The sequence below is a fragment of the Epilithonimonas sp. JDS genome, from assembly GCF_021261315.1.
In the GTDB taxonomy this organism is placed as follows: Bacteria; Bacteroidota; Bacteroidia; order Flavobacteriales; family Weeksellaceae; genus Epilithonimonas.
Genome location: NZ_JAJSAX010000002.1, coordinates 461,371 through 519,041, shown reverse-complemented (window position 1 = coordinate 519,041; position 57,671 = coordinate 461,371). Strand labels below are relative to the sequence as shown.

The window sequence follows — 57,671 nt, the reverse complement described above, 5'->3', positions numbered from 1 at the left end:
AGAAGTATTACGAAAGAGTCTATGATGATTACAAAGATTATCAGCAGGATTATGAAACGGTGACGAATCACGGTAGAATTCGGGACAAGCAGCTCGAATATTCTCAGAAAATTGACAGAGAAATAGCGGAATTGTCGGATTTTAAAATTTAAATTTCCGGTTGTCTTTCTTCTCAGAAATTTTCCTTTTGTTGTCGATTCTTTTTTGAACCTGTCGTTTTGAAGGTTTGGTTTTAACTCTGTATTTTGGAATAAATAAAGATTTTTCTACCATTTCCAGCATCTTTTGGGTCACGATTTTTTTGTTCGCGAGTTGCGTTCTGCTTTCTGATGAAGTCATTTGGAGAAGACCTTCGGAATTGATGCGGTTTTTGAGTTTGTCAGAGATTCTTAGTTTCTCTTCATCTGAGAAATAATAACTTTCTGAGACGTTCCAAATCGCCGTGACAGCGGTTTCCACTTTGTTCACGTTTTGTCCGCCCGCGCCGGAAGAGCGGGAAGTTTTGTAGGTGATTTCGGACGTGAAGTTTTTCATTTCTCGATTGATTTTTTCAACGCCAGTCGGTTGATTTTTCCGTTTGGCGTTCTTGGGATTTGTTCTACAAAAATAATGTCTTTTGGTTTATGAAATGATTTTTCGTAGTTGATGGTTGAAAGTTTTTGCTTGATCTCTTCCGATTCGCTTCCTTCGATTATTAGAATTAATTTTTGTCCTAATGTTTCATCCTCAATTCCTAGGAAGATAACTTCATTTGTAATATTTTGTTTGACTAATTTTTCCAGTTCTTCTGGGAAAATCTTTGCGCCTCCGGAATTGATGACGTTATCTAATCTTCCAAGGAATCTAAATTGGTTTTGATTATTGATTTCAACCAAATCGTTTGTCTGTAAAACTTCAGAATTTAATTTTGGGGCAAAAATTTTCAGACAATCTCTCTCGTCCAAAGATATTTCCACGCCTTCAAAAACCGTGAACCAATCTTCCTGATTTGGGAAAATCTGTCTGAGTGCAATGTGAGAAAGCGTTTCGCTCATTCCATAAGTCTCGAAGATTTTGGTTGATTGTTGGTTGTTGATTGTTGATTGTTGAATTCTATCTTTTAAAGTTTCAGAAACTGATGCGCCTCCAATGATGAGTTTTTTGATGAGGTGAAGTTTGTCTAATGAATTTTCGACCTGCAAAGGCGTCATTGCACAAAAATCGATTTCCTGATTGATATTTTGAAGAGGATTTGTGGAAGGTTCGGCGATTTTAAGTTTTAATTTTCTGAGAATACTTCTTACGACCATCATTTTACCTGAGATATATTCTACCGGAAGACAAATTAATGCGACATTTCCTTCTTCTAAACCTAAAAAGTTGCAAGTCATTTCAGCTGAATTCAACATTTTTGATTTTTCTACTTCAAAAATTTTCGGAATTCCGGTAGAACCAGAACTCTGAATTTTGACTGTTTTTGACTCCGAAAACCATTCTTTTATGAAGTCTAAAACTTTGGTTTCAAATTCGTTAGATGGTGTTTGTTGAGTGGGCAAAGGTTTGGAAAGGTCGATTAACATTAGGATGAGCGAAAATTTATTTTATAAAATTATGCAATTTTTTTTAAAAATAATTTGGAAGTTCAGAAAAAAGCTCTAAATTTGCACCACAATAAAGGACAGACCTATGGTGTAGCGGTAACACTACTGTTTTTGGTGCAGTCATCTGGGGTTCGAATCCCTGTGGGTCTACAATTGTAAAATTACAACCAGTTAAATTTCAGCTGGTTGTTTTTTTTTGTTTATTAATTCAAAGTTTCAAATTTTCTGAAAACACAATTCTGAAATCAGTTACATCTCAAGATTCTGAATAAAATGTGTTAAGTCCTGGTCTTTGGTCAAGCCGAGTTTTTGCTTTAATCTGTATTTGGTTACCCTTACAGTGTTTGGGTCGGCTTTCAGGATGTTGGAAATCTGCTGATTGTCCATATTAAGATAGATATAGGCTGCATATTTCAGATCAAGATTGGTAAGTTTAATCTTTGATAAGTCATTCAGGCGTTTGTAGAAATTGGGATGCACATTTTGAATGGTATTTTGCATCTCGGTCAGATCGTTGTCTGTGAATTGCTCATTTTTCAAAATCCTTTCCAGATTGGGATCCTGTTTTTCTTTCAATTCGTCTTTTAATTCTTTGATGAAAGCATTTTTTGAATCAAGCCTCAATGATGCTGCCAGAGCCTCTTTTTGGATTTGTTCCTGTTTGATATTGAGAAGCTCCTGTTCCGCTTTCATACGCGACTTTTCCTCCTGTTCCAATTGTAGGATCAGCTGAGTTTCTTTTTTTTCTATTTCCAACAAATCTGTTTTTTGCTTGTTTAATTTTTGTCTGGATCTCAATAAAAAAACCAGAAATAAGATACCCATAAAACCTAATGACGCTATACTGATGTACAAAAATCTCTGTTTTGCGTAGATTTTATTGGTTTCTTCAAGTTGTTTTATCTGTTGGTTTTGCTGCTCGGTTTTGTAATAAACTTCTAGGGTTCTGATGTTGTCATCAAATTGTTTCTGATAATAATTTTTTGCTAATGCGTGTGATTTTTTCGAGAATTCTAAAGCTTTTTCAGTTTGATTTGATTTTTCATAAACATTGGTAAGATTTTCAAAAAGCTCTATTTTATCGCTAAAACTGTAATCTTTGTTGTCAGAAATTGCGTAGGCTTTTAGATAATATTCTTCGGCTAAAGAAAACTGTCCGGAAAGCTCGTAAGTGAAACCAATATTGAAATAGGTGTAAAAGTTATAAACTTTCAAATATTTATCATTTTCCCCAATCTTCAGAGCTTTGAATGCAAGTTCCAAAGAATTGGCGTACTTGCTTGGGATCATACTGTAAGTGAAAGAAAGATTGTTGTAATAAGCGTATAATGCCTTTTTTCTGGCGGCAGGATTATCTACCAACTTGATATAGTCAAATGATTTTTGATAATAATTAAGAACCAAATCATAATCTCGCTTATTCTTTTTCGCCTGAAATCTGTTGTTGTAATAGTTTCCCAGGTTATTATATGTCCAGTTAATCAGAATTGGAACATTTGCTTTCAGTGCATATTGATTGGCCATCAAATGTCCTGATGCATCCAGTTTTTCTATCCTGTTTTTTTCTGTATAAGAAGATTTTTGTTCGTAAAGCAGTGCCAGAATGAAATTCTCGTTTGGTTTTTTATTAAAGAAATTGATGCTTTTGTTAAGCGATTTTATAAATAATTCATTTTTGCTTTTCCCTTTGTAATACTTTGCAAATCCGAAATCAACGTAAGCTTTGTCAATACTTTTTTTGGTGTCATCAGCTAATTTCTTCGCAGTTTGCAAAGCGTCGATTTCTTTCTTGCTTTGTTCGGTCGCGTAATAATAATCAGCTAAATAAACATAACCAATTATTTTTTTTGAATCATCATCAGAATTTAGAAATTTCGAATCAATTACGGCCTTTGCTTTATCGACTTCATTGCTGTAAAGATAAGTGTATATGAGATGCTGATCTTTATCAAAATCACTTTGTGAATAATAAAGACCAAACAATTGTAATAAAATAAAAATAAAGAATCTTTTTTTCATTTTCCGTCAGAATAAAAAAATATCATTATAAAAGTTTGTGTTATAAAGACAACAGCCAATTTACAATTATTTTGTGTACATATATTGTACACACTCAAAATTTGTGTGTACTTTCATTGTAACGCCCATTAATAGGAAGCTACCTGATTTTTGGCGGATATTTGCAGCAACAAAAAACACAAATAAAAAACAAAAACACAGATTAAAAACACAAGTGATTTGTTTGCTTAATGATCAATTCTTAATAATTTGGTCAAGCATATAAGAAAGGAGACTAATTTTAGTCTCCTTCTTTTATTTAATAATAAACGTTTATTTTTCTGATTTTATATTATTCCGAAATCTTTACAGACTGCTATCAGATGTTCATTGCTTTTAACATCCAACGATTCTCTGATATTACCCAGCTTTTTCTCTACATAACTCATGCTTGATGGTTTGATATTCTTCTCTTTCAAGTAATCCGGAATATTTTTCACAAGCGTTCCGTTGGCCAGTAGCGAGATAAGAAGCGTATCGAGCGGCGAAAACTCAAATGCATTCCTGTCTTTGACCGGTTTTTTAAGATCATAGGAAATGAATCTTTCATTATTGTAAACCGCTTTGATAGCTTTTTTCAGGTCTTTCACGTCTTCCCTCCCTTTTTTTACATAAGCATTGATGTTTTGTTCGGTAAAGAGATTGTCAATGATTTCCTGCCGTTTTTCTACGGAGAAAACGACCACTTTCAGATCTGGCTGTATTTCTCTCGCTGCTGCGACAAGCTGCTGGCCTGTGGTTATGTTTTGTTTTCTGTGATCTGCATCAAACGATATATCGGTGATTAGAAGTTCGAAAGGTTCATTTTCCTTAAGCGCCATTTTTAACCTGCTTAATGCTTCGTCACAGTAATTATCAAATTTGGGATTTGGGATTTTCAAATCTTCAACTACTTTTTGGACAGATATATTAAAGCTCTCGTAATCTTCTGCAATAAGGACTTTTTTGAACATAGAATTAAGTTTTACACGGGAAATGAAATAGTGATTTTCAGTAGCCGATCCGTTTCTGTGTCAAAAATAATAGTTCCGTTGATAGCTTTTGTACGGGTTTCCGTATTTTTCAGGCCATTTTTTTGTGAGAGATTTTTTATTCCAATGCCGTTGTCGATGTACACGATGTTTACTACAGAATCCTCTTCTGTAAATTTCAAAAAAACTTTTTCCGCGTGGCTGTGTTTTTTCATGTTGGTCATCAATTCCTGAAGAATGCAGAAGACTTCATTTTCCTGATTTTGATTTGTCTTATTCCAGATTTGGTTATCGTTTCCTGTGATGAAAATCTTAACAGAGTCAGAAGCGTAGGATTTCAGCATAGTAGCCAGTTGGTCCCGGAAATTCAGATTTTCGAATTCATCCTTTTCGTAGGAAATGTCTCGGGAAATTTCGTAGATTTCTTCAAGTCTGTCGAGTAGAATATTTCTATCGAGATTCTGAATATTTTCCACCTCAGACATCACTTGGTAAACTTTGTTGGCAACGCGGTCGTGGACTTTTTTGGAATATTTCAGTTCCGTATTTTTGACCTCGATTAATTTTTCCTGCTGATGAATTTTTTTGCTTCTTTTGATGTAGAAATAAATAACCGTAAGTACAAGTATTAGAAAGCCAATTCCAAAATACTGTTTGATGATTTGATTTCGTCTTTGGGAACTTTCTGCTTTTGCTTTTAGGTAGTCGGCTTTATTTTTTTCGGTTTCGTAACGGATGATTGCAAATTGATTTTTCGCTTTGTTTCTTGCCGTCTGAAGACTGTCATTGATTTTTTGATAGGATTTGAAATATGCCAGAGAAGTGTCCGAATTTTCCAACGAAATTAACTTTTGCAGCGCTTCCGTCTGGTCATCCGGGCTTTTGATTTCTTTTGCAATGCTGTACATCTTGGTAGCGTAGAATAGTGCAGAGTCTTTTTCATTCACGCTGTAATAATCTGCCAGATGAGAGTAGCTCGCATTCAGTCCCCAATAGTCTTTTTCTTTCAATCTGATTTTTAAAATTCGGTGAAATTCCGGTACGGGATTATGCTCAGGATTTTGAAGCCATTTTGTATATGCAAGATTGTCAAATACTTTCGGTGAAGATTTATCTGTTGATTTTTCCCTGATAAGATTTTCAAAGATTGATATTGCTTTCTGATATTCTTTTTCTTCTTTATAAGTAATCGCTAAATTGTTTTCATACAGGAATTTGTTCGCGGGATCATTTGCAAGATTGATTGCTTTAATATAAAAATCTATCGCCTTCGGGTAATTCTTTAATTTACTGGAAGCCAGACTTAAAGTGTTGTAGTTGATTGATAAATAATTGTGTTGCAGAGAATCTTTTGGGTTGAAATATCGCAAGGCCGAAATTGCTGTTTCCTGACTTCCAAAGTAATCACCTTTTGTTTCTTGGATAATGGCAAGATTAGCCAAACATTTTCCTGCTCCAAAACTGTCTTTTTGTTGGAGAAAGAGATCTTTAGCTTTGTAGAAGTACAGAAACGAACTGTCTATTTGTCCTTTTTCCCGGTAATCATAAGCTTTGTCATAAAAATCATTCGTGAGTTTTTCGTTGGAAACAGTTTCTTTCGAACAAGAATAAATTATTATGAGAGCGAATAATGCAAATATCTTCAAGTTTGTTAGTTTTCACCGAAATTAAATAAAATTAGCGAAAGAATACACTTTCGCCAATTTATTTTGGTCAGTTAAAGAAAACTATTATCCGCCGATGATTTTTGGCGGCGTAGGATGTCCCGTTTCTCCGCCTGTATCTCCTGGTGCTGGTTGTGCAATGGTTGGTGCCGAACCGTCATTTCCACAATTTGAAGTGTTTGAACTTGAAGGATTTGAAAATAATCCCAGTAATATCAATAGTAATTGAGTCATTGTCTTAAAAATTTAAAAAATTAACATTCGTGTTCTTCCTCGCAAAGCTGATTGCGAGCAGTGTACACTGAGTGAAAAAGAAGCGCTTCTTAAATTTTTGGGAAGTCAACCTTCAAAAACGGAAGAGAAATTCCTGCTTCCCAAGCCAGAGATTTTCCTCCGTCTTATCAAGTTGTTTTTTGAGATCAGTTTTGTAACTTTGTTTTTGTAAGGTTTTGTTTATCACTGATTTCTGAGACAAAGATGCAATGTTGACGAACAGAAATGTCAGACAATTCTTGGACACGAATGGACAGGTAGAAATGTGAATTACGGATTTCCGTAAAGTTGGGTGCCAAACAATCATCAATTTTGTAAAGACTAAAAACTAACTATGTCCAAAAAACTACTAATTCGTGAAATTTTTGAGAAAGGAAAAAGAGAGTCGGGGAGAGACAGCAAAAGTGGAATTGCGTATTATCTGAGCTTACATTTTCAAGATAATTTGAAGTTTGAAATCTCAGACAAAACATTTATAAGATATTACAATGCACTTCTAAGAGACAGTGAAGAGGATAAAAATATTGATACGCAGACTCTTGATAAAATGAGTCAATATCTGGAATTCAAAGATTTTAAAGACTTTTGCAAAACAGAAACTTTTACAAAAATTAATCAAGATTCTTCCCGCACCAGCGTGAGCGTGAGAATTGATGATGAAGATGATTCCGACAAAAAACATCCCAATATCACCGTTAACATTACAACAAATCCGATTCTGAAGTTTCAGGAATTTTTAGCAAAACAAAGTGGGTTTGGATTGTTCGGATTAATAATTTTCGGTGGGTTCTTGATAAATAATTATTTTAAGGAAGTAGAAAAGCCGATTGTAAAATTCGCAGAGGTCAAAGGTTCTGAAATAGCAAAGGAAACTCCCAAAAAGGAAATTTCGACTTCAGACGAAAGCAAAAATATTCCTGATGATGATACAAGAATTGAACCTCCTAAAGAGGAAAAAATGCAATGTATGTTTTGGGATGGGAAAGAATATATCCCGGCTCACTGCAGTGAGACTTCAAACGGTTTGATTGCCCTTGATAGGAAATTGGTAGATAATTTCAAAAAGATCACAACGCCAGACACTATTGCTTCAATTAAAAATGTCTGGTATTCCAAACATCAAAATGTAGTAGAGTTTTTCACTTCGGATGGCGTGAATCCTGAAAATGGCAAGGAGTTACACGAATTATCACAGCACATGTTTGATAAATATATAAAAGGAAATTAGGTATAGAAACCAAAAAAACTCCGCCGAAGCAGAGTTTAAGTTTTATTTTAGAATTCTAAGCAAATTGCCAAAAGCCAATTGCCATTAATCAATTACATTCTATTCACCACATTGATTCCAAGCATTGATAAAGCTTTCTTGATCGTCTTCGCAACCAGATCAGAAACCTGAAGACGGAATTGCTTCGCATCCAGATCTTCCTGTTTTACAATTGGATTATTCTGATAGAAAGAGTTGTAAGATTTCACCAGCTCATAAACGTAATTCGCCACCAAAGCTGGACTCAAAGTTTCCGCAGATCGCGCAATCACTTCTTTAAATTCAGCCAAAAGCATAATCACTTCTTTCTCACTTTCATTTGGAACGTAAGCGCCAAAATTTCCTTGTCCAGCATATTCAGCCTTAGCCAAAAGAGACTGGATTCTTGCGTAAGTATATTGAATGAATGGTCCCGTATTTCCATTAAAATCGATACTTTCCGCAGGATTGAAGAGCATTTTCTTTCTCGGATCCACTTTCAAAATGAAATATTTCAAAGCACCCAATCCAACCGTTTCGTAAGATTTCACTTTGTCTTCGTCAGAAAGCGTTTCCAACTTGCCAAGTTCCTCGGATTTTTCTTTCGCAGTGGAAATCATTTCTTCAACTAATTCGTCAGCATCAACCACGGTTCCTTCTCGGGATTTCATTTTTCCTTCTGGCAATTCCACCATCCCGTAGGACAAGTGGTAAAGCTGATCTGCCCATTCATAGCCCAATTTTTTCAAGATCTTGAATAAAACCTGAAAGTGATAATCCTGCTCATTTCCAACCGTATAGATCAATTTCTGAATGTCATTTTCTTTGAAACGCTCAACCGCAGTTCCAAGATCCTGAGTCATATAAACCGAAGTCCCATCCGAACGCAAAAGCAGTTTCTGATCAAGACCTTCATCCGTCAAATCACACCAAACAGAACCATCATCTTTCTTGTAAAGAATCCCACTGTCAAGCCCTTTTTGAATGAGATCTTTCCCAAGAATGTAGGTATTGCTCTCATACTGAACCTGGTCGAAATTAACGCCTAATCTCGAATATGTTTCATTGAAACCAGCATAGACCCACTCATTCATCATCGCCCAAATTTTTCGAACTTCCGGGTCATTGTTTTCCCATTTCAAGAGCATTTCCTGAGCCTGGATGATACTTGGCGCCTGCTTTTTCGCCGTTTCCTCATCTATGCCGTCCGCAACCATTGCTTTGATCTCGGATTTGTATAATTTATCGAATTCCACATAGTAGTTTCCGACCAGTTTATCGCCTTTCAAACCGGTAGATTCAGGTGTTTCGCCGTTTCCAAATTTCTCCCAAGCCAACATCGATTTGCAGATGTGGATCCCACGATCGTTGATAATTTGAGATTTGATGACATTGTAACCGTCAGCTTTCAAGATCTCGGCAACAGAATATCCTAAAAGATTATTTCTAACGTGCCCGAGGTGCAAAGGTTTGTTCGTATTTGGCGAAGAATATTCTACCATCACCGTTGCATTTTTTGGTGTTACATTGTCAAAATCATCCTGAAGTTCAGACAATTGATTTGCGAAGACCACGTCTTTTAGTTTAAGATTCAGGAAACCTTTCACTACGTTGAAGCTGTCGATAAAGTCGATCTCGTTTTTAATCGCTTCTCCAAGTTCGTTTCCAATCGCGTCTGGACTTTTCTTAGCCAGTTTTACCAATGGAAAAATGACGATGGTAAAATCACCTTCGAACTCGGTTTTATTTTTTTGAACATCCAGATTCACGCCTTCCACATTGTAGAGTTTCGGGATGATATCGGATATTTTTGATTGTATATGTTGTATGATATTCATTTCAGAATTTTGTGTTGCAAATTTAAAAATTTAAAATCTCTATTAAGAATTTAAGGTTAAAATGTTTTTATTTACCTGATTTTTCAATTAATTGACACAGTTCAACAAAGTCTTTACCTTGATCATAACTATCAGGACTGGTTCTTGTGACAAAATGATATTTTCCATTAATTAAGACTTCCAGAATCCATTCTTCTCCATCATTAATATTCTTACGTTCTTGAGTTGAAATATTCCAAAAATCAATACTATCAATTTTTTGTAGGATTGCATTCCATTTTTTTGAATTGATTTGTTTTGTCTTATTTCTAACCCTTTTGCCAACTTCATAACCTCCTAAACCATTTGTTCTGTTATATGTTAATATGATTTTACCGTCAATATTTTCTAATCTGTAGGAATATGGATTTGACCAAGTTCCTAAGTGTGTGAACCGTATAGTATTTTGCTTTTCATTTATTTTATTAAATAAAACCGGCTCATTTAAAGTGAATAAATGTTTAGAATACCAATTATTTGTAAATGACCTTAATGAATCATTAGGTCCTGTGTTTATTGTATCTCTCGGATATTTTGTTTCATCAAAAGTTGGAAAGTACAATTCTCCTTTTTCAGTTTTATCATATCGATAATCGGTTGAAACGCTTGCACAACCTATTATTAAAATTATTATCATTAGGTAGAAACATTTTTTCATAGTTTAATTGACTATTAATTCGTTATTATTAATTGCCAAAGCTTTCCTCTTGCTCAACCTCAAAAACCTGATTACCAAAAGAATAGCGGAAATCGTCAATCCAATTCCCAAAGCGATCCACATCCCAAAAGCACCCATTTTCATAGTCACACAAAGGAAATAACCAACCGGAATCGTGAAAACCCAATAAGCCAAAAACGTGATCACACTCGGGATCTTCACGTCCTGAATTCCTCTCAAACAGCCCAAAGCCGTCACCTGGATTCCGTCAGACAATTGGAAAAGCGCAGCGATGATCATTAGTTTTGAAGCCAGTTCAATTACTAAAACATCACTTTCTTTTGTGAAGAAATGAGGCAGAACGTTTCGGAAAACAATGAACATAATGCCGCAAAATCCCATATAAATCAGAGTCAATTTGAAATTATTGATCCCAATTTTTCTTAAGCCTTCAAAATCTCTCACGCCCATTTTGTTCCCAATCATCACCGTCGAAGCGACACTGAAACCAATACAAAGATTAAACGTGAATGAAGCCATCGACAAAGCAATCTGATGCGACGCAATATCCTGTGAACTTACCAATCCACAGATGAAAGCGGCTGCAGCAAAAGCGGTTACTTCAAAGAACATTTGCAAAGCCGTTGGCAATCCAAGCTTGAACATTTTGCTGAACATTTCTTTGCTGAATTCTGCAATCTTTAAAGAGAATTCTTTGATGTATCTTCTTGTTTTCGGTTCTTTTACCAAAACAAAATATAAGAAAACGACCATAAAGATTCTCGCGATCAAGGTTGCTAAAGCCGAACCTTGAACGCCCATTTCTGGAAATCCAAAAAGGCCTTTGATGAAAACATAATTCAAAGCTATGTTAATGACGTTCGCGATAATTGTTGCTTTCGTTACACCAATTGTGAACGACAAACCTTCCGAAACTTCTCTCAAAGTCTGGAACATCATAAATGGAATCATTGTAAACGCCATAATACTCAAAAAGCTGATCGTATTTGGAATGATTTCAACTGGCTGATCCATGTGTCTGATCAATGGAAGTCCTGCTAATAATAAGATCATCAACAAAATCCCAATTCCAAGATTGATCACAAATCCGTGTCTGAAAACGGAATTTATCTTCTCGTGTTTTCCCTGAGAATTAGCCTCAGAAACCAACGGCGGAATTGCAAAAGAAAATCCCAACGCCAAAACGAAAATGGAGAAAAATAGTGCATTTCCCAAAGACACTGAAGCCAAAGCCTGCGCGCCCAAAAGTTTCCCCACGATGATGTTATCGAAGAGATTTACGGACACTTGCCCGACTTGTGTCAACATCACAGGAAGTGCCAGTTTCAGTCCTTGCTGTGTGTACTGTTTATCTAAAAATTTCATTTCTTGTCTAATTTATTTTTTTAAATGAAGACTTCTACCACATAGAATCTCATTTTTTTCCAAAAAAAAACCGCAGAATAAACTGCGGTTAAATATAATATTTAATTAAGTTTATTTCTTTACAAAACTAGCAACGTCATCAGCAGTCACAGGATCAGCACCTAAGATGATCAGCCTTTCCACAACGTTTCTAAGCTCACGGATGTTTCCAGTCCAGTCATATTGCTGCAAAGCTTTGATTGATTTATCATCAAATTTCTTAGCTGCAGAACCATTTTCTGAAGCGATAAGGTTTGTGAAATGCTCTACCAACAATGGAATATCTTCCGCTCTGTCATTAAGAGAAGGAACGCTGATCTCGATCACAGAAAGTCTGTGGTACAAATCCTCACGGAATTTTCCTTGCTCGATTTCTTTAGCTAAATTTTTGTTGGTTGCTGCAATGACGCGGACATCCACTTTAATCTCTTTGTCGCTTCCTACTGGAGAAACTTTACTTTCCTGCAAAGCTCTAAGCACTTTTGCCTGAGCAACCAAACTCATATCACCGATCTCATCCAAGAAAATAGTTCCGCCAGTTGCCTGCTCGAATTTCCCAGATTTATCTTTGATTGCGCCTGTAAAAGAACCTTTCACGTGACCGAATAATTCGCTTTCGATCAATTCTGATGGGATTGCCGCACAGTTCACTTCGATCATTGGTCCTCTTGATCTTTCACTTTGGGAGTGGATTGCGTGAGCTACCAATTCTTTACCGGCACCGTTTGGTCCGGTTACAAGAACTCTTGCGTCGGAAACCGCCACTTTGTCGATGATCTCCTGGATTTTCTTAAGTGCAGGCGATTGCCCGATCATCTGGTATTTTTTATTGACTTTTTTCTTCAGTTGGGAATTTTCCTGCTTCAGATTGGAGTTTGCTTTTTGAAGATTGCCTTTGTCCAAAGCGTTTTTCACACTGGTGATCAATCTGTTGATATCGATTGGTTTTGAGATGAAGTCGTAAGCGCCTTCTCTCAAGCAGCCAACTGCAGTGTCAATATCTGCGTGTCCCGAGATCATGATGAACGTGGTCTCTGGCTTCAAAGCGAGACTCTGTTTCAGCAATTCTGTTCCGGAGATTTTTGGCATTTTGATATCAGAAATTACCAAAGCAAAATCTTCTTTCTCTATAAATTTGAAACCCTCAAGACCATCTTCGGCTATTTCGAATTGGTATTCAGGAAGTTCGTCCGATAAAATACTGTGTAGAACGCCGGATATTGCTTTTTCGTCCTCTACGATTAAGATTTTTTGCATAGGTGCAAAGATACAAATTTTTGATTTCGTAATACGAAATTATTATGATTGTTTATTCCGAAAAATGAAATATGGAAATATTCTAAAGAACTCCGATATTTAAATGGGAAAAGAAAACTTCAAAATTATTGCAGCCCGACTTGAGTGGATCCCGATGTAAAATCGGGAGGGAACGGAAGGCGGATAAAGCTGCCCAAACAATTGATTTATTCTACAATAATTTTCTTGGTGATGACTTGATCTTCAACTTTGAAAGTTCCAAGATAAATCCCTTTTGATAAATGCGAAATATCAAGTCTGGTTTGGTTTTCGGTTTTGCTCAAAGTCTTACCCTCAAAATCTGTAATGGTGAATGTAAAATTCTGTGTTTTGCTGTTCAAAAATTCCAATTGTAAATAATCTTTTGCAGGATTTGGATAAAACCTGAAACTTTTGACTACTTCTTTTGGTGTGCAAATATCCAAAGTCTGGGAAGCCACTGCGAAGTGCTGAACGGCTCCGGTTGTGGCTTTCGCAATGTTGTAAATGTAAACCGGATCAAGATTGATGTATTTATCGTTTGCTGTGTGAGCGTACGGCGTTTCATTGTATTCGAACAAACCGGTAATGATTTCGCCATTGGCCTGAAAAGGCATATAATCTGAAGCGTAAGCGTAGCTAAGATTGGTTTTCAGTGGAGAATAAAGCTTCACACAATTGATCAGCTGCTGTGTAAAAGTATTTGAAGCTGCATTATTTAAGCTCGGACTGTTGGACTCGTCTCTTTCGCAAGTTACTGTGTCATTGGTTTGTCCCTTGATGCCGCCCACTTCATCGATGTTGAGAACCAAACGGATATTCATTTTTGGACTTGTTGCGTTCACAACGCTTGACACGTAATGTGCTGAACCCAAAAGTCCTTGCTCTTCACCAGAGAAGTTGATAAATTTGATGGAATAATCTGTTGGAATGTTTTTCAAAAGCCGGGCAACTTCCAGCATTACCGAAACGCCACTTCCGTTGTCATTGGTTCCGGGACCTGTGATGGTGTCGTAATGACCGCAGATAATGATGTAGATGTTTGGGTACTTTGTTCCCTGTTTTGTAAGAATAAGGTTAGAAGTTGTTTGTCCGTTATAAGTGAAATTATCTTTTGCGATATCAGTTTCCGAATATCCGAAAGATAAATATTTATTCTTCAGCCAAGTGTAAGCATTGTTGTTTGCAGTAGAACCGGTAGTTTTTACGCCCAACGCTTCGAATTCCTGTAGATAAGTGTTGATGTTTGTCTGAGAAACCAGATTACTGACATTAGCGTAATCTTGATTGAAGGTTTGAGAATTCGCAAAAAATCCTAAAAATAAAGCTGAGAAAATTAAGTTTTTCATTTTATAACGCAATAATTTGCAAATATAAATAAAAAGGAGAAGACTTGATAATTGCCTTCTCCTTTCTTTGTAAAAAACTATACTAACTTAAAAACTAATTCGTTGCTTTTCTGACTTCTGCTTTTACATCTTCGCTAGCATCTTTGGTTTTTTCCCAAGCGTCAGAAGCGGTATCTTTTGTGCTTTCCCAAGCTTTTTCTGCGAAGTCTTTTGTGTCTTCCCAAGCTTCGGTAGCACTTGATTTTAGATTTTCGAAGAATCCGTCTCTTGTTGGCTCTTCATTTTTTCTTTTTTGTTCATCAATGTAATTTCTTGCTTTGTCAGCATATTCATTGACTGTGTTTTTTGTTTTATCAGCAGCATTCTCTAGTGAGTTTTCTGTTTTGTTTACTGCTCTTTCTGCGTCGTTATAATTTTGATCTTGAGTGCTCATAATAATTTATTTTGTGAGTTAAAAATTGAAAAATTTGATTTGATACAATCAATTATTCAATTTGAATGCCGCAAAGTCTTAACGAACGTTAAAGTAATTATAAATAAAACCAAACAAGAAAAAAGCAACACTCATTTCTGGATGCTGCTTTGTACTTAATAAGAAAATTTCTTTCCCCAACCCTAAAGGGTGAAAATTTTCGTTAATGGAATTCGGCTCCCTTTAGGGATGGGATAAACGAATTCCATTTTCTATTTAATAATTCTCTCAAGAACCCACTCAATCATCATTTTCTCCGATGCGTGGTGGTCGCTTGCAAATTCGCCTCGTCTTCTGTTGGCGATGACACAGTTGACGGTCAAAGCTTTGTGGCCTAGCAATTTTGAAAGGCCGTAGATCGCGGAAGTTTCCATTTCGAAGTTGGAAACGCCAAGGTCATTCAATGTTTCAAGGAATTGGTCATCCAAAGCCTTCAATCTCAACTGGCGACCTTGTGGTGCGTAGAAACCTGGGAAGGTCGCGGTGTTTCCTCTGTACTTTGCATCGGCGTAATAGTCAGAAATATCTTCTGCCCAATCTGAGAAATACAACATTGGCTTGATTTTCTCGTAAGGGAATTTTGCCAAGAAGTTTTTGCTGAATTCATTTTCGAAGGCATAATCCTGATAGAAATGCAAAAGTCCGTCAAGGCCGACCACATTTTCTGTCACCAACATATTATTGACCTCGATGTCCGGATTCACACTTCCGCAAGTTCCCAAACGGAAAAGTTCCAAGGCTTTATGTTCTTTTTTAAATTCCTTAGCCTTCAAATCGATGTTGACCAAAGCATCCAGCTCGTTCATCACGATATCGATATTCTCAGTCCCGATTCCGGTGGACATCACGGTAATTCTCTCGCCACGCAAAGTTCCGGTGTGCGTGTAGAATTCTCTTTTATTCTTTTTGACGTCAATCGTGTCGAAATACTTTGAAACTTTTGGAACTCTGTCCGGATCGCCCACCAAGATTACTTTTTCGGCAAGGTCTTCGGGAAGAAGATTAAGGTGATAAACACTTCCGTCGTCGTTTAGGACCAGTTCGGAATCTGCTAATTTGTTGATCATATTGTTGATTTATAATTTAAAAGATTAAAAAATTAATGATTAAAGGATGCACTAATTTTTGAAATTAAAAAGGTTTTAAAGTTAACAAAATTCTCCACTTGCAACCACAAAAGTCATAAAAGCTTTAATTTAGTTTTTTATCAGATTGTTCCAAAGTCGTTTTTAGATTGTAATACATTAAAGCTCAAAAGGATTTGAGATAGATTTTGCGCGCCTTGTGAAAAACTTTGTGCTCTTCGTGGTTACGACTTCGCAATCTCATCAGCCACAAAAAATCCCGTGCTGAAGCAAGCCTGCAAAAGATAACCGCCAGTTGGTGCTTCCCAATCTATCATTTCGCCAGCGCAGAAAACGTTTGGGAATTTGTTTAGCTCAAGTTTATTATTCAATTCTGAAAAAGAAACTCCGCCCGAAGTCGAAATCACTTCATCAATTGGTCGGTAGCTAAGAATCTCAATCGGAAATTTTTTGATTGTTTTGGATAGATTCTCAATGTCCGTGTAGCTATCTTTGTCTAATGTTTTCAAGAGATTGAGCGCCGTTGTCGATAGTTTTAGTTTCCGTTTCAAAACCTGACTTATCTTTTCAGTTCCGTTTAATGCTTCGAAGATTTCTGCTTCTGAGAGATTTGGTTTTAAATCGATGTTGATGATTAATGGTAAATCGTGTTTTCTCGTGAAGCGATTCAGATAATAAATCGGACTTCCTTCGATGCCATATTTTGTAAAAACCACTTCTCCGATTTTATCATTTCCCTCGAAAGAAACTTTGATATTTTTAAGGTATTGACCTTGCAGTTGGTGAAATTTAGAGTCCGTATCATACCCGGAATTTGCAGACTCCAAAGGCGTAATGTCAATATTTTTTGATTTTAAAATCTCAATCCACTTCGCATCAGAACCAGTCTTTTTCCAGGAACCGCCACCCATCGCCAATATTAATTTTGAATAGTTAACTTTTAGTTCGTTCTCTTTATTTTTAATGTTAACATAATTCTCATCGAAATCAAGAAAAGTATGCTCATAATGAATGACAACGCCCAATTGCTCCAACCTGTCCAGCCAAGCTTTCAAAACCTGAATCGGCTTGAAATTCTTCGTAGGAAAAATCTTCCCAGAACTTCCAACATAAGTCGTAATTCCCAAATCAGAAAGCCAATCCATCACTTTTTTATTGTCGAAGTTCTTTACAATCTCCCGAATTTCCGGCGCATCATATTTTCCAATAAAAGATTCTAATTCCTCACTATGCGTCAGGTTGAAACCGCCATTTCCAGCCACCAGAAATTTCCTTCCCGAAGCTTTGTTTTGCTCGAATATTTGAACTTTGAAGCCTTTTTCAGCAAGGATTTGTGACGCCATCAGTCCCGCAGAACCAGCGCCAATTATGATGATTTGATTATCAGGGATTTGTTTCAAAAGGGCGGTTTTTTCTTAGAAGATTGGAAGATTGGAAATTAACACGAAGGCACTAGGTTTTTTAATGATGTCTTTTGTTTTAAGGCACAAAGTTTAGCTTTGCCAAAAATAAAAAAATCAAAGATTTTCATTGTGCCTTAAAAAGTGATTGATTGTGAAAAAAATCTTTGTGCCTCTGTGTTTAACCAACAAAGCAAAAATCATTCATCACCTATCATTCATCATTTATAAATCAACCTCCGACACGTTTCGTTTTGTAGCCCATTTCTTTTAGGATGGTCATTATTTTGTCGCGGTTGTCGCCTTGGATGATGATGACGCCGTCTTTTTCCGAGCCACCGATGCCGAGTTTTGTTTTGATTTTTTTGGAGATTTCTTTCAGGCCTTCGTCGTCGCCTTCCCAGCCTTCTATGATGGTGACGGGTTTTCCGTTTCTGCCTTTCTTCTCGAATTTGCAAACGAGCGGTTCTTTCTGTTTGAAGTTTTCTTTTTCTTCATCCGGCATTTCAAAATCCTGCTCATCGTGCCCAGGAAAAAGGTTTTTCAGTTGGTCTCTCAAGTCCATTATGTCAATTTTAATAAGGGTTTTAAAGGTAGTGATATTTATTATTCTGGGAAAGATTGTGGTGAGGAAATGTGTTGTGGTTTTTTAAGATAGATTGATGTTGTATAATGTTTTGATAATTAAATAAATTCATTCTTTTACTCTAAAGTATTTAATTAGATGGTAATTTGTATATTTGGGTATTAGGTGATTTTATATGATAAAAAAATACTTTTCTCAAATTCTAAAAAAAGTAAAGCGGATTAAATGGAAAGAAATTCGTTCATCTAATTTTATTAGTATAATTGCTTTGTTCATTTCTTTGATAACTTTTTATTATCAATTTTTTAATGTAAAACACGAAATACTCTATTCTAACTTTGTACCCGATGTTAATAATGACTCTGATACCTTGAAAGTTCCTGTTTTCTTTAAAAATAGTGGGAATCAAACAGAAATAATTTTAGATGGAAATCTCATTATGGAGGTCAAAACGGAAAATAATGAAAACTACTTTAAAAGGATTGGTGATTCAAACAAAAATCAATTTCCAATTATATTAAATGCTAATGAAAATAAATATTTAGTATTATCATCCAATTACAATGATTATTTATTTGGAAGTCTTGAAATAAGTCCAAATGGAACAAATTTTAGAGAGTTCACTATTTTAGATAGTTTAAAACTTAAAATGACAACACAGTTTATAACAAAAGATGGTATTTTATCAAATGATACAATTGATGTAGGATATATTACTTTTGGTCCAAATAGAAAAATTGTTCGTTTGGATTATAATGCAACTAAATTAAGAGCATTAAATTTAAATGAGAATGATACTGAAATTGGTGGTGGTACTTTTTTTTCACATACAATATCAGGAACTGTAGATTTAAAAAATCCTGCAGATATAGAAAAGCATAAAGCAATGCTCAAATATGCTAAAAAAACAATTAATGATTCTACTTTAAATGAAGTGTTAGAAAAAGTTGAATAAAATTTATCGTTGTTTTTGTAAAGCAACTTATCTCGTAATAATTACAATCTCAAAAAAACACCCATCAAAATTCCACATTCCCCATTCCATTTCGTAAATTTGTATAAACAAAATAAGAAATCAAAATGTCAAAAAAAGCAATCCTTGCAATATTAGACGGCTGGGGAATCGGTCTTAATGACGAAGTTTCCGCTCTCAAACAAGCCAAAACGCCTTTTATAGATTACGCCCTTCAAACTTTTCCAAGCACAACCCTCGAAGCAAGTGGTTTGGCCGTTGGTCTTCCCGCTGGTCAAATGGGAAATTCCGAAGTTGGACATATGAATCTCGGCGCCGGTAGAGTCGTTTACCAAAACCTGGTAAGATTGAATATGGCGGTAGAAACCGGAAGTCTCGGAAGAGAGCACGTCATCCAAGAAGCTTTCGAATACGCAAAAGCAAACAACAAAAAAGTACATTTCATCGGTTTGGTTTCCAACGGTGGTGTGCATTCCCATATCAATCACCTGAAAGGCTTATTGACCGCCGCGCACGAATTTGGACTGAATGACAATGTCTTCGTTCACGCTTTCACAGACGGCAGAGATTGCGACCCGAAATCTGGAAAAGGCTTCATAGAGGAACTTCTAGCGCATATGAAATCCACAACCGGAAAACTGGCTTCTTTGATTGGTCGTTACTACGCGATGGACAGAGATAGACGTTGGGAGCGCGTAAAGTTGGCTTACGACCTAATGGTAAACGGCGTTGGAAAAGAATCTAAAGATTTTGTACAGTCGATTCAAGAATCTTATAACGAAGATGTGACGGATGAGTTTATCCAGCCAATTGTTGCGATTCAGAATCATTTTCCGATTGGTAAAATTGAAGACCACGATGTTGTGATTTCTTTCAATTTCCGTACAGACAGAGGTCGCGAAATCACAGAAGTGCTTTCTCAGCAGGACTTCCCGGAATATGGAATGAAAAAGCTGGACTTGTACTATGTGACTTTGACGAATTATGATAAATCTTTCCACAACGTTAAAGTTGTTTTCGATGAGAATGTTCTTGCCAAAACAATGGGTGAAGTGTTGGAATCTGCTGGGAAATCTCAAATCAGAATTGCCGAAACAGAAAAGTATCCACACGTGACGTTCTTCTTCTCAGGCGGCCGCGAGGCAGAATTTGTTCAGGAAAGAAGATTGCTTTGCCCAAGTCCGAAAGACGTAGCAACCTACGATTTGAAGCCGGAAATGTCCGCTTACGATATTACAAACGCGATCGTTCCGGAATTGGAAAAGGAAAGTGCAGATTTCATTGTTCTGAACTTTGCAAATACGGATATGGTTGGTCACACAGGTGTTTTTTCAGCAGCGGTAAAAGCGGCGGAAGTGGTGGATTCCTGCATCAAGAAAGTGGCAGAAACGGCTTATGAGCACGGATATGCAGTTTTCATTTTGGCAGACCACGGAAACTCAGATGTGATGATCAATCCGGATGGTTCTCCAAACACGCAGCATTCTACGAATTTGGTTCCGTTCATCGTGATGGACAAAGACCACACCTGGAATTTGACGCCGGGAAAACTGGGCGATGTTGCTCCAACGATCCTTAAAGTGATGGGTGTAGATATTCCTGAAGAAATGACAGGGAATGTTATTGCAAATTAAAATTAAATTATAAATTAAAATAGGAAGTCGGTTTTTTATAGGCCGGCTTTTTTTGTGGTTTTAAGTGGTAATTATTTGCTTAATTTTGTTAATGATTAGAGTCAATTTTTTATTTAATTAAATCTATGCGTCAGCTCCTGTTCCTATTCATAATTTTTTTTTCTGTGCAAAATTCTGCGCAGGATAAAACTGATATTGTAGAAACTGCAAATGAAAAAGAAAGCAAAGCGCTAATGGAATTGGCGGTTGCGTATTTTAAAAAGAATGATTTTAAAAAATCCACACAGCTTTTATTTCAGGCAAAAGATCTCGCGGAAGAAAGCAACAATCACGGACTGACGGCCAAGATTTACGGTTCGCTGGCTCATCAATATATGCAGCTGAATCTGGATGATAATGCCAAAAAGTATCTGGACAAAGCCATTCAGCAAATCAATCAAATGCCTGAAGGTGATGAAAAAAAATTGTTCAAAGGTCTTTCTTACCTCGATTTGGGAAATATAACTTTTGACGAGAAAAAATTTGTTGATGCTAATCTTTATTATAAAAAATCCCTTAAAGAATTCCTGTCGGCAAAATCAGCGAAGAATATTCCGGTTTATCATTACAGACGATCTTTATACAATATTGGTAATTCGTTTATTAACATTAATAAAATAGATTCTGCGGAGCTATTTCTCAATAAAGCATTGGTCATAAAAGATGATGAGAATATAGAGCTTAATTTTTTTATAACAACTTCATTATCTCAGATTTACACTCAAAAAGGATTATATCAGCGCGCTATTGATTCTTTGACGAACATCATTAATAATAAAAATCTGAATAACGTCCGTCTGGAATCTGATATTTATTACGCACTTTCTCAGAACTACAAAAAGATTGGGGATTATGACAAATCCATTTTTTATAATGAGAAATATGTAAAGCTGGATAACGCCAACAAAGAGAAGGAGTTCAAAGCGATTAATTCTGCAATGAATGAGGAACAGAAGGATTTCAAAGCGGAAATTTCCGATGCAGACAGCAATACAAAATGGGTTGCTCTGATTAGTTTTGTATTTCTTGTTCTGTTTTTGTTATTTATATTTTATCTGTTATATAAAAGGAAAAAGGAAAGATCTGCTTTTGAACAAGTCATTAACCATCTGAAACGCGACCAGAATGTCATTAAACAAGCAAATCCTTCGGAAAAACACGAACTGAAAACAGATAGATTTAATGTTCCTGAGCTGGCTGAAAAAGAATTGCTCATTAAACTTTCGAAATTCGAAGAGTCGGGGAAATTCACCAATCCGAAACTCAATATTTCCAATCTCGCAGTCGCTCTGAAAACTAATACAAGTTATCTTTCCGATGTCATCAATCATCACAAAGGAAAGAATTTCAACAGTTACATTAATGAATTGAGAATCGCCTACATCTGCGAAAAAATTTATAATAACAAAGAATATCTGAATTACAAAATCAGCTATTTGGCAGAGGAAAGCGGCTTCACTTCCCACAGTGCATTTGCTACGGTTTTCAAAAATATCACAGGGATTTCGCCTTCTGCTTTCTTGCGCGAGGCTTCTAAAAATTTCAATCAAAAAACAATTGAATAAATTATAATATTCTGATTTATAATTGTTTAATTAAGTATATTGTCTTTCAAAATTGAGGATTTTGGAAGGTGTTTCTTAGGATTTTATGATTATTCACAATAGTTTAGCTTCAAATAAAATTTAATAGATTGATATGAAGACAAACTTATTTTTTGCGTTTCTGTTATCCGGATTTTTAGGATTTGCACAGAGCAATTGTAATTACGGCATTGGCTCGGACCAGACTTCAAATGGAGAAAATATCACAACCGGAGGTGGTTTTGAATACAGTGCCGCAACAGATTTTGACGTTGAATACGGAAAAATACTGACAGCAAAAGAATTGACATTTAATGTCATAAAAGGTGCTGCAAATGTGAGCTCAGTCAAAGTTAACATCCTGAAAGAATTTGAAGGAATGCCTGGCGAAATGCTTCACGCTTTTACAGATTTGACGCCTACTTCTCAGGCTTTGGTGTATGAAACTGGGGAAGAAAATTTGGCGGCTTATAAGATTGCCGTCACTTTTCCTGAAAGCTTTAACCTTCCCAAAGGCAAATATTTTGTGCAGATTCAGGCAAAGAATGCAGATGCATCGCCGGTATTTTGGGAGATTACAAAAGAAACAACCCGAAAAGTGGGAAGATTTGATTATACAAAAATGAATGCAGAACCTTGGTTTGGCGGTTTTTCCTACTATGATCACGTTTTTGCTATCACAGGAAATTGTAATGATACAGGAGAGCCAGAGCAGGATTTCGGAACCGCATACAGCCAAGGCACTGCAGGAAACAATTACGAGACGGGCGGAAGTATGGTAGGCGTAAGTTTGGCTGATGACTTCATCGTTCCCGAGGATAAGAAATTTACATTTACAAAATTTAAAATGTCAACCTTACAACTTGGTAATGTAAAAAAAGCTACCATCAATGTAAGATCTTCCCAAAATGATATGCCGGGAGAAATCCTCTTTTCTTTTGAAAACATAGGCCCAAAGACAGAGAATTTCTATGGCTACCATACAGTAGGCGGTTATCCGCTGGATGTGGTTGCAGCAGATTTGGAATTTGAATGGAACCAGCCGGTCGAATTGTTACCAGGTAAATATTTCATCGAAGTTATCTCTACGCCGCAGCCTTTTACGGATTATCAGCGTTGGGAAGCGACTTCGCAGCCGGGAACAGGATATGATTCTTACACATCTTATGACGGCGGAGAATCTTGGGAGGCGAATGCGGGTTACAATTTTGTTTTTGAAGTTTCTGGATTTACAAAACAGTTTTTGGCTGTTGATGATCTTAAAAACAATACCATATCAGTTTATCCAAATCCAGTTTCGGATGTTTTGAATATTAATTCAATTAAAGAAATTAAAAAAGTTGTGGTTTATAATTCTGTTGGACAGATGGTTAAAACTTCTGATAAACTTCAGGATTCTAAATTGGATATTTCAGATCTTTCACAAGGTGTTTATTTTGTAAATGCAATTCTAGAAAATGGTGAGACGAAGACTTTTAAGATGATTAAAAAATAATTATAGTTAGTTTATATTTTTACAAAACCTGATCACAATTTTTTGGATCAGGTTTTGTTTGTATCAAAGTTAATAAACGGAAAACCAATAAATGGTTTTTATCGTATCTTTGAAGACAGAAAATAATAAAAGTTAATGCACGAAAAAGAGTTACAAATAGAAGTTATGAGATCGATGGAAAAGAATATGGATGAGTTTATCGCATCATATCTGACACCGATCGAAAAAATTTGGCAGCCTTCGGATTTCCTTCCGGACAGTTCCAGCGACAATTTCAAATACGAAATTGAGGAGTTGCAAACCTTTGCCAGAGAAATGCCTTATGACCTTTTTGTAACATTAATCGGAGACTGCATTACCGAGGAAGCATTGCCAACCTACGAATCTTGGTTAATGAACCTCGATGGTGTAAATCAGGAAAAAAATACAGGTTGGACCAAATGGATCAGAGCCTGGACCGCTGAAGAAAACCGTCACGGTGATCTTTTGGGGAAATATCTTTATCTCTGCGGACGCGTGAATATGCGCGAAATGGAAATCACAACACAACATTTGATCAGCGACGGTTTCGATATTGGAACGAGTTCAGATCCTTATAAAAATTTCGTTTACACCAGTTTTCAGGAAACGGCAACCAATATTTCGCACAGAAGAGTAGGGACTTTGGCAAAGCAATCCGGAAACAAAAAACTGGCTCAGATGTGTGGCGTCATTGCAGCAGACGAAGCCAGACACGCCAAAGCTTACAAAGATTTTTCTGCCAGAATTTTTGAAATGGATGCCAGCGGAATGATGCTTGCCTTCGAAGATATGATGAGAAGGAAAATCGTAATGCCGGCTCATTTATTAAGAGAATCCGGACAGAAAGCCGGTGAACTTTGGGAACACTTTTCCGATGCTGCGCAGAGAGCAATGGTTTACACAGCTCAGGATTATATCAATATCCTTTCTGATCTTTTGGATGAATGGAAAATCGACAGTATGAAAAATCTGAACGACAAAGCGGAAAGAGCGAGAGATTATCTGATGAAATTACCAAACAGATTGCAGAATATTTCAGATAGAATAAAAACGCCGGAACTGCCTTACAGTTTCAAATGGGTTAAAAGTTAATATAATGCGCTGAATCAGCGCATTTTTTCATGAATTACAATTTAAAGTTGATTGTGAGTCTTTTATTTTTTCTCTATTTTCTTTCATCCACATAATTTGTATATTTGCTCACTATTTTACAAAAACTACACAATGATAAAAAGTAACAAAAAACTGGCTATCGATTTTGACGGAACTGTTGTCGACGATGCTTATCCAGGAATTGGAAAGGCAAAGACATTTGCTTTTGAAACGCTGAAAAAGCTTCAGGGCGAAGGTTACCGTCTGATTCTTTGGACTTACCGCCACGGCAAATCACTGGATGAAGCAATCGAATTCTGCAGAAAAAACGGTTTAGAATTTTATGCAGTCAACTCAAGTTTCGAAGGCGAAGTTTTCGATCACGAAACACAATCCAGAAAAATAGATGCCGATCTTTTCATAGATGACAGAAATCTTGGGGGATTCCCCGGATGGGGCGAAATCTATCAGATCATCAATGAAAGAATTGAATTCCAGGTGGCTGGAGGAGAAGTCCATGCTTACTCCAAAATGAAAAAAGAAAAGAAAAAAGGCTTATTTTGGTAAGTCTTTTTTGTAAAACGTATTAATGTAAAAAGTATTAATGTATCAATTGAAGGTACATTTTACATTTTACATTTTACATCAATACAATATAATAATGATTCAACTCAAAACAACAGAGGAGCTTCGGTTGATGAAGCAAAGTGCAAGATTGGTTTCCCAGACATTGGGAATGTTGGCAAAGGAAATAAAACCGGGCATCAATACTTTGTCTCTTGACAAGTTAGCACACGAATTCATAAAAGACCACGGTGCTGAACCTGCATTTTTGGGTTATGGCGGCTTTCCGGCTTCACTTTGTATCTCTCCGAATGACCAAGTTGTTCATGGCTTTCCAAATACCGATATTTTGAAGGAAGGCGATGTTTTGTCTGTGGATTGTGGTGTTTTCTGGAACGGATTCGTTGGCGATCACGCTTACACTTTTGAAGTTGGAGAAGTCTCTGCCGAGAACAAAAAATTGCTGAGAGTTGCAAAAGAATCTTTGTACAAAGGCATTGAGCAATGTATCAGAGGAAAACGTGTTGGCGATATTTCCAATGCGATTCAGAAACATTGTGAAAAAGAAGGTTATGGTGTTGTCCGCGAATTGGTTGGACACGGTGTTGGCAGAAAAATGCACGAAGATCCTCAAGTTCCTAATTACGGAAAACCCGGAAGCGGAAAAGTCCTGAAAGACGGCATTTGCCTTGCCATCGAACCAATGATCAACCTTGGAACAGAGAAAGTGAAATTCCATAGTGACGGCTGGACGGTGACGACTTTGGACAACAAAACATCTGCCCATTTCGAACACGATGTTTGTATCATCAATGGAAAACCGGTTTTGCTCTCTACTTACGATTACATTTACGAAGCTTTAGGAATCAAATCCGATGAGGAAAAAGCATTTCAGCTGGATTTTTAATTAATTTAAATTTGTACTATTTAACGACGAAGTTGTGACATATCGGTAGGATTTGTAGTTTAAAGAAGTATTTAAAGCGACGAAGTCGTAACATATCGGTAGTAGCAAAACATTTATGATTTAGAAAAGGTGCAAAGCACCGAAATGTTGGTAATAAATACGATCAATAATACTGTAATTATGGCAGATTCCAACGCAACCTACTCACAAATACACATTCAACTAATTTTCGCTGTTAAATTCAGAGACTCAATAATCAAAACACATTGGAAGGAAGAGCTATACAGATATATTACCGGAATCGTACAAAATAATAATCATAAACTTTTGTGCATTAATGGAATGCCGGATCATATTCATATTCTGATTGGACTAAGGCCAAACCAATCTATTTCCGAATTAGTAAATCAGATTAAAAGTAATTCGTCAAAATGGATTAATGAAAGTCGGTTTTCTGCTTCAAGATTCGAATGGCAAAAGGGTTACGGTGTATTTTCTTATGGAAAGTCTCAAATTTCGAACGTTATAAATTATATTAATAATCAGGAAATTCATCATCAGAAAAAATCATTTAAAGATGAATATCTGGAATTTTTGAATAAATTTGAAGTCGAATTTAATGAAGAATATATTTTTAATGAATTGATGTGATAAACCGACATCTCGGTGCTTCGCACCTTTTTTTAATAAACGTCATTCTAATTTTCTACCAACATTTCGCGACTTCGTCGCTTCCATAAAACTATAAATTGAAAAAGTTTACCAAATTTCTACTGAATAAGATTCCAAGACCAATGCTTATTAATCTGAGCATTTTTTTACGTCCGTTGATTGTTTTATTTTTCAAAGGCGATAATTTCACCGACCCGATTGATGGGAAATCTTATCGTAAATTTTTACCTTACGGCTACGGAAAACAACGCTCGAATGCACTTTCGCCTGGAACTTTGTCTTTGGAGAGACACCGCCAGATGTGGCTGTATCTTCAAAACGAAACTGACTTTTTCACAGCTAATCTGAAAGTTCTTCACATCGCTCCAGAACAGGAATTTTTGAGGAAATTCAAAAAGATGAAAAATCTCGATTACACTTCAGCCGATCTTTTCTCACCGATTGTGGATGTGAAAGCAGATATTTTGGATTTACCTTTTGAAGATAATACTTACGACGTCATCATCTGCAACCACGTTTTGGAACACATTGTTGATGATAGAAAAGCGATGTCCGAACTTTACCGCGTGATGAAACCCAATGGATGGGGAATTGTTCAGGTTCCGATGAAGAATTCGCTCGAAAAAACTTACGAAGATTTTACGATTACAGACCCAAAAGAACGTCAAAAACATTTCGGACAGTACGATCACGTTCGTTGGTATGGAATGGACTATTTTGATCGGTTAAGAAGTGTTGGTTTCGAAGCTTATGTTAATTTCTATTCTCAAAAATTCTCTGAAGCTGAAATCAAAAGATTTGGTCTTAATAAAAATGAGATTTTGCCGATTGTTAGGAAATAATATTTTTTTTTCTAATTATTTCTGGGTCAAAAAAGTCGAACGGTTGACCCAATAGTCGAATATTCCGACGCACAGATAATATATTCCGCCAAACAGCATATTCATCAAAATATCTTTATCGGAGTGGATGAGGTATAGCATTGACAAAAGTAGGATTAAGAACCACAACAACAGTTTTCCCGCGTAAACGCCAGCAACTCTGGCAACCATTTCCTCATCATTTATAGTTTGTGACTGGATAAGACATTGTATGAGCATCAAAAGATAGCCACATGTCAATTCTTCTTGCTGGAATAAATCGAAAGTGTAGAAGTAGGCAATCGCGCCTAAAGAAACCAGCCCGAAAATCAGGAATTTTAGAAACATTCCGCCTTTGAAACTTTTGGAGAAAATTAAAACCGAAAAAATAAAAAGCGGATAAACCAAAAATACGGAGTACAGCATATACTTGTAAATCAGTAATTCCGGCGTTTCTTCGCCATCGGAAATCCAGAATAATCTGAAATAGAGGAAGGAAAGGTAGAAGGAGTTGAGCGTGTAAAAGATTGGTAAATATTTGTTTTCCTTAGTCATTCCAATCATAGATTTTCAGTTTAGTTGAGTTACAAAAATTTACTTTTCCTACTGCTTCAAAGTTTCCATAAATCCTTAGAAGTATCAAATATCAAAATAAATTTCCACTTCACCAATTCATCTAATTTTTCAATTTATAATTGGTGGTACTCATAAGTAAAATTGGTAATTGATTCCGTAATTTAGGTAAGCTCTTTGTGATACATAGAACATACTTTTGTTCCTGCCAATTTCTCAATTTAATGAAACAATAATGAAATGGATTTTGGACATCAGTATAAATATTGAACTCTTTGAATAAATCAATATCGCAAATTAGTTCAAACATTTGTTTGATAACATTGTGTTAAATATTCATTAAAATTATTTTTTAACTTATTGGATGTCAGCAATAATAGTTTTTCTTGATTATATTTGATAGATATTATTATTGGATACATAATGTGTATTTTATATTTAATCAATAAATTTGAACGTTTGTTTGAAAACACATCTAAAAAATTAGTATTTATGAGGAATATCGCGCTTAGCTTTTTTGTTGTTGTAGGTCTTTTGACATCTTGTTCCAAGTCAGAAAACAAAGACGAGAAAAAAGAATTACCGCCTCAACCATATCAATATATCGTTGCAAAAAGTGGTCCCGCTGAAAATTTGACACAATATCCTGCCCGATTGGAAGGAATTGAAAATGTAGAAATCCGCCCGAAAATCGATGGTTTTGTAGAAAAAATCTACATCGATGAAGGCAGCCAGGTCAGCAAAGGACAACTGCTTTTCCTCATCAGAAATCCTCAGTACGAACAATCAGTTTTAGCATCTCAGGCAACGGTAAACAGTGCGAGAGCTGCCGTTGCAACTGCCCAAATGCAGGTCACAAAAACCAAACCTTTGGTTGATAAAAAGATCATCTCAGCATACGAGCTTCAAGCAGCAGAATTAGCATTGAAATCCGCAAAAGCTTCTTTGGCAGAAACGCAGGCGCAATTGACAAATGCTCAGGTAAATCAAGGTTATACCAAGCTTTATAGTCCGGTAAGTGGCGTTGTTGGAACATTGCCTTACAAAGCAGGAAGTTACATCAGCACAGCTACAACTCAACCATTGACAACCGTTTCCAATGTTTCAAAAATATTCGCTTATTTTTCAATTAATGAAAAACAACAATTGGAATTCTTCAAACACGCAGAAGGTGCCACAATCAAAGAAAAATTGAAAAATTCGCCTTTGGTGGATTTGGTTCTTTCCGACGGAAGCAAATATGATGAAAAAGGAAAAATCGAATCTATCAGTGGATTGGTTGATCCAAACACCGGTTCATTCTCAATGCGTGCAACGTTCCCGAATCCAAAAGGCCTTATCAGAAGTGGTTACAGCGCAACAGTTCAGCTTCCGAACAATTTAGAAAATGTAATTACCATCCCACAATCTGCCACTTACGAGCTACAAGGGAAAGTTTTTGTTTACCTGATTGGCGCTGAAAATAAAGTGAAATCGACAGAAATCAAAGTGGAAGATCTTCCGGATGGATTGACTTACGCAGTAACTTCCGGATTGAAGCAAGGTGATAAAGTTGTGGTTGAAGGTGTGGGTCTCCTGAAAGACGAGACTATTGTTGTTCCGAAAGAAACCACTTTGCAAAATGCGATCAGCAAAAAATAGTATTAGTCCTATCAATATATCAATATGAAAGTAAAACGAATTAAGATTTAACAATAATATTAAAGTCTTTTTTCTATCATCTTTCCTCTCTTAGTCTAATTATATGTTTAAAAAATTTATAGAACGTCCGGTATTATCCACCGTAATTTCCATTATCATCGTGATTCTCGGTGTTTTGGGAATTGTGACTTTGCCGGTTTCTCAATATCCCGATATTGCGCCGCCAACGGTCGTGGTGAACACAAGTTATCAAGGTGCAAATGCCGACGTGATCCTCAAAAGTGTAATCGTTCCCCTGGAGGAGCAGATCAATGGGGTGGAAGGAATGACTTATATGACCTCTTCTGCAACCAATGATGGTTCTGGATCGGTAACTGTCTATTTCAAGCAGGGAGTGAATCCTGATATTGCGGCGGTTAACGTTCAAAACAGGGTTTCCAGAGCGAATTCATTGTTGCCAAGAGAGGTAACGCAAGCCGGAGTTACGGTAACGAAAAGACAAAGTTCAAACGTATTGATTTTCTCGCTCTACAGTGAGAATCCTGCGTATGATATGACTTTTCTGCAAAATTATACTAACATCAACATCGTTCCGCAGATCAAAAGGGTGACTGGAGTTGGAGATGTGACGGTTTTCGGGTCTAAGGATTATTCGATAAGAATTTGGCTTGATCCAAACAAAATGGCATCTTACGGAATGGTTCCGTCCGACATCAGTACAATCTTAGCAGAGCAGAATATTGAAGCAGCACCAGGAAGTTTGGGCGACGAGAGCGACCAGAGTTTCAGATATACTTTAAAATATAAAGGGAGATTGACAGAAATTCCTGAATTCGACAATATCGTTATCAAAGCAACAGAAAACGGACAGACTTTAAAACTTAAAGACGTTGCTAGAGTAGAGCTTGGTGCGCAGGATTATACAGGAAGCAGTTTTACAGACGGTCATCCATCTATTGGTATGGCGGTTGCGCAGACTGCTGGATCTAATGCTCAGGATGTTATTAATCAATCGATTGCAGTTCTTGATAAAGCTCAGGAGTCTTTCCCGAAAGGAGTGCGATATGAAGCTTTGGTAAATGCAAATGACTTTTTAGATGCATCTATTGAGAAAGTAATTCATACGTTGTTTGAAGCATTTATTCTCGTATTTATCGTGGTTTTCCTTTTCTTACAGGATTGGCGTTCAACGTTGATTCCGGCAATTTCGGTTCCGGTGGCAATTGTTGGAACGTTCTTCTTTCTGAGTATTTTTGGATTTACGATTAATTTATTAACGCTTTTCGCATTGATCTTAGCAGTGGGAATTGTAGTCGATGATGCGATCGTGGTTGTAGAAGCCGTTCACAGTAAGCTGGAACAAGGCGAAAAATCTCCGCTTCGAGCATCCGTGACGGCGATGGATGAGATCAGTGGGGCGATTATCAGTATTACATTGGTAATGGCAGCAGTTTTCATTCCGGTAAGTTTTATTTCAGGATCAGCTGGAGTTTTCTACAAGCAGTTTGGTTTAACATTAGCAATTTCAATTATATTATCAGCCGTTAATGCCTTGACTTTAAGTCCCGCGTTATGTGCGATTTTCCTAAAACCTCATTCTCACGAAGAGCAGAAAAAGAATTTCCTTCAACGATTTTTTACCAATTTCAACATCATTTTTGATGCAATGGTAAAGAAATATACGCGTGGAATTTTATTTTTATTAAGAAAAAAATGGATGGCATTTGCAGGATTAGCTGTTTTTGCAGGAATCTTCGTTTGGCTAATGAATACCACACCGAAATCCTTCGTTCCAAGTGAAGATATGGGTGGGATTTTTATGGATATCTCGCTTCCTATCGGTTCCAATGAAAACCGAACGAAAGCAGTGATGCAAAAAGTGGAAGACATCGTTAAAAAACAACCGGAAGTTCTGCATATTTTCAAAGTTTCCGGTCGGGGAATGATCAGTGGAAGTGGCTCGAATAACGGAATGCTCATCGTAAAACTGAAAGACTGGAAAGACAGAACCGATAAAGGCACCGACCTTCAATCCTTCGTTGCGAGGATGTACAAGGAAACTGCCGGAATCAAGGATGCGAAGATGACTTTCTTCGGAAGACCAACTCTGCAAGGTTTTGGTAATGCCGCAGGTTTCGAAATGCAGATCCAAGATCAGAAAGGTGGAAGTATTGCTGACTTGACGAAAGTGACCAATGATTTTATTGATAAGATGAATCAGCAACCTGATATTCAAAGGACGTTTACATCATTCAATCCGAACTATCCGCAATATATGATTGATATTGATATTGCCGCGACCAAAGCTGCAGGATTCTCTGTCAATGATATTTTGAGTACAATGCAAGGTTATTACGGTGGTGTTTACGCGTCGAATGTCAATCTTTTCGGGAAACAATACCGTGTAATTTATCAGGCACCTTTTGAAGACAGAGAAAATCTGGAAAGTTTCAATATGGTTCAGGTAAGAAATTCAAATGGCGATATGGCGCCTTTAAGCAGATTCATCACGGCAAGAAGAGTTTATGGTCCGCAAGCTATTGGACGTTTCAATCTATTTACTGCAATCTCAATCAACGGAACACCAAACCCCGGTTTCTCTTCCGGAGATGCGATTACTACAGTGGAAAAAGTGGCAAAAGAAACTTTACCTCAAGGTTATGGCTACGAGTTTTCCGGATTGACGAGAGAAGAAGTTACAGCTGGTGGACAGACGGTTTACATTTTCATCTTGTGTTGTGTATTCGTTTATTTCCTTTTGGCAGCGCAATATGAGAGTTATATCTTACCATTTGCAGTAATGTTGTCATTGCCGGTTGGTTTGGCTGGTGTAATGATGTTCAGTAGCTGGATTGGTGGTTCTAATAATATTTACACGCAGATTTCATTAATTATGCTAATCGGACTCTTGGCAAAGAATGCGATTCTAATTGTAGAGTTTGCCCTCGATGCAAGGAAAAAAGGCTACACGATCGCACACGCGGCAATCAGTGGTGCTAAGCAAAGACTTCGTCCGATTTTGATGACCTCATTCGCGTTCATTTTCGGTTTGATTCCATTGGCGATTTCAACTGGAGCTGGAGCTGTCGGTAACCAATCCATCGGAATTGGAGCGATTGGAGGAATGCTTTTCGGAACTATATTCGGAGTGTTTTTTATTCCGATTTTGTTTGCAGTGTTTATGTATTTGCAGGAAAAAGTGAGCAGCAAAAAAGTGTCTGATAAATACGAAGGCGAACTAAGCGAATAACCAAAAGTTGAGAACAATGAAACGCATAGCGTTGCATATGACCTCTTTAAAATTAAATCTAACAGATGAATTTAAAAAATCTAATCATATTAGCAGGTGTCGCTGGTTTCTTTTACTCGTGTAAAGTCACAGATACTTATAAAACTCCCGAGGTAGAGCAAAGCCGAAAGGACAATCTCTTCCGACAAAAAACCAATAGTGACAGCACGTCTGTTGCAAATGTAGGTTGGAAGCAGATTTTCACCGATGAAAAACTTCAAGGGATTATCAATAAGACTATTCAGAACAATCTGGATTTAAAAATAGCCGTTACTAGGATTCAGGAAGCCAGCGCGGTTTTCAAACAATCCAAACTTCAAAATCTTCCAAGTGTAGATGGTGTTGCTTCTATCACGGAAACTAAAAATAGTGGCGCAGCACAAGGTGGCAATTTTGTAATGCCCGATTTGTTGGTTTACAGATTGGGGATTTCCACAGGTTGGGAAATAGATGTTTGGGGAAGAATCAAAGCGCTGAAAAACTCAGCTTACGCAGGATTTCTTCAGACCGATGCGGCGAAACGTGCTGTTCAGACGCAAATGGTTGCGCAGGCCGCCAGTTTGTACTATCAATTGATTTCTTTGGATAAACAATTGGAAATCACCAAGCAAACCATCGAACTCCGTAAAAAAGATGTGGAAACTGTCGAGCTTTTGATGCACGCCGCTTATTTGACCGGCGCAGATGTGGAGCAGAGCAAGGCCAATCTTTATTCAGCACAGTTGACGGTTCCGGATTTGGAACTGCAAATCCAACAGACAGAAAATGCCTTGACTATTTTGATGAATGACAATCCGCAATCCATCGAGAGAAATTCCATTGATTCCCAAGTCGTTTACACCGATTTGAAAACCGGAGTTCCTGCATCACTACTGAAAAACCGTCCCGATGTTCAGGCTGCAGAATTGACCTTCCGACAAGCTTTCGAAAACAAAAATATGGCAATGGCGCAGGTTTATCCTACCATCAGCATCACGGGAACTTTGGGCTTATCGTCCAGAACTTTGGAAAGTTTTTTCACCAATTCTTTGTTTTACACACTCGGAGGAACGGTAACGCAGAATATCTTCCAAATGGGAACCAGAAAAGCACAGGTCAGAATAATGGAAGCGCGAAAAATGCAGGCCTACTATACATTTGAAAAGACATTATTGACAGCAGGTTCCGAAGTTTCAAACTCATTACTGTCTTACCAAAAAGCGAAAGAAAAAGAAAGCACAAGACAACTTCAAATCCAGTCTTTGGAAAAAGCACTGGAATACAACAAGGAATTGTTAACCTACTCATCCAATACCAATTACGTGAATGTGTTGACATCCGAGCAATCCTTACTGCAAGCCAGACTTTCCGGCGTGAATGACAAATTGCAACAATTGCAGGCCGTTACCGAATTCTACAGAGCACTCGGAGGCGGACAATTTTAGAGACCAAATTTTTACCTATTATATTTAAAACCTGACAATTTTGTTGGGTTTTTCTTTATTTAATATTAATCCTATCAAAAAAATCCTTAGTTTGGTAAGACCAAAAAAAATAAAGTATGAGCAAATTTTCAATCGAAGCTTTCGTCAACGAGACCAAAGAAAATTCACAGGAAAAAGACTATTTCGAGCTGGAGAAACCAGAACTTCTCGAAATCAATCTGAACAATCAGGCAGTCTGGACAAAGGCCGGAAGTATGGTGGGCTACGTTGGGAACGTCAATTTCGAAAGACAAGGAATGCTTTCCGGCGGACTGGGCAACCTTCTCAAAAAAGCAATTTCGGGCGAAGGCACAAAACTGATGAAAGCCGAAGGAACCGGCAGATTGTACGTTGCAGACAACGGCAAAAAGGTAAGAATCCTACACCTTAATAACGAATCCATTTCAGTCAACGGAAACGACGTTTTGGCGCACGACCAAAGCATCAAAAGCGACATCAAAATGCTGAAAAGCATCGCAGGTGTAATGGCAGGCGGACTTTTCCAAGTAAAACTTACGGGAACCGGTCACATCGCCATCACAACCCACGGGCATCCATTGACACTTTTGGTAACACCAGAAAATCCAGTTTTCACAGACCCAAATGCAACAGTTGCGTGGTCCGGAAATCTGACACCAGAACTCAAAACCAACGTTTCCCTCAAAAGCCTCATCGGCAGAGGAAGTGGCGAAGAATTCCAAATGAAATTTTCCGGCAACGGTTGGGTGCTGATTCAGCCATACGAGGAAGTTTACGTCGTAACAAAATAAATTTTTAGGAGCTTAATCCCGCTATTCGCTATATCTTTTTTGTCTTCAGCGTTTTGTCATTAGTAGAACATTTCACGAAAGACAAAAAAGGATGCCGCTACTATCGGGGCTATGAATGTCCAAAACCTCAGGGAGTTTTCTCTGAGGTTTTTTGTTTAGTTTTCCTCATTATAGAATCAATTAATCTCTAATTTCTAAAATCTAATCTCTAACTTCTGTTCAAAATTAGAAATCGTTAAATTTGCCCAATGTCTGCTTTAGAAAAATTCGGGGTCGAGATTTTTACGCAACACAATATCTTTGAAAGAATCTCCGCCGACAAACCTTTCCGTCCCGATAATCCTGCTTTTATCTTTATCAGAAGCGGTTCTATTAAACTGCGACAGCATTTCAGCGATCTCGAGCTGTCTGCCAATATGTTTATGGTGACCGACCCGCAGACTGTTTACGAACTCATTTCCGTAAGTGACGATTTCCAATCGAGAATGGTTTCTTATAAGAGAGAATTTATTTCAGCTTTGTCATTGAAATTCAACCGTTTAATAACGTACCGATATTTCCGTCAGCAGATGAATGTGGGCGTTCCTTTTCATCAGGATGATATGGATGTAGTTTGGAAAAGTGTCAATTTTTTAAAATATATTCTCGATTCTCAGACAGAGATGACTTATAAAAAGGAAATGGTGGAGCACCTTTTCTCGGTTTTCTGTTACCAAATGGCTGGGATTATATCCAACGAGGACAGCAACTCAATGAATCAGATGTCGAGACAGGAGGAAATTGTTTTCGTTTTTCTCAATGATTTGGCTTCTCATCATCATAATGACAGAACGGTGGAATTCTATGCCGAACGTCAGTCGATTACAACCAGACATCTTTCGTCGGTGGTAAAAGCCATTACCGGAAAGTCGGCGAGTCAGATTATTGCTTTAATTGTAATCAATGAGGCAAAGGTTTTATTAAACTCTTCTAAAAAGCCTGTTTCAGAGATTTCGACAATACTTGGTTTCAGCGACCAGTATTCGTTTTCTCACTTTTTTAAGAAACATCTCGAGGTCAGCCCTTCCCAATACCGAAATCAGTTCGAAGGTTAAAATCCTACATTTGAACATCTTTTTCCAAATCTCAAACATTTGTTTGAGATTGCATCCGTCGTAACTTTGCTTCGTAAAACAAGGTAAAATGACAAAGAACATTAAAACAGCACTATCACTCGTGATAGCTATTTTTCCTACGCTGTTTTTTTCACAAGAAATAAAACAGATGACAGCGAATGAAGTTGCCGAACTGGCGCTTCAGAATCACTATCAGTTAAAAGTTTCTGCGCAGAATATCAATATTGCCAAACAGCAGACCGATATTACAAAACTTCGGAAACTTCCTTCAATCACAGCTTCAACAACTCAATTCTATTTAGGAAACGTAGTGGCAATCGACAAAGATTTCTCTAACTCAACCTCGATTCCGATGCCTCATTACGGAAGTACGTATGGTGTGCAGGCTACTCAACTGATTTTCAAAGGCGGATTGGTCAATAAATCAATTGAACTGGCAGGCCTTCGTGAACAGCTTTCTGAACTGGATTTAGAAAAGAATCAGCAGGATGTGAAATTTTTAGTGATATCTAATTATCTGGATGTTTATAAAATAATCAATCAACAATCGGTTTTTGATAATAATAAAAAACTGGCTCAGCAACGTTTGAAGAACATCAACGATTTTTACAAACAGGGAATGGTAACGAGAAATGAAGTCATCCGTGGGGAACTGGCGATTAAAAATCTTGACCAAAGCATTCTGACTTTAGCCAACAACAGAAAAATCCTTAATTACAATTTAAATATCGGTTTAGGATTGCCTGCCGATACCGAAATTATTCCGGTCGAAAATTTAGAAAATAAAGAATCGGGAATTGGAATGGATTATTATTTAAATCTTGCTCACGACAGTAATCCACAATTGAAATCTGCGCAAACCAACATCGGCGTTGCCGACAAAAATATTGAAATTATCAAAACCGACAGAATGCCCACGCTTTCCGGTTTTGGTGGGTACAGTCTGCAAAGGCCGATTACCAATAGAAATCCTGTATTGGATATGTATGCGAGCGGTTGGCAGGGTGGAATTTCTTTAAGCTACAACATCGATAATCTGTATAAAACCAAAGAAAAAGTAAAGCTGGGCGAATTCCAGAAAATACAGGCTAATGACGCTTTGACTTTTACCCAACAGAATATTGATATGAATGTAAACGCTTCTTACGTCAAATATCAGGAAGCGATTCAGCAGGCCGATATTTTAAATGATGCGAAAAGACTGGCGGAAGAAAACTATAAAATCACTGAAGCAAAATACCTCAATCAGTTGGCGGTGCAGGCGGAAATGATTGATGCGCAAAACCAGAAACTTCAGTCAGAACTAGACTTTGCGAATGCGGAAATCAATGTACTGTATCAATATTATAACTTATTGAAATCTACTGGGACACTTTGATTTGGCGTGTAAATTTTCAAAAGAATTTTTTCTTTGCCCCAACCCTAAAGGGAGGAAAAATTCTCTTAAAAATTGGTCAAAATTACACCCTTTAGGGCTGGGGAAATAATTTTGAACAATTTTTAAATGACTAAAAGCAGTAATAGAAAAAAATAAATAAACATAAAATCAACAAGTTGATTTTATTAAGCTTGTACGTAAGCTTCGCGAAGCAAAGTTATTTGCCTTTGCATACTTAGAAATCAACAGTTTCAAGATAAAATCTTTGCGTTAAAAACGGCATTGCGAACTCAAAACATTTAATAAGAAAAACCTCTCTGAACGTCGTGTTCAAAAAAGATATAAAACAAAAACAATGGAAAACAAGGAACAAAATACTCAAAATACACAACCACAAGGGCCGGTAAAACCTGTGGTTTCAAGTGCTGAAGCCAAGAAAAAACAAAACAGGAAAAATAAAATCAGAGCCATCATTTCAAACGTTATCGTTTTTGCAGTAATAGGTTTCGGATTGTTTTGGCTGATTCGTCAGTACTTTCACATCGGCGACAAAACCTACACGGAAGCGGCCCAGGTGGAAGAATTTATCAATCCAATCAACACCAGAGTTTCGGCTTATATTAAAGAAATAAAATTCATCGAACATCAGCAGGTGAAAAAAGGCGATACATTGGCCATTTTGGATGACCGTGAAATCATCACGCAACTCGGGCAGGCGGAAGCGGCATATCAAAACGCATTGGCTCAACGTTCGGCTACAGGTTCTTCAATCAATACCGTTTCCAACAACGTCAGCGTGATGGAATCCAACATCGCTGGTGCAAAAGCAAGATTGTGGAACGCCGAACAGAATTTAGGCCGATACAAAAACCTTTTGGCGGCAGAAGCGGTGACGAGACAGCAATTTGACCAGGCTAAAACAGAGTATGATGCGCAAAAGGCAGCCTATGAAACGTTGGTCAATCAGAAACAGTCGGCCAACCTTTCGACAACCGAAGTGAAAAGTAAATTAGGAATCAATGATGCGGAAATTAAAAGAACAAAAGCTGCATTGGATATGGCCAAAATCAATCTTTCTTATACTGTTATCACTGCGCCTTACGACGGTGTGATGGGAAGAAGAACGATTTCTGAAGGACAGTTAATTCAACCCGGACAGCAAGTTGCCACTATCGTTTTAAACAATCAAAAATGGGTGACTGCCAATTTTCTTGAAAGCCAGATGCCAAATATTAAAATCGGTGAAAAACTAATGATGACTGCCGATGCATTAGGCGGAAAACAGTTTGAAGGTGTCGTAACCGCAGTTTCTGCAGCAACAGGTTCAAGATATTCAAGTGTACCTACAGACAACTCAACAGGTAACTTCATCAAAGTACAGCAGAGAATTCCCGTAAGAATCGAGTTTACAGACGCCAACAAAAAAGAAGATGTGGCGAAACTGAGCGCGGGGATGAATATGAATGTGAGCGTAGCAAGTAAAAAGTAAAAAGAATCAAGTAAAAAGTAGTGCGGTCGAAGTAAAACGATTTTGTTTTTAAAGAGAAAGTTTTAGTAATCAATGATTTAATTATTAAGGACTTCCAACACCTTGGCTCTTACAAACCTAAAATTATGTACAACAAAGGTCTTTTCAACGATTGGGTTCCGAAACCCGTACAGCTTCTAATGATGGTTTTACTGCTTATCGTGGTAATGCCTTTGGGAGGCGTTTACACCGGAAACATCAGTTTTATGGTGGGCGGAACCGGCGTGATGCAGGAATATTTTCTGTGGGCAAACTATGCCACCACCATTGGGATGGGAGCGTGTATGCCTGTGGTTTTAAGAATGAAAATGCGGTTCAAAGTCCGTGATAAATTGGTGATGTTATTGGTGCTTTTAGGATTGTTAAGTTATGTTAACTCGACCACTTTCGAACCGATGGTTATTGTGATGACCTCTTTGGTTATCGGATTTTTAAAAATGATGATTACCATCGAATTATTCCTTCCGTTAATGGCAATGCTGGGCGGACGTGGGATTTTTTACGGCGTTTTCTACACATTTGTTTTGATATTAAATCAGGTCTCAGCGTATTATGCGGTAGAAGTTTCAATACTGTACAACTTCCAGCAGTTCTTTATTTTGGCGGCTGTTTTATGTTTTGTCTTGGCATTGTTATGTTGGATTTTGATGCACGACAGATATTTTGCCTTAAAAGTTCCGTTGCACTACATCGATTGGCTCAGTATCATTTTGTTTGTCTCAACGTTTATGTTTTCGGCATACGTATTTTCGTTTGGAAAACAGCAGGATTGGCTCAATTCAAAAAATATCATTAACGCCAGCATTGCCGCATTTGTGAGTTTCGCTTTGTTGGCCATCCGTCAGTTAACTTTGAAGAGACCGTATATTTCATTTCATATTTTCACCAAAAGCAATGTGCTGAACGGACTGTTTATGCTCCTGTGGCTGGGAATGTTTTTGGGAACAACATCGCTTCAAAACATCTATTCTGTCGGAGTTTTGGGCTACGACCAACTGACGAATGCCAAACTGAATGTGATGATGACTCCCGGATTATTTTTAGCCGGAGTCATCGCAGTATTTTGGTTTAAAAAAGAAAGACCGCTCAAAATGTTCATCTTTTCAGGCTTCGCATCAATGACGGCTTATGCGATTATAATGTACTTTTCAATGGTATTGGAATTTAATTATGAAAGCTGGTACTTACCGATGTTCCTTAAAGGCTACGGAATGTGTTCGCTCTTTATCTCGGTTTGGTATTACACGTTAGACAAATTGGAACTCAACGAAATGCTGGCGGCCATCGGATTGGTTTTGGTATGGCGAACCTTCCTCGCGGTAGGATTTTTCTCAGCCCTGTTTTCGTGGTTTCAGTATCAGTTTCAAATCGTCAGTTTAGGAGATTTGGCAGTCTATATGGACGGAATGACCATCACGCCACAAACGGTTGCCACCAATATGAAAACCATTCAGCTCAACGCCATCATCTCCGCCAACAAAAAGATATTTGGCTATATTATCGTTGCCAGTTTCGGAGTAATGCTGTATGTAATTACCCATCATTTCGGAAAACGTACAGAATATTTAAAAGTCATCAGAATTCTTAACGGGAAGTCAGTCATCGCCAGACGCAGAGCCCGTGAAAGAAAGAAATTAGAAGAAGACCTCAAAGGCGCCACCGGTCCGGCCTTATAAAGAAACCTTGTTTTTACCCGTAAAGTCTCGTTTTGTTTTTCAAAGCGGGGCTTTACTTTTTATAGTTTAAGTCATAATAATTATCAAATATTAAATTATCGTTTAAGTTATAATAAGTGTTTTATGTTATCATATTGTGTTGTTTTTAGGAATAAAAAAGATTATTAAGTGGATAAAATTAATTATTTTGAATTATAATGTAATTTATATTATATTTACTTTAAACTAAAATTATGAAAGAAACTCTAAAAAATTTAGAAAATCTTCATGAAGTGTGGTCGGTTGCCAAGCCTAAGAAGTTTTCAGCTAATAACAGGATTAAGTTTGATGAGTTGACTAATTCAATTATGAACAGTGGTCCTTTTTATTATTACATTATTGATTTTTTTGATATGTCAATTTCCAATGTGAGTGATTCTATTTATGATATTCATGATTTCGAAGATAGAAAGGCAACATTTGACGACGTGTTAAAAGCGATGCATCCGGATGATGTTGATTTTGTTGTACGTGCGGAAGCTTTTTTAACTAAATTTTTTTCTGATACAATCAATCGGGAAAAACTTCTGACTTATAAAATAAGTTATTGTTTTAGATCCAAATTGAAAAATGGGAAATTCGGATTGTTCAATCATCAGGCTCTGATGCTGACGATGGATGAAAATGGAGGCTATGGAAAATCCCTGAATATTCATACCCATATCGATCATCTGAGTGATCGTAATACTTATAAGATTTCATTAATTGGCCTCAATGGTGAGCCTTCTTTTATGAATATCAGTCTGGATGACGATGGTCAAAATAAGATCGAATTCTCCAGACGCGAGATCGATATTATCAAACTCATAAGCGATGGTGCCAGTACAGATCTCATCAGTGATAAACTTTCCATCAGTCCTCTGACAGTTAAAAAACACCGGAGTAATATCCTTGATAAAGCAGGATGCAGCAATACCGCACAGCTGATCAAAAATTGTTTTCAGCAAGGAATAATTTAGTTTCTTTTCTCATCAAATTTTTCAAAAAAAATACTCCTTTTGGCGTATTTTTTTTTGTTTAGAAACGATATAGCTTTGTGCAAAATGGTAAATTTCAGATTCCGAATCTTTTTTAAAACTTACTGTCCATTAATTTTTCCTTCATTTTTTAATATTTCGATCATGAAAAAAATTTTACTTCTTTTTTACGGTTTTGTTACTATAGGTTTATCTGCGCAAGCTGGCATGTTGGATACGACATTTAGTAATACCGGAACAGGACTTAGTGGTAATGCTGATGATATCATTGTTCAGCCTGACGGAAAAATCTTAGTTTCCGGCTACTATTTTGCGTCGTATAATAATGTTTCCAGAAATCGCATCGCCCGACTTAATGCCAATGGAAGCCTTGATACTTCATTTGACCCAGGTTTTGGAGCAAATGCTTCTATCTATGATATGGCTTTGCAATCCAATGGTAAAATTCTCATTGCAGGAAACTTCACGACTTATAATGGAACAGCAATCAATAGAGTGGCAAGAATTAATGCGGATGGAACTTTAGATACTACCTTCAATCCTGGAGCAGGACCGGGAAATGTTGTTTATTCTCTTGTGTTGCAGCCTGACGGAAAAATTTTAATAGGTGGTAATTTCGTGACTTTTGGGAGTGCGGTTAGAAGATATATTGCGAAGCTTAATGCAGACGGAAGTTTGGATTCTTCTTTTGACACAGGTACCGGGGCAAATGGTAGTATAGATAATATGGTTTTGCAACCGGACGGAAAGGTCATTGTGACAAGTTATGGTTTTACCACTTACAATGGAATCTCAAGAAAACGTATTGCCAGACTCAATGCTGATGGAACATTGGATGTGAGTTTTGATCCGGGAAATGGAGCAGACGCTGATATTTATGCTGTTGCGCTGCAACCCGATGGTAAAATATTAATTGGCGGGCAGTTTAAAAATTATAATAATATAACCGCTAACAGGATTGCGAGACTACAAGCTAATGGAAGTTTAGATGCAACTTTCAACCAAGGTACAGGCGCAGATTGGCATATTAGCGACATAGTTTTACAAGCTGACGGTAAAATCCTGGCTGGTGGAAATCTGACAACTTACAATGGAACTGCCAGGAAATATTTTGCCAGGCTGAATGCAGGTGGAACTCTTGATACAACTTTTAATACTGGATCAGGACCTAATGATGTAATTGCATCTATTGCAGTGCAGCCGGATTCCAAGATCTTGATTTCGGGAAATTTCTCTTCCTACAATGCAACCAATAGATCGCGAATTGCAAGGATTTCTGCGGGAACGCTATCGGCGCAGGATGTTGATAAACATAATATGATTATCTATCCAAACCCTGTGAAAGACATCTTGCAAATCTGGAACAAGACCAGAAATGTTGAGAGTGCAGTGGTCTTTGACATGAGTGGCAGAAAGGTTCTAACCACTAAGGAAGTTACGAAAGTTAATATGAGCAAGTTACCCAAAGGTAATTATATTTTAATATTATACGATGGCAAGGGAATACAGTTGCTGAGCAGTCAATTCATTAAAGATTGAAATATTTTTTGATAATGTAATTTCACTTTAGAAATCAATTGAATGTTTTTGAAGTATGTTTCGATTTATTACCATGAGAATCTTGTAAAATTTTTTATTAAACATTTTTAATGTCACTTTAAAAAAATACTCCTTTTGGCGTATTTTTTTTTGTTTTCAGCTGACTTAATTTTGTTCTAATTAAAAATAAATTATTATGAAACTAAGATTATCAATTATTGCAGCTTCATTACTAATGATAGCAATACAGGCGCAGACTATTACATCATGGGCAAAACTTGCTCCATTAGGTAATAACTTTTCCAATAGAAGAGACGCCAATATGCTGGCTTATAATAGTGAGATCTACATTTTTGGTGGCTATGATAATATCGGTGGAGGCAAGGATTTTGCGAAGTATAATCCACAGACAGATCAGCTTACCATTTTGAAATCCTTTTCTTATGACACCGCCAATCCAACTTTTCAGGGAATGTTTGAAGTTGGTGGAAAGTTTTACACTATCTACACAGGTAGGATTTATATTTATGATGTTCAGACCGGTAATTGGACTTCTGCACCGCTTGATAATAATGTGGCACTTTCAAGAGTTGGTGGTGGATTTGTAATAGGAACGACTATTTATTATATTGATGAGCTTTCTGCGATGGTGGCTTATGATACCATCACGAAGACTTTTGCAAAAAAAGCTAATAAACCGGTAGCTAACATTAGAGGTTTCTTTGCCTTCAGTATAGGAAACAAAGGCTACATGGGAGGAGGGGCTGCTGCCAATTCTACTGCTTCATTCTACGAGTATGATCCTCAGACTGATGTCTGGACACCGAAAGCTTCTTTGCCAAAGGCTATCCACTACGGTGTGGGAACTGCTGTGAATGGTAAAGGATATGCCGGACTGGGAGTGACGACTTCTACGCCGATAGTTAATGCAAAATGGTATGAATATACGCCTGCATCCAATACTTGGGCTGAAAAAGCAGATCAGACTGGTGTAGGAGCTACATACAATCCTTCACTGGCAAGCATTGGAAATGAAATCTATGTTTATGGTGGCGGAGGTAGTGCAGGAGTACCCTACAGTGGTGTGATAAGGAAATACAATACTGCTACAAACCAATGGACAATCATAAAAAAATTGGGCGACAACCGGTATCAAACTGCAGGCGTATATCAGAACGGGAAAATCTACGTAGCAAATGGGTTCGATGGATTGGGGATTTCTCCTAATGATATTTTTGAATATGATATGGCTTCAAATAGCTGGAGTAAAAAGACAGATTTTCCTTCATATCACAGTCAAAATCCAATGAATGCAGCCATTATAAATGATAAGATGTATTTTGTTGGTGGATACAATCCTTACAATACTTCACAGCTTTACAGTAATGCAGTGTCAGAATACAATCTTACGACCAATACCTGGACTCAGAAAAATAACTACCCACTAAGGTTGGGCTATGTCTACACTTTGGTTTACAATAATGAGCTTTATGCTTTTGGTGGTATGAATAGCGGACAAAATAATTCTGCTGTCAGAAAATATAACCAGACCAGCGATTCCTGGATTTCCTTAGCATCTGCGCCGGTAGGGATGTCTACCTATAATGGAGCCCTGACTAAGATAGGAAATGAGGTTTACTATTTGGCTCTTAATGGAAATGATACCAACATTTACAAATATTCTCTTATGAATAACAGCTGGAGCACTGTAGCGCTAAATGTTCCTGTAGGTGCAGGTGCTGCAAGCGCAATATCTTTGAAACTGTTTGGGTATAATAACAAACTTTATATTAACCTGGGTTCTGTCATCAAAGAATATAATACAGCAACCAACCAGTTTGCCGGCGCTGATTATTTTTCTAACATTCCTTTTGTGGCTGATTATCAGTTGGTAGTTGACGTTCCGGATGGTGTGTTTTTCGGAATGGGCAGAAGGTTTGAGTATCCATCTGTGCATATATCCAACAGCTGGTCCAAGATGAGGTTTAATGCAGCTGTTTCCACAGATGTGGGTGTGTTTCAAATTGGTCTGTATGATGATGATTTGGGAGATGCCAATTATAATCCGATTTGTAATTTGGGTGTAAATCTGCAAGGCGCAAACTCTACCGCTGCTTTATATGATTTTAAAGGAAATCTGTTTGCAAGTATCATTGGGAATCAGCAAAGTGCTTTCAGTGCTTGTATTAAGGTTAATTCCCGCGCTTTGTCCTTGCCTTATTTTACACACGTCGATGGTAATAAAAGAAAAACATATCTTAACAAGAGTTATATCTTCAGTGTTAAAACCTCCGACGAAAAAGTACGTTTCTACTGGACTACTCAAGAGTTACAGGCATTTGTCAACAATTTTAATACAACTTATAATACTTCGAAAACAATCAATGATATTAAAATGGTGACCTACAGTAATTATCCTGCGGTTGGTGATTATGATCCACGTAATAATGCTGGCCTTATTAATAAAAATGTTGCTTATACAATTGGTCAGTATGGTTCTGATCTTTATTTTGAATCTACAGATACACTACACGATGGTGAGCTATATATGTATCTGGATAATGAGGTTCTGGCTACAGCGGAAACTAAAATTAATTCCTTAGCTCTCTATCCTAATCCGGTCAAAGATATTTTACATATTAAGACTGATAATGATGTAAAATCGGTGACTATTTATGATATTAATGGAAGACAGGTTTTTATGACTAAGGGTAGCAAGGCTATCAATGTCACAAATCTGATGAAGGGTAATTATGTCGTGAAGGTAGAGTCAGATAAAGAAATTAAGAGCTTCAAAATCATCAAAGAATAAACTAACTTTTCTAATTTTTCAATAAAAAAAAGAACCTGCAAAATCAATTGCAGGTTCTTTTGATTTATATTCTGTTAATGAATTTTACCCAATCTCAATTCCATTCCCAACCGTTTCATCAGGCGTCACAAAAGTCAACTTTCCGTCTGATTTTGTAGTAAGAAGGAACATTCCCTGAGATTCTATCCCTCTGATTTTTCTTGGTGCAAGATTCAATAAAATCATCACCTGCTTTCCAACCAATTCTTCTGGTTTAAAACTCTCTGCAACACCTGAAACAACTGTTCTCACATCAACGCCGGTATCCACAGTAAATTTCAGAAGCTTGTCGGCTTTTTCTACTTTTTCGGCTGTCAGAATGGTTGCAGTTCTCAAATCGATTTTAGTAAAATCATCAAATTGAATCTGATCTTTTTCCGGCAACAGGATTTTAGGAATCTGAGCTTCTGCTTCTGCGCCTTCGGATTGTGAAACCGTTTGAAGAGCAGTTGCTTTTTTGTTTTCCTCCTTCGTATTCTCTAATTTTTGAATTTGAAATTCTATCGTTGCATCTTCAATTTTTGAGAAAAGAAGAGATGCTTTATTGATTTGATGTCCGGTTTCGATCAGGATATTTTTAGTTTCAATGTCATTCCAGTTCAGTTTTTCAACATTAAACATCGTCAGCAATTTCTCAGAGCTGAAAGGCATAAATGGTTCTGATAACTGAGCCAAAGCCACCGCAATCTGCGCAGCAACAAATAATGAATGAGCTGCTTTTTCAGGATTATCCTTGATTGTTTTCCAAGGTTCTTCAACTTGCAGATACTGGTTTCCAAATCTTGCCAGATTCATCAGAGCTGTCAAAGAATTTCGGAATTCGAAGTTTTCTAAGTACTGAGCAATTTCTGCGGCCGATCTTTTGATTTCAACCAATTCTTCAGCGTCTGCATTTCCGGTTGGAATGACACCATCGTAATATTTATGAATTAAAACTACAACTCTGTTAATAAAGTTTCCGAAAATTCCTACCAATTCAGAATTGTTCTTCGTTTGGAAATCTTTCCAAGTGAAATTATTATCCTTAGTTTCCGGAGCGGAAGAAAGCAATGCGTAACGCAAAACATCCTGTTGTCCAGGAAATTCTTCTACATATTCGTGCGCCCAGACTGCCCAGTTGCGGGAAGTTGAGATTTTTTCATTTTCAAGATTCAGAAATTCGAAAGCGGGAACATTGGTTGGCATAATGTAATCGCCGTGAGCCTTCATCATCGCTGGGAAAATAATGCAATGGAAAACAATATTGTCTTTTCCGATGAAGTGAATCAAATCAGATTCCGGACTTTGCCAGTAATCTTTCCAGCTTTTCCCGGTTTTCTCTGCCCATTCTTGGGTAAAAGAAATATAACCAATTGGTGCATCAAACCAAACGTAAAGCACTTTTCCTTCTGCATTTGGTAAAGGAACAGGAACACCCCAGTTGAGGTCGCGCGTCATCGCTCTTGGTTTCAAACCGTCATTCAGCCAGGATTTGACTTGTCCGTAAACATTGGTTTTCCAATCGTCTTTATGACCCTCTATGATCCATTGGTTAAGGAAAGTTTCGTAGTCATTCAGAGGCAGATACCAGTTTTTGGTTTCTTTCAGGATCGGAACATTACCGCTCAACATGGAATGCGGATTGATGAGTTCAGATGGAGATAGGGTAGAGCCGCAATTTTCACATTGGTCACCGTAAGCATTTACGTTGCCACAATTTGGGCAGGTTCCTACAATGTAACGGTCTGCCAAAAACTCGTTGGCTTGCTCGTCAAAATATTGTTCGGAAACTTCTTCCGTGAATTTCTCCTTATTATATAATGTCTTGAAAAAATCCTGACTCACATCGTAATGTTTTGGAGAAGTCGTTCTGGAATATTCATCAAAAGAAATTCCAAGATCTGCAAAGGATTTTTTGATAATACCGTGGTATTTGTCCACGATGTCCTGAGGCGTCACGCCTTCTTTTTTTGCACGGATCGTGATTGGAATACCGTGTTCATCACTTCCGCAAATGAAAGCGACATCTTTTCCCAGTCTTCTCTGGAATCTCGCATAGACGTCTGCCGGGATGTAAACTCCCGCCAAATGCCCTATATGAACCGGTCCGTTTGCGTAAGGCAATGCCGCCGTAATCAATTTTCTGTCTGACATTATAATCTGAAATTAGATTTGCAAAAGTACGATTTTCCGTTTAAAAATAAGAGGCGTTTGGATATTATTAATTTGATGGCGAATGTTAAAAAGTGTTCGAATATCGATAATTAAAATTTTAACATTTGTTGATTTAGATTTCATTTTTCATTAATATAGGATTAATATTGGTTAATTTAGGAGAAGAAAACGTTAAACAATCGTTTGAAAAAATGTTAAAATTTTACATTTGGTAAAAAAGTGTTAAATGGTTTAAGTGTCTGATTTTTAATATTTAGTGATGTTAAAATTGATAATAACTATCTGGATTTATCAGTAAAATGAATAATTTTAAAAATATTTTAACAGAATGTTGTTTTTTTTATAAATTGCGAAACTAGATTGAATGTGATTTAGAAACAAATTTGAAAATAATATAAACCTTAAAAATTTATTTTTTGTGAGAAACTATAATGTATTAAAAATTGCTCCTGCATTCTTATTGCTCGGATCAATGCTACATGCACAACAAGGCACAGATACGGTGAAAAAAGAAACCGAGATCGAGCAGGTTGTGTTGATTGGTTATGGTAAGCAGAAGAAAGAAGATCTAACGGGATCTATTGCTTCTATTACTTCAAAAGATTTTAATGGTGGCTCTACGTCAGCAGACCAATTAATCATTGGTAAAGCGCCGGGTGTTACGGTAACTGGTAACGGTGGAAATCCTGGATCTGGAGCAACAATTAGAATCAGAGGTGGTGCATCTCTTACATCCTTGAATGATCCATTGATTGTGATTGATGGAATTCCAATGGATTTTTCTGGTATATCTGGAGCCTCTAATGCTTTAGCATTGATTAATCCCAATGATATAGAATCTTTTGATGTTTTGAAAGATGCTTCAGCTGCAGCTATCTATGGTAACAGAGCTTCCAATGGTGTAATTTTGATTACAACTAAAAAAGGTTCTGCAGGAAAATTGAAAGTTAACTTTTCTACTTCGGCTTCTGTTTCTACGAAGATGAAAAATGTAGATGTTTTAACCGCAGACGAATTCAGAAAATATGTGACGGAAAACGCACCACAACAGAAATACATAAATATGTTGGGGACTTCTAATACAAATTGGCAAGATCAAATCTATCAAGCAGCTTTTGGAACAGATAATAATGTATCGATTTCTGGGGGTATCAAAAAATTACCTTATAGATTGTCATTGGGCTATACAGAGCAAAACGGTATCGTAAAAACCAATGAATTCAGAAGAACTTCTTTTGGATTAAGTTTAACGCCAAAGTTTTTTGATAATCATTTAAGCGTAAATGCTAATATCAAAGGATCGATGACGGAAAACCGTTTTAATGCTGGCGTAATTGGTGCTGCACAAAAAATGGATCCTACACAGTCTATCTATGATTATTCTACACGAGGAAATAAAGTTAATAATTATTGGGAATGGTATCTGCCAGATTCTAATGGCGTGTTTGGGGATGCAATGAATGTGAATGGAACTTTGAATCCGTTGGGCTCTTTGTATGGTCGGAGAGATGTTTCTACTGTGTTCAGAGCTATTACAGGAGTACAATTGGATTATAAACTACACTTCCTTCCAGATTTGCATATCAATATCAATGGTGGCTACGATTATCAAAAGGGAACAGGTGCAGTTACAGAATTTCCGAATTATGGAGGTGTCGTAAGATCACAAAATTTGAACTCCCGCAGAGATTATGAACAAGAAAAAAGTAATAAATTGTTCGAGTCTTATCTTAACTACGTAAAAGATATTTCTGCAATCAATACAAAAGTTGATGTAATGGCAGGATATTCGTACCAAGCTTTCTCAAATAAGATACCCATTACAAGAACTTATTTTGGAAGTACTGTAACGCCAATGGGAAGTGAAACAGTTCCGACAGATGATGATCTAGTTCAAGTAGGTTTCTATGGTCGGGGTATTTTTACAATTGCAGATAAATACATCTTAACAGGATCTATCAGACGAGATGGTACTTCTAGATTTTATAATGGTACAGATGTTACAGATAATATGTGGGGGACATTTGCTGCTGCATCTGGAGCTTGGAAAATTAAAAATGAAAATTTCTTAAAAGATTCTAAAGTATTCTCTGATTTGAAACTAAGAGCAGGTTGGGGACAAACAGGACAAGCAGAAATTGGAACCTGGTATAACTCTTTTGCTTCTTATAGCTATTCAGAACCTGGAGCATCATATGGATTTGCTGAGCAATTCTACACAATGTTGAAACCATTACAAATCAACCCAATCCTGACCTGGGAAACCACAGAAACCACCAATGCTGGATTGGATTTTGGCTTTTGGAATAATAGAATCACCGGATCTTTTGATTGGTTCAAAAAGAAAACGAAAGATTTACTGGTTTATGTGCAAGTTCCCGCTGGAGAAGTTAGCAATATGAATAACAAAAATATCGGAGAGCTAGAAAGTGATGGTATTGAGTTCTTGATTAATATTAATCCTATTAAGACACAAGATTTTAATTGGGAATTTAGCTTTAATGTTGCTCATTATAATCCTAAAGTTACCAAGTTTAATGATGTAGCCGAAGGTTATGGTATTGAAACAGTAGGTGGGATTTCTGGAGGGATTGGAAACTACGTTCAGGCTCATATGGAAGGTTACAATCCTTATACTTTTAAAGTTTATCAACAAGTATATGATAGCAACGGAAAGCCATTAGAAGGAGTGTATGTAGACAGAAATGGAGACGGAAGGATTACTGTAGCAGATAAATATCTTTACAAATCAACAACACCTGACGCTACATTCGGTTTTTCAACAAAATTCAGATATAAAAACTGGGATCTTTCTACTTCACTAAGAGCAGTTTTAGGAAACTATGTTTACAACAACGCCGCATCAGAATCCAATGTTCAAAGTATTGCAACCAATGATTTTATGCAAAATATATCCAGTACAGCTGTAGATTATGGTTTTAAAACACCACAGTTCTGGAGTGATATCTTTGTAGAAGACGCATCATTTATAAGAATGGATAATTTGACTCTAGGCTACAACTTTGGAGATGTTTTTGGCAATGGTAGTAACCTTAAAGTCTTTGGTATGGCGCAGAACGTTTTCGTAATCACAGATTATAAAGGCGTAGATCCGGAGATTTTTGGAAATATTGATAATGGTTTCTATCAACGTCCAAAGATCTATTCATTAGGGTTAAACTTTCAATTTTAATAATTTAAGACATGAAAAATTTCAAAATAAAAAATAAATCAATTGCAACAGCATTTTTAGCATTTACACTGTCCGTAAGTTCTTGTGTTGATGATCTAAAACAAGAACCTAATATAGGGATAACTTCGGCAAGCGTCTTTAAAGACTTTAGTAATTATAAAAATATGTTAGCGAAGCTTTATGGCGGTTTGGCTGTGGGGGGACAATCTGCTGGTGATGGTAATGGAGACGTTGCGGGGATCGATGGAGGTTTCTCGATATATACACGTTTACTTTACACTCTACAGGTTATTACCACAGATGAAGCGGTAATTGGCTGGAACGATGGAACTTTGCATGAGTTTCATAAAATGATCTGGACACCTGCCAATGAATTCAATAATGCTATGTATTTCAGATTATTTACAGAGATTGCTTTTTGTAATGAGTTTATCAGAAATACGACCGATGAGATGCTAAGTACCAACGGTATTTCTGGAGCGAATGCAGACGAAGCGAGAGTGATGAGAGCAGAAGCCAGATTTCTTAGAGCTCAAGCATATTATCATCTTCTGGATATGTACGGTAATGTACCTTTTGTAGATGAAACAACTTTGGGAACAGTTCCAAAACAGATAATGAGAGCCGATCTTTTCAACTATGTAGAGGCGCAGTTAAAAGAAGCAGAAGCAGGATTAAAAGCTCCTAAAACCAATGAGTACGGTAGATTAGACAAAGCTGCTGCTTGGAGTTTAATGGCACGGTTGTATCTAAATGCTAAAGTTTACACTGGAACAGAAAGAAATGCCGATGTCATCGCTAATTGCGACAAAGTTATTTCTGCAGGATACGGATTGAATCCGAAATATGAGAATTTATTCTTGGCTGATAATAATGTTAACAACCCGGAGAATATATTTTCCGTTGTTTATGACGGTGTTAGAACTCAAACCAATGGAGGTACAACTTACCTCGTACACGCTGCAATTGGTGGATCTATGGATCCTGCGCAGTTTGGAGTCAACGGAGGTTGGGGTGGTCTTAGAACTACCAAAGCTTTCGTGAATAAGTTTGAACCTGCAGATCTAAGAGGTCGGTTTTATAAAGATGGACAGACACTGGAGATCAACGATTTAGGCAACTTTAATGATGGCTATGCATTTATCAAATACAAAAATTTGAAGAGTAATGGTGGTGCAGCTCAAGATGTACAATGGGTTGATACAGATTTACCAATGTACAGATTAGCCGATATTTACCTTATGTACGCAGAAGCAGTTGTAAGAGGAGGCGGAGGTAGTATGAGTACTGCTTTAGGTTATGTAAATGCAATCAGAACAAGAGCAAATGCTTCAACAATCTCTGTGCTTAATCTTGATTTTATTCTTGATGAGAGATCAAGAGAATTGTCTTGGGAAATGACAAGAAGAACAGATCTTATTCGTTTTGGAAAATTCACTTCTTCAGCATATTTATGGCCTTGGAAAGGAAATGTTAAAGATGGTGTTGCTGTTGGTGAGTATCGTAACCTGTTTCCAATTCCAAACAATGATTTGGCCGTAAACCCAAATCTAAAACAGAATCCTGGCTATTAATCAACTAATTTATAAATAATGAAAAATAATATATTCAAACACTTTTTTCTTGCGACTGCGACTTGTCTGGGTCTGGCATCGTGTGAAGATCGTGAAATCATAACTGTAGAGAATCAGTCTGCTCCTATTTTAATGGATCTTTCTACTCAGAATTTGTTTTTGGATTCCAATTTTCCAGCAAATCCTGCGCTAACTATTAATTGGGACGCAGCAACGCTTACAGTTCCTGTTGAAGTAAAGTATCAAGTTGAAATTAGTGCAACAGAAGCATTCACAAATCCTCAACCTCTAATTTCTACTGCACAATCTCAAACTAACTCTTCATTCACAACGCTTGAGATGAATAATGCCGCAAAGAAAATAGGTTTGGTTCCGGACGTTGCTCAAAAAATGTACTTTCGGGTATCTTCGTTTGTTGGTTCAAACAGCGACTTGCTACAAGCTTCCAAAGTTACGTCCATAACGATAACACCATATTTAGCAAGACCATTGTATAATTATACAGATCTTTATCTGATAGGTGATGCAACTGCGGGAGGATGGGATAATCTTATCACCAATGGTAATTTGATTCCTTTGTTAAAGACATCATCTGGTACTAAATACGAATTTACTGGATTATTTAAAGTTGGAGGTTTCAAAATGATCAAAGTGAAAGGTTCTTGGGATGCTCAATTTGGTCTAGGTGCATCTGCTGGAGTACTAAGCACGGATGGTGGATCGGGCGATATCAAAATTCTTACAGAAGGTTATTATAAACTTACTGTTGATACTGCAGCTCTCACCTACACTATTGTACCAACAACCAATCCTGGAACAACTTATACAAATATTTCCATCATTGGAACTGCAACAAATGGTACGGATGTTCAACTTACAAAATCTACATTTGATGGCCACTTATGGACTGCAAAAAAAGTAAATTTAAAAACTGGTGTTTTCAAATTCAGAGCAAACAATGCTTGGGATGTAAATTGGGGCACAAATTCTGAGTATTTTGGAGTTGGAGTTGCAGGCGGAGCAGATATTCCATTGACTGCAGATTGGACTTACGACATTTATTTTAATGATGTCACAGGTAATTATACGGTCATTCCAACAGAATAACTTCAGCGTATTTTTTAATTTTAATAAAAACTTTATGAAAAATATATTTAAATATTTTCTTGTTGCTTTAGTCGCTGCTTTCGTTATTACTGCTTGTGATAATGACGCAGACAGAGACTGGACAAAACCAGAGGCTAGTTTCAAACTTTATGATACATCTCTAGGAAGCAACGTCTTGTATGAGACTATGAAAAATAATCCTTTCGTTATGACGTGGGATAAAACCGGAGCATCTGATTATACCGTAGTTTTTTCTAAAACTGAAGACTTTGCAACAAAAGCTACTTTAGGAACTGCTGCTACAAATACTTTTACAACCACAGTTGGAGATGTAAACAGCAAGTTTCTTCAGGCAGGATTGTCGCCATACGCTTCTTCTACAGTTTATGTTAGAATTGAATCGGGTTCAGAAGTTTCTAATGCAATCAGTTTTGCAGTGACGCCTTATCCTATAGCTATTCCTATTGTTACGGCTCCTGCTTCTGGTGCAAGTGTAACTTTAAACTCTGCAACACCTAATGCTACAGCAACTACTTTTACTTGGAACGATTATGCTAGCTATGGCGTGAATGTTTCTTATCTTTTGGAGATTGCTAAAAAAGGATCGACAACATATTATCCGGTAGCAACTGTTACAAATGCCAAATCATTTCCAATTTCGGTAAAAGATTTGAACACACTGGTTCTTAAAACTGGTGCAATGGCTGGAGTCTCTTCCGAGATGAGTGTTAGAGTCACAGCAACTACAGTTTCTACAGGAGGTACTATTACAAAAGTTTCCGATTTGCTTTCATTCAACACTACTCCTTACGAGATGGTATCTTACCTTTATGTTCCCGGAGCTTATCAGGGATGGTCTATAGATACTGCCAACACGCTTGTTTCTTCAACAAGTAATGGTGTATATTTTGGATTTATCGATTTTACAGCTGGCAATCTTGAATTCAAAATTACGCCTGCAAGAAGTTGGGATAATAGCTACGGTACGAATGATAACATCCATTTGCTTTACAACAATGGAGGTAATATATCTGCTACATCAGTAGGTTACCAAAAACTAACGGTCAATACCAATGATCTTACATTTGCCTTGGCACCATATGCAATGGGTCTTGTAGGAGATGCTACTACAAACGGCTGGAATGGACCAGATGTAGCAATGACTTGGGATGATTCAACTCTTTCCTGGACTGCAACTACAAATCTTACTGTAGGTAGCATGAAATTTAGAGTTAATGATAAGTGGGATGAAAACTATGGCGGAGCCAACGGTTCTGCGGTATCAGGTGGTGAAAATATTGCAATCACTACTGCTGGTACTTACAAAGTATCATTCAATCCATTCAGAATGACTTACACACTTGTAAAACAGTAATTGAATTACATTATCTATAAGAAAAGTGTTGCCTAGTTGCAACACTTTTTTTATATTGTAACACATATATAAACCTTAGAAAAAATGAAAAAATTCACCATTGGAGCAGCTTTGCTCTCTATGATGTTTACAGGAATCAATGCCCAAAGTTTGAAGTCTCCGGACGGCAAATTCGAAGCAAATTTTCAACTGAAGAACGGCGTTCCATTTTATAATTTAAAGTACAATGGAAATGTTGTTGTAGAAGATTCCAAATTAGGATTGAGACTTTTCAAAGACTCATCCATCAAGTTCGCTTCAGAGATTGCAAAACCGGAAGATGCAAGTTTTGACCTTAATAATGGCTTTACAAAGACAGCCGAAAAAAGAGATTCCAAAAACGAAACTTGGCAACCAATTCTTGGTGAGAAAAAGAATTACATCAATGATTATAATGAGTTGGCGGTGACTCTTAATCAAACTTCGTCTGACAGAAGCATCGTTATCAAATTCAGATTGTTCAACGACGGTTTAGGTTTCAGATACGAGTTTCCTCAACAGAAAAACCTGAATTATTTCGTCATCAGAGAAGAAGATTCCGAGATTGATTTTCCTACTGATATGAAAGCTTGGTGGATTGTGGCAGATTACGACTCTCAGGAATATCAATATCAAACCACAAAAATCTCCGAGATTCCAACACAATGGCCAAAAGCTTTTGACTCAAACGCATCTCAGACCTTAATCAAAAATGCTGTTCAATCACCTTTGATGTTGAAAAAAGAAGGCAAAGAACCTCTTTACGTGAATGTTGGCGAGGCGGCAGTTCTGGATTATCCGGCTTCTCATTTGGAAGTGGACGCTCAGAATTTCAAATTCAAAACACATTTGACGGCTGACAGACAAGGTGCAAAAGGTTACATCCAAACACCTTCTACAACGCCTTGGAGAACCATCATCGTTTCGCCGAAAGCGGAAGTGGTAATGGATTCCAAAATGATGTTCAACCTGAACGAGCCTACAAAATACAAAGACACATCTTACATCAAACCAACGAAATATATGGGCGTTTGGTGGGAAATGATTATCGGAAAATCCCAATGGGCGTATTCTACAGCAGAAAATGTTCACATCGGAAAAACCGATTTCTCCAAACTGACACCTAACGGAAAACACGCCGCCAACAATACAAAAGTCAAAGAATATATCGATTTTGCATCGGCAAACGGTTTCCAAGGCTTGTTGATAGAAGGCTGGAACACAGGCTGGGAAGATTGGTTCGGACATTCCAAAGAATTCGTTTTCGATTTCGTCACACCTTATCCGGATTTTGATTTGAAGATGTTGAACGACTACGCACATTCCAAAAACGTAGATTTGATTATGCACCACGAGACCTCAGGCTCCGCTTCAAACTACGAAAGATGGTCTGAGAAAGCCTTCGAAACAATGAACAAATACGGTTACAAATCCGTAAAAACAGGTTACGTAGGCGACATTATCCCAAGAGGTGAACACCATTATTCGCAATGGACCATCAACCATTATTACAGAATTGTAGAAAAAGCAAACGATTACAAAATTATGGTCAACTCCCACGAATCCGTTCGTCCGGGTGGAGAAAGCCGTACTTACCCGAATTATATTTCTGCAGAAGCCGCTCGTGGAACAGAGTACGAAGCGTTCGGCGG

Annotated in this window: 44 protein-coding genes and 1 tRNA gene (2 of these 45 only partly in view); 28 read left to right on the top strand and 17 right to left on the bottom strand. The window is 37.1% G+C overall.

Annotated features, from left to right (window positions below; genetic code table 11):
• Positions 1 to 152 carry the 3' end of a hypothetical protein gene (locus tag LUD75_RS09010; RefSeq protein WP_232705341.1) on the top strand. The gene continues 376 nt to the left of window position 1, outside the view, so 152 of the gene's 528 nt are visible here — the last part of the coding sequence; its start codon lies off the left edge, out of view; it ends in the stop codon at positions 150 to 152.
• On the opposite strand, the gene arfB is transcribed toward LUD75_RS09010, so the two are convergent.
• Both arfB and LUD75_RS09000 read right to left on the bottom strand, forming a co-directional pair.
• Complete coding sequence (gene arfB / locus LUD75_RS09005) at positions 142 to 534, bottom strand: alternative ribosome rescue aminoacyl-tRNA hydrolase ArfB (protein ID WP_232705340.1); 393 nt, start codon at positions 532 to 534, stop codon at positions 142 to 144. The genes LUD75_RS09010 and arfB overlap by 11 nt on opposite strands.
• Entirely contained in the window at positions 531 to 1,559 is a 1,029-nt protein-coding gene (locus LUD75_RS09000; RefSeq protein ID WP_232705339.1) for an AMP-binding protein, read from the bottom strand. Before LUD75_RS09000 ends, arfB begins: the two co-directional genes overlap by 4 nt.
• Before the next feature lie 100 nt (positions 1,560 to 1,659).
• Here LUD75_RS09000 and LUD75_RS08995 point away from each other — a divergent pair.
• Positions 1,660 to 1,730: transfer RNA gene (locus tag LUD75_RS08995), tRNA-Gln, on the top strand.
• Between the two features lie 99 nt (positions 1,731 to 1,829).
• Here the strand turns inward: LUD75_RS08995 and LUD75_RS08990 are convergent.
• From LUD75_RS08990 to LUD75_RS08975, 4 genes are all read right to left on the bottom strand, one after another.
• On the bottom strand, positions 1,830 to 3,599 hold the full coding sequence (locus tag LUD75_RS08990; RefSeq protein ID WP_232705338.1) for a LuxR C-terminal-related transcriptional regulator: 1,770 nt from the start codon (positions 3,597 to 3,599) through the stop codon (positions 1,830 to 1,832).
• Between the two features lie 326 nt (positions 3,600 to 3,925).
• Positions 3,926 to 4,591, bottom strand: a complete 666-nt coding sequence (locus LUD75_RS08985; RefSeq protein ID WP_232705337.1) for a response regulator — start codon at positions 4,589 to 4,591, stop codon at positions 3,926 to 3,928.
• Between the two features lie 11 nt (positions 4,592 to 4,602).
• Positions 4,603 to 6,255, bottom strand: coding sequence for an ATP-binding protein (locus LUD75_RS08980; protein WP_232705336.1), 1,653 nt, complete (start codon positions 6,253 to 6,255; stop codon positions 4,603 to 4,605).
• A gap of 84 nt (positions 6,256 to 6,339) precedes the next feature.
• On the bottom strand, positions 6,340 to 6,507 hold the full coding sequence (locus LUD75_RS08975; RefSeq protein WP_232705335.1) for a hypothetical protein: 168 nt from the start codon (positions 6,505 to 6,507) through the stop codon (positions 6,340 to 6,342).
• A 373-nt stretch (positions 6,508 to 6,880) separates the two neighbouring features.
• On the opposite strand from LUD75_RS08975, the gene LUD75_RS08970 reads away from it, so the two are divergent.
• Positions 6,881 to 7,774, top strand: a complete 894-nt coding sequence (locus tag LUD75_RS08970) for a hypothetical protein (protein WP_232705334.1) — start codon at positions 6,881 to 6,883, stop codon at positions 7,772 to 7,774.
• A gap of 92 nt (positions 7,775 to 7,866) precedes the next feature.
• Here the strand turns inward: LUD75_RS08970 and argS are convergent, their stop codons facing one another.
• The 9 genes from argS to LUD75_RS08925 form a co-directional block, all read right to left on the bottom strand.
• A complete protein-coding gene (gene argS, locus LUD75_RS08965; protein WP_232705333.1) occupies positions 7,867 to 9,630 on the bottom strand; it encodes an arginine--tRNA ligase in 1,764 nt (587 codons plus the stop codon).
• A gap of 67 nt (positions 9,631 to 9,697) precedes the next feature.
• Positions 9,698 to 10,306, bottom strand: coding sequence for a hypothetical protein (locus LUD75_RS08960; protein WP_232705332.1), 609 nt, complete (start codon positions 10,304 to 10,306; stop codon positions 9,698 to 9,700).
• 24 nt (positions 10,307 to 10,330) lie between these two features.
• On the bottom strand, positions 10,331 to 11,713 hold the full coding sequence (locus tag LUD75_RS08955; protein WP_232705331.1) for an MATE family efflux transporter: 1,383 nt from the start codon (positions 11,711 to 11,713) through the stop codon (positions 10,331 to 10,333).
• A gap of 111 nt (positions 11,714 to 11,824) precedes the next feature.
• Positions 11,825 to 13,009 carry a sigma-54 dependent transcriptional regulator gene (locus LUD75_RS08950; protein WP_232705330.1) on the bottom strand — a complete coding sequence of 395 codons (1,185 nt, stop codon included), beginning with the start codon at positions 13,007 to 13,009 and terminating at the stop codon, positions 11,825 to 11,827.
• A gap of 206 nt (positions 13,010 to 13,215) precedes the next feature.
• Complete coding sequence (locus LUD75_RS08945) at positions 13,216 to 14,376, bottom strand: M20/M25/M40 family metallo-hydrolase (RefSeq protein ID WP_232705329.1); 1,161 nt, start codon at positions 14,374 to 14,376, stop codon at positions 13,216 to 13,218.
• Between the two features lie 94 nt (positions 14,377 to 14,470).
• Positions 14,471 to 14,809 (bottom strand): hypothetical protein, encoded by a 339-nt coding sequence (locus LUD75_RS08940; protein WP_232705328.1) that lies wholly within the window; start codon positions 14,807 to 14,809, stop codon positions 14,471 to 14,473.
• Positions 14,810 to 15,060: 251 nt separating this feature from the next.
• Entirely contained in the window at positions 15,061 to 15,915 is an 855-nt protein-coding gene (locus tag LUD75_RS08935) for a nucleoside phosphorylase (protein WP_232705327.1), read from the bottom strand.
• A 242-nt stretch (positions 15,916 to 16,157) separates the two neighbouring features.
• Positions 16,158 to 17,333, bottom strand: coding sequence for a TIGR03862 family flavoprotein (locus LUD75_RS08930; RefSeq protein ID WP_232705326.1), 1,176 nt, complete (start codon positions 17,331 to 17,333; stop codon positions 16,158 to 16,160).
• A 232-nt stretch (positions 17,334 to 17,565) separates the two neighbouring features.
• The gene (locus LUD75_RS08925) at positions 17,566 to 17,898 is read right to left on the bottom strand and encodes a translation initiation factor (RefSeq protein ID WP_034975254.1); all 333 of its coding nucleotides are present in this window, start codon (positions 17,896 to 17,898) and stop codon (positions 17,566 to 17,568) included.
• Positions 17,899 to 18,094: 196 nt separating this feature from the next.
• On the opposite strand from LUD75_RS08925, the gene LUD75_RS08920 reads away from it, so the two are divergent.
• The 9 genes from LUD75_RS08920 to LUD75_RS08880 all read left to right on the top strand — a co-directional run bounded on the left by LUD75_RS08920 (position 18,095) and on the right by LUD75_RS08880 (position 27,741).
• Positions 18,095 to 18,874, top strand: coding sequence for a hypothetical protein (locus LUD75_RS08920; protein WP_232705325.1), 780 nt, complete (start codon positions 18,095 to 18,097; stop codon positions 18,872 to 18,874).
• Positions 18,875 to 18,999: 125 nt separating this feature from the next.
• A complete protein-coding gene (gpmI, locus tag LUD75_RS08915) occupies positions 19,000 to 20,526 on the top strand; it encodes a 2,3-bisphosphoglycerate-independent phosphoglycerate mutase (RefSeq protein ID WP_232705324.1) in 1,527 nt (508 codons plus the stop codon).
• Between the two features lie 164 nt (positions 20,527 to 20,690).
• Positions 20,691 to 22,130 (top strand): helix-turn-helix domain-containing protein, encoded by a 1,440-nt coding sequence (locus LUD75_RS08910; RefSeq protein ID WP_232705323.1) that lies wholly within the window; start codon positions 20,691 to 20,693, stop codon positions 22,128 to 22,130.
• A gap of 133 nt (positions 22,131 to 22,263) precedes the next feature.
• Positions 22,264 to 23,643, top strand: coding sequence for a T9SS type A sorting domain-containing protein (locus LUD75_RS08905; protein WP_232705322.1), 1,380 nt, complete (start codon positions 22,264 to 22,266; stop codon positions 23,641 to 23,643).
• A 135-nt stretch (positions 23,644 to 23,778) separates the two neighbouring features.
• Positions 23,779 to 24,756 (top strand): acyl-ACP desaturase, encoded by a 978-nt coding sequence (locus tag LUD75_RS08900; protein WP_232705321.1) that lies wholly within the window; start codon positions 23,779 to 23,781, stop codon positions 24,754 to 24,756.
• A 135-nt stretch (positions 24,757 to 24,891) separates the two neighbouring features.
• Positions 24,892 to 25,323 (top strand): hypothetical protein, encoded by a 432-nt coding sequence (locus LUD75_RS08895; protein WP_232705639.1) that lies wholly within the window; start codon positions 24,892 to 24,894, stop codon positions 25,321 to 25,323.
• A 94-nt stretch (positions 25,324 to 25,417) separates the two neighbouring features.
• Positions 25,418 to 26,227 (top strand): type I methionyl aminopeptidase, encoded by an 810-nt coding sequence (gene map, locus LUD75_RS08890; RefSeq protein ID WP_232705320.1) that lies wholly within the window; start codon positions 25,418 to 25,420, stop codon positions 26,225 to 26,227.
• A 144-nt stretch (positions 26,228 to 26,371) separates the two neighbouring features.
• A complete protein-coding gene (tnpA, locus tag LUD75_RS08885) occupies positions 26,372 to 26,878 on the top strand; it encodes an IS200/IS605 family transposase (protein WP_317207312.1) in 507 nt (168 codons plus the stop codon).
• A 98-nt stretch (positions 26,879 to 26,976) separates the two neighbouring features.
• The gene (locus tag LUD75_RS08880; RefSeq protein WP_232705319.1) at positions 26,977 to 27,741 is read left to right on the top strand and encodes a class I SAM-dependent methyltransferase; all 765 of its coding nucleotides are present in this window, start codon (positions 26,977 to 26,979) and stop codon (positions 27,739 to 27,741) included.
• A 15-nt stretch (positions 27,742 to 27,756) separates the two neighbouring features.
• Here the strand turns inward: LUD75_RS08880 and LUD75_RS08875 are convergent, their stop codons facing one another.
• Positions 27,757 to 28,314: a hypothetical protein gene (locus LUD75_RS08875; protein WP_232705318.1), complete on the bottom strand. Its 558-nt coding sequence runs from the start codon at positions 28,312 to 28,314 to the stop codon at positions 27,757 to 27,759.
• A gap of 510 nt (positions 28,315 to 28,824) precedes the next feature.
• On the opposite strand from LUD75_RS08875, the gene LUD75_RS08870 reads away from it, so the two are divergent.
• The 11 genes from LUD75_RS08870 (at position 28,825) to LUD75_RS08820 (ending at position 46,559) form a co-directional block, all read left to right on the top strand.
• The gene (locus LUD75_RS08870; RefSeq protein ID WP_232705317.1) at positions 28,825 to 29,973 is read left to right on the top strand and encodes an efflux RND transporter periplasmic adaptor subunit; all 1,149 of its coding nucleotides are present in this window, start codon (positions 28,825 to 28,827) and stop codon (positions 29,971 to 29,973) included.
• 103 nt (positions 29,974 to 30,076) lie between these two features.
• A complete protein-coding gene (locus LUD75_RS08865) occupies positions 30,077 to 33,223 on the top strand; it encodes an efflux RND transporter permease subunit (protein WP_232705316.1) in 3,147 nt (1,048 codons plus the stop codon).
• Positions 33,224 to 33,288: 65 nt separating this feature from the next.
• Positions 33,289 to 34,686 (top strand): TolC family protein, encoded by a 1,398-nt coding sequence (locus LUD75_RS08860; protein WP_232705315.1) that lies wholly within the window; start codon positions 33,289 to 33,291, stop codon positions 34,684 to 34,686.
• Positions 34,687 to 34,802: 116 nt separating this feature from the next.
• A complete protein-coding gene (locus tag LUD75_RS08855) occupies positions 34,803 to 35,495 on the top strand; it encodes an AIM24 family protein (RefSeq protein ID WP_232705314.1) in 693 nt (230 codons plus the stop codon).
• 248 nt (positions 35,496 to 35,743) lie between these two features.
• Positions 35,744 to 36,589: an AraC family transcriptional regulator gene (locus tag LUD75_RS08850; protein ID WP_232705313.1), complete on the top strand. Its 846-nt coding sequence runs from the start codon at positions 35,744 to 35,746 to the stop codon at positions 36,587 to 36,589.
• Between the two features lie 88 nt (positions 36,590 to 36,677).
• Positions 36,678 to 37,988: a TolC family protein gene (locus tag LUD75_RS08845; protein WP_232705312.1), complete on the top strand. Its 1,311-nt coding sequence runs from the start codon at positions 36,678 to 36,680 to the stop codon at positions 37,986 to 37,988.
• 355 nt (positions 37,989 to 38,343) lie between these two features.
• Positions 38,344 to 39,477: an HlyD family secretion protein gene (locus tag LUD75_RS08840; RefSeq protein ID WP_232705311.1), complete on the top strand. Its 1,134-nt coding sequence runs from the start codon at positions 38,344 to 38,346 to the stop codon at positions 39,475 to 39,477.
• A 125-nt stretch (positions 39,478 to 39,602) separates the two neighbouring features.
• A complete protein-coding gene (locus tag LUD75_RS08835; protein ID WP_232705310.1) occupies positions 39,603 to 41,192 on the top strand; it encodes an MFS transporter in 1,590 nt (529 codons plus the stop codon).
• Between the two features lie 233 nt (positions 41,193 to 41,425).
• On the top strand, positions 41,426 to 42,190 hold the full coding sequence (locus tag LUD75_RS08830; RefSeq protein WP_232705309.1) for a helix-turn-helix transcriptional regulator: 765 nt from the start codon (positions 41,426 to 41,428) through the stop codon (positions 42,188 to 42,190).
• Positions 42,191 to 42,352: 162 nt separating this feature from the next.
• The gene (locus LUD75_RS08825; RefSeq protein WP_232705308.1) at positions 42,353 to 43,747 is read left to right on the top strand and encodes a T9SS type A sorting domain-containing protein; all 1,395 of its coding nucleotides are present in this window, start codon (positions 42,353 to 42,355) and stop codon (positions 43,745 to 43,747) included.
• Positions 43,748 to 43,943: 196 nt separating this feature from the next.
• Positions 43,944 to 46,559 (top strand): T9SS C-terminal target domain-containing protein, encoded by a 2,616-nt coding sequence (locus LUD75_RS08820; RefSeq protein ID WP_232705307.1) that lies wholly within the window; start codon positions 43,944 to 43,946, stop codon positions 46,557 to 46,559.
• An 84-nt stretch (positions 46,560 to 46,643) separates the two neighbouring features.
• On the opposite strand, the gene metG is transcribed toward LUD75_RS08820, so the two are convergent.
• Complete coding sequence (gene metG, locus LUD75_RS08815) at positions 46,644 to 48,731, bottom strand: methionine--tRNA ligase (protein WP_232705306.1); 2,088 nt, start codon at positions 48,729 to 48,731, stop codon at positions 46,644 to 46,646.
• Between the two features lie 493 nt (positions 48,732 to 49,224).
• Between metG and LUD75_RS08810 the strand changes: the two genes are divergently transcribed.
• The 5 genes from LUD75_RS08810 to LUD75_RS08790 all read left to right on the top strand — a co-directional run.
• The gene (locus LUD75_RS08810; protein WP_232705305.1) at positions 49,225 to 51,945 is read left to right on the top strand and encodes a SusC/RagA family TonB-linked outer membrane protein; all 2,721 of its coding nucleotides are present in this window, start codon (positions 49,225 to 49,227) and stop codon (positions 51,943 to 51,945) included.
• Between the two features lie 11 nt (positions 51,946 to 51,956).
• Positions 51,957 to 53,519 carry a RagB/SusD family nutrient uptake outer membrane protein gene (locus LUD75_RS08805; protein WP_232705304.1) on the top strand — a complete coding sequence of 521 codons (1,563 nt, stop codon included), beginning with the start codon at positions 51,957 to 51,959 and terminating at the stop codon, positions 53,517 to 53,519.
• Positions 53,520 to 53,537: 18 nt separating this feature from the next.
• Positions 53,538 to 54,626 carry a SusE domain-containing protein gene (locus tag LUD75_RS08800; protein ID WP_232705303.1) on the top strand — a complete coding sequence of 363 codons (1,089 nt, stop codon included), beginning with the start codon at positions 53,538 to 53,540 and terminating at the stop codon, positions 54,624 to 54,626.
• Positions 54,627 to 54,660: 34 nt separating this feature from the next.
• Positions 54,661 to 56,001, top strand: a complete 1,341-nt coding sequence (locus LUD75_RS08795) for a SusE domain-containing protein (protein ID WP_232705302.1) — start codon at positions 54,661 to 54,663, stop codon at positions 55,999 to 56,001.
• 84 nt (positions 56,002 to 56,085) lie between these two features.
• Positions 56,086 to 57,671, top strand: the 5' portion of a protein-coding gene (locus LUD75_RS08790; protein ID WP_232705301.1) for a glycoside hydrolase family 97 protein. Its footprint extends 571 nt past the window's final position; the window shows 1,586 of its 2,157 coding nt (coding positions 1-1,586); its start codon is at positions 56,086 to 56,088; its stop codon lies off the right edge, out of view.

Bases quoted from the DNA above. Each gene is read 5' to 3' on its own strand.
- LUD75_RS08925 (WP_034975254.1), bottom strand. From the start codon at position 17,898: ATGGACTTGAGAGACCAACTGAAAAACCTTTTTCCTGGGCACGATGAG.
- LUD75_RS08935 (WP_232705327.1), bottom strand. From the start codon at position 15,915: ATGATCAACAAATTAGCAGATTCCGAACTGGTCCTAAACGACGACGGA.
- LUD75_RS08825 (WP_232705308.1), top strand. From the start codon at position 42,353: ATGAAAAAAATTTTACTTCTTTTTTACGGTTTTGTTACTATAGGTTTA.
- argS (WP_232705333.1), bottom strand. From the start codon at position 9,630: ATGAATATCATACAACATATACAATCAAAAATATCCGATATCATCCCG.
- LUD75_RS08865 (WP_232705316.1), top strand. From the start codon at position 30,077: ATGTTTAAAAAATTTATAGAACGTCCGGTATTATCCACCGTAATTTCC.
- LUD75_RS08975 (WP_232705335.1), bottom strand. From the start codon at position 6,507: ATGACTCAATTACTATTGATATTACTGGGATTATTTTCAAATCCTTCA.
- LUD75_RS08990 (WP_232705338.1), bottom strand. From the start codon at position 3,599: ATGAAAAAAAGATTCTTTATTTTTATTTTATTACAATTGTTTGGTCTT.
- LUD75_RS09000 (WP_232705339.1), bottom strand. From the start codon at position 1,559: ATGTTAATCGACCTTTCCAAACCTTTGCCCACTCAACAAACACCATCT.
- LUD75_RS08855 (WP_232705314.1), top strand. From the start codon at position 34,803: ATGAGCAAATTTTCAATCGAAGCTTTCGTCAACGAGACCAAAGAAAAT.
- LUD75_RS08845 (WP_232705312.1), top strand. From the start codon at position 36,678: ATGACAAAGAACATTAAAACAGCACTATCACTCGTGATAGCTATTTTT.
- LUD75_RS08905 (WP_232705322.1), top strand. From the start codon at position 22,264: ATGAAGACAAACTTATTTTTTGCGTTTCTGTTATCCGGATTTTTAGGA.
- LUD75_RS08955 (WP_232705331.1), bottom strand. From the start codon at position 11,713: ATGAAATTTTTAGATAAACAGTACACACAGCAAGGACTGAAACTGGCA.
- LUD75_RS08950 (WP_232705330.1), bottom strand. From the start codon at position 13,009: ATGCAAAAAATCTTAATCGTAGAGGACGAAAAAGCAATATCCGGCGTT.
- LUD75_RS08860 (WP_232705315.1), top strand. From the start codon at position 33,289: ATGAATTTAAAAAATCTAATCATATTAGCAGGTGTCGCTGGTTTCTTT.
- LUD75_RS08830 (WP_232705309.1), top strand. From the start codon at position 41,426: ATGAAAGAAACTCTAAAAAATTTAGAAAATCTTCATGAAGTGTGGTCG.
- tnpA (WP_317207312.1), top strand. From the start codon at position 26,372: ATGTTGGTAATAAATACGATCAATAATACTGTAATTATGGCAGATTCC.
- map (WP_232705320.1), top strand. From the start codon at position 25,418: ATGATTCAACTCAAAACAACAGAGGAGCTTCGGTTGATGAAGCAAAGT.
- LUD75_RS08835 (WP_232705310.1), top strand. From the start codon at position 39,603: ATGTACAACAAAGGTCTTTTCAACGATTGGGTTCCGAAACCCGTACAG.
- LUD75_RS08805 (WP_232705304.1), top strand. From the start codon at position 51,957: ATGAAAAATTTCAAAATAAAAAATAAATCAATTGCAACAGCATTTTTA.
- LUD75_RS08960 (WP_232705332.1), bottom strand. From the start codon at position 10,306: ATGATAATAATTTTAATAATAGGTTGTGCAAGCGTTTCAACCGATTAT.
- LUD75_RS08945 (WP_232705329.1), bottom strand. From the start codon at position 14,376: ATGAAAAACTTAATTTTCTCAGCTTTATTTTTAGGATTTTTTGCGAAT.
- LUD75_RS08870 (WP_232705317.1), top strand. From the start codon at position 28,825: ATGAGGAATATCGCGCTTAGCTTTTTTGTTGTTGTAGGTCTTTTGACA.
- LUD75_RS08920 (WP_232705325.1), top strand. From the start codon at position 18,095: ATGATAAAAAAATACTTTTCTCAAATTCTAAAAAAAGTAAAGCGGATT.
- arfB (WP_232705340.1), bottom strand. From the start codon at position 534: ATGAAAAACTTCACGTCCGAAATCACCTACAAAACTTCCCGCTCTTCC.
- LUD75_RS08900 (WP_232705321.1), top strand. From the start codon at position 23,779: ATGCACGAAAAAGAGTTACAAATAGAAGTTATGAGATCGATGGAAAAG.
- LUD75_RS08795 (WP_232705302.1), top strand. From the start codon at position 54,661: ATGAAAAATATATTTAAATATTTTCTTGTTGCTTTAGTCGCTGCTTTC.
- LUD75_RS08875 (WP_232705318.1), bottom strand. From the start codon at position 28,314: ATGACTAAGGAAAACAAATATTTACCAATCTTTTACACGCTCAACTCC.
- gpmI (WP_232705324.1), top strand. From the start codon at position 19,000: ATGTCAAAAAAAGCAATCCTTGCAATATTAGACGGCTGGGGAATCGGT.
- LUD75_RS08940 (WP_232705328.1), bottom strand. From the start codon at position 14,809: ATGAGCACTCAAGATCAAAATTATAACGACGCAGAAAGAGCAGTAAAC.
- LUD75_RS08840 (WP_232705311.1), top strand. From the start codon at position 38,344: ATGGAAAACAAGGAACAAAATACTCAAAATACACAACCACAAGGGCCG.
- LUD75_RS08985 (WP_232705337.1), bottom strand. From the start codon at position 4,591: ATGTTCAAAAAAGTCCTTATTGCAGAAGATTACGAGAGCTTTAATATA.
- metG (WP_232705306.1), bottom strand. From the start codon at position 48,731: ATGTCAGACAGAAAATTGATTACGGCGGCATTGCCTTACGCAAACGGA.
- LUD75_RS08800 (WP_232705303.1), top strand. From the start codon at position 53,538: ATGAAAAATAATATATTCAAACACTTTTTTCTTGCGACTGCGACTTGT.
- LUD75_RS08850 (WP_232705313.1), top strand. From the start codon at position 35,744: ATGTCTGCTTTAGAAAAATTCGGGGTCGAGATTTTTACGCAACACAAT.
- LUD75_RS08810 (WP_232705305.1), top strand. From the start codon at position 49,225: ATGCTACATGCACAACAAGGCACAGATACGGTGAAAAAAGAAACCGAG.
- LUD75_RS08970 (WP_232705334.1), top strand. From the start codon at position 6,881: ATGTCCAAAAAACTACTAATTCGTGAAATTTTTGAGAAAGGAAAAAGA.
- LUD75_RS08820 (WP_232705307.1), top strand. From the start codon at position 43,944: ATGAAACTAAGATTATCAATTATTGCAGCTTCATTACTAATGATAGCA.